Consider the following 56338-nt stretch of genomic DNA (forward strand, 5'->3'; position numbering starts at 1 on the left):
CGAGAGCGACGCCCGGGCCACCACGTCCGACGGCTCCCCGAGCAGCAGCTGCGCGAACGACACCGGGTACACGCCCAGGTCCAGCAGCGCGCCGCCGCCCTGCGCCGGGTCCCGCAGCCGGTGGGCGGGCGGGAAGGGACCGGCCAGCCCGAAATCGGCCTGCACGCTGCGCACTTCGCCGATCGCGCCGTCGTCGACCAGCGCCTTCAGGCGCCGCACCAGCGGGTTGCAGTACATCCACATCGCTTCCATCAGGAAGCTCCCGCGCTCCCGGGCGAGGGCGACCAGCTCCTCGGCCTCCCGCGCGTTCAGCGTGAACGGCTTCTCGCACAGCACGTTCCGCCCTGCCTCCAGGCACAGCCCGGCGGCCGCCCGGTGCGCCGCGTGCGGGGTGGCGACGTACACCACGTCGACGTCCTCGTCCCGCGCCAGCTCCGCCCAGTCGCCGTACGCCCGGGGGACGCCGAAGCGCTCCGCGAACGCCTTCGCCGAGGCCTCGCTCCGCGACGCCACCGCCACGACCTCCGCGTCCGGCAGGTCCACGAGATCCGCCGTGAACGTCGCCGCCATCCCGCCGGTCGCCAGAATTCCCCACCGCACCGTCTGCCCGGTCACCCTCGCCCCACCCTCGCTCGTCGCACAAGCGGTCCGCCGTACAAGAAGCACATCGCACAAGAAACACAACGCACAAGAAGCACGTCGTACAAGAAGCACATCGCACAAGCGGTTCCTATGAACTGAGAGCATAGGTGCCGGATCCGTCGAAGAGGGAGGGGCCGCATGCCCGAGCGCGGGGCAGCCGAACCGGACACCGCACAACCGGACACCGCACAACCGAACACCGCACAACCGCACACCGCCCGAGCGACGACGCCGCCCCGCACGCTGCGTGGCGCCCGCCGCACCGGTCTGCTCGTCACGCTGATCCTCGGCGGACTGACCGCCACGCCTCCGCTGGCGATGGACATGTACCTCCCGGCGCTCCCCGAGGTCACCCGCGCCCTGCACGCGCCCGCCGCGACCGTCCAGCTCACGCTCACCGCCTGCCTGGCCGGCATGGCCCTCGGCCAGCTCGTGGTCGGGCCGATGAGCGACCGGTGGGGACGCCGCCGCCCGCTGCTGAGCGGCCTCGCCGTCTACGTCGTCGCCACCGCCCTGTGCGCGTTCGCACCCACCATCGAACTCCTGGTCGCCTGCCGGCTGGCACAGGGGCTCGCCGGCGCCGCCGCGATCGTCATCGCCCGGGCCGTCGTCCGCGACCTGTACGACGGCGTGGCCATGGCCCGCTTCTTCTCCACCCTGATGCTGATCTCCGGTGTCGCCCCGATCGTCGCGCCGCTGATCGGCGGGCAGATCCTGCGGGTGACGGACTGGCGGGGCGTCTTCGTCGTCCTCACCGTGCTCGGCGTGCTGCTGGGCGGCATCGTGTGGGCGAAGCTGCCGGAGACGCTGCCCGCCGCCGAGCGGCACCGCGGCGGGGTGGGGGAGGCGCTGCGCTCGATGCGGGGACTGCTCGCCGACCGGGCCTTCTCCGGCTACTTGCTCGCGGGCGGCTTCGCCTTCGCCGCACTGTTCGCCTACATCTCGGCGTCCCCGTTCGTCATCCAGGAGATCCACGGCGCCTCCCCGCAGACGTTCAGCCTGCTGTTCGGCCTCAACTCCGTCGGCCTCGTCGTGGTCGGCCAGATCAACGGCAAGGTCCTGGTCGGCCGGGTCCGCCTCGACCGGGTGCTGGGCCTGGGCCTCGCGATCGTCGTCGCCGCCGCGACGGCGCTGCTGCTGATGTCCCTCGGTGTCTTCGGGGAGGTCGGGCTCGCACCCGTCGCCGCCGCGCTGTTCGTGCTGATGTCCGCGATGGGCATCACCCTGCCCAACACCCAGGCCCTCGCCCTGATGCGGGTCAAGTACGCCGCCGGCTCCGCCTCCGCGCTGCTCGGCACGTCCTCCTTCCTCATCGGCGCGATCGCCTCCCCGCTCGTCGGCATCGCCGGAGAGGACACCGCCCTGCCGATGGCCGTCGTCCAGCTGGGCGCAGCGCTGGTGGCCGCGGGCTGCTTCGTGGGACTGTGCCGTCCCGGGAACAACGGCGGCGCACGCGGGGACACGGAAGGAGCAGCGAGCTGAGCGCACCGAGACTGCGGAGCGGCACGGCGGAACGGGCCGGCCTGGATTCCGGGCAGCTCCGCCACCTCGTCCGGGAGGTCCACGCCCTCACCACCGGCGAGCACCCGTGGGCGCCGGGAGCCGTCGTGGCGGCCGGGCGCGGCCCGGTGCTCGCCGCCGAGGAGGCGGCCGGCTGGGCCGTGCGGTACGCGTCCTACGACGCCGGCCGCGAGGCGCCCGTGGAACTGCCGCCCCCGGACCGGGTGCCGGTGACCGTCGGCACGCCCTTCGACCTGGCCTCGCTCACCAAGCTGTTCACGTCCGTCGCCGCCGTGCAGCAGATCGAGCGCGGCACCCTCGGCATCGACGCCGAGGTCGGCGCGTACCTGCCCGACTTCCGCGCCGCCGCCCGGCACCGCGTCACCGTGCGGCAGCTGCTCACCCACACCTCCGGACTGCGGCCCGAACTCCCGCTGTACGACTGCGCCGACGACGCCGAGCGGCTGGACCGGCTGCGCGCCGAGCCGCCCGTGGGCGTGCCCGGCACCTACTGCTACTCCGACCTCAACATGCTGCTCCTCCAGCAGCTCCTGGAGCGCATCACCGGCCGGGGCCTGGACGTTCTGGTCCGCGACGGCATCACCCGCCCGCTGGGCATGACGGCCACCCGGTTCGGCCCCTGCCCCGAGGCGGCGGCGACCGAGGACCAGCGGCGGCCGTGGGCCAAGGCCGACCGGGGGATGCTGCGCGGCGTCGTGCACGACGAGAACGCCTGGGCGCTGGGCGGGGTGGCCGGTCACGCGGGGCTGTTCTCGACCGCCCGGGACCTGGCCGTGTTCTGCCGCGCGCTGCTCGCGGGCGGCGCGTACGGGCCGGCGCGCATTCTCGGCCCCGACTTCGCCGACCTGCTGCTGGCGCCGCCGGGCCTGGGCTTCGCCCTCGACCAGCCGTGGTTCATGGGGGAGCTGGCCGGGCGCGGGGCGGCCGGGCACACCGGCTTCACCGGCACGATGCTGGTCCTCGACCGGGCGACGGACACGTTCCTGGTGCTCCTGGCCAACGCGGTGCACCCGCGCCGCCCGCGGCGACCGGACAGCCGGCCCCGCGCGGCGGCGGCGACGCGTCTGGCCCGGGCTGTGCGTGGCGGGTGAGGTTGCTCGCGTCGCCTCTGGCGGCCGGACAGCCGGCCCCGCGCGGCGCCGGCGACGCGTCCGGCCTCTGGCGCACGCGGCAGGTGAGAGCGGGGTCGCGCACCGTGCGGACCGTTCGCCGGACTCCCGCGGTCCCGTGAGCGGACCCCGCGGCCGGCCCCGTGAGCGGACCCCGCGGCCCCCGTGAGCGGACCCCCCGGCCCCCGTGGGCGGGGCCCCTCACCCCCGTAGAATCGCCGGGTGAACGCCCCCACCGCCCCCGCCGACACCCTGCGGTCCGCCCTCGCCGGTCTGCTCGACGGGCTGCCGCCCCGGCAGGCCGCGCAGGCCGTGGAGCGGCTGATCGCCCACTACCGCGGGGCGACCCCGACCGACGCCCCGATCCTGCGGGACCGCGCCGACGTGGCCGCCTACGCCGCGTACCGGATGCCCGCGACCTTCGAGGCGGTGCGCTCGGCCCTGGCGGCGTTCGCCGCCGCCGTCCCCGGCTGGGCACCCGGCGACCACGTCGACGTCGGCGGCGGCACCGGCGCCGCCACCTGGGCGGTCGCCGACACCTGGGACGGCGCCCGGCCCGTGACCGTGCTCGACTGGGCCGAGCCCGCGCTCGCGCTCGGCCGGGAGATCGCCGCCGCCAACCCGGCCCTCGCGGACGCCCGCTGGCAGCGCGCCCGGATCGGGGCGGCGCTGCACCTCGGCAGCACCGACCTGGTCACGGTCTCCTACGTCCTGAACGAACTAACCCCCGCCGATCGCGCCGCCCTCGTCGACGCCGCCGCGTCCGCCGCCCGGGCCGTCGTGATCGTCGAGGCGGGCACCCCGGCCGGCTACGAGCGCGTCATCGAGGCCCGGGACCGTCTCGTCGCGGCCGGCTTCCGCGTCGCCGCGCCCTGCCCGCACAGCGCCGCCTGCCCCATCGCCCCCGGCACCGACTGGTGCCACTTCTCGGCGCGGGTCAGCCGTTCCTCGCTGCACCGGCAGGTCAAGGGTGGTTCTCTCGCCTACGAGGACGAGAAGTTCAGCTACGTCGCCGCCACCCGCCTCCCCGACGTGCCCGGCCTCACCGTCGCGCCGGCCGCCTCCCGGGTCGTCCGGCGACCGCAGATCCGCAAGGGGCAGGTCCTGCTCGACCTGTGCGAGACCGAGCCCGCCCTGCGCCGGACCACGGTCACCAAACGCCACGGCGACCTGTACCGGGCGGCCCGCGCCACCGACTGGGGCGACGCCTGGCCGCCGCCGGCCACCGGCTGACCGGCTAGTCGGCGGTGCTCTCCGGCTGTTCCCCTGCCGACCCCTCCTCCGCCTGTCGTTTCTGCTGCTTCTCCCGCATCCTGCGGGCCAGTTCCCGCTTCTGGTTCCGAGCGTCCGGGCCGCCGCCGAACCGGCCGTCGGCACCGGCGCCGCGCAGCGCCCCGCGGCCGAGGTTCCGGCGAGGGCCGCCGACGCCCAGCATGTTTCCTGCTCCGCCTCGGGGCACGGGGGTTCCTTCCGTCGCAGGCGGACAGCTTCGCCCGCCTATCGGTACGAGACGGTTCGTCTCGCAAAAGCGACTGTCCGCGAGACGGAGCGTCTTGTCAACTGATAAGTTCAGGCCATGTCCGATCAGAAGCCCGTTCAGAAGCGCCGTAGCGAGAGGTCCCGCCGGGCCATCTACGACGCCGCCCTCGCCCTCGTCGCCGAGGTCGGCTACCCGAGGACCACCATCGAGGGCATCGCCGCCCGCGCGGGCGTCGGCAAGCAGACCATCTACCGCTGGTGGCCCTCGAAGGCCGACGTCCTGCTGGAGGCCTTCCTCCACCTCGCCGAGCAGGCCGGGGAGGGGGCGGGGCAGGAGTCGTACGGCATTCCGGACACCGGTGACCTCGCCGCCGACCTGAAGCTCGTCCTGCGGGCCACCGTGGACGAACTGCGGGACCCGAGGTTCGAGGGCCCGTCCCGCGCCCTGGCCGCCGAGGGCGTGGTCGACGAGGAACTCGGCCGCGTGGTCGTCGCCAAGCTGCTGGAGCCCTCGCTCCAGCTCTACGTCGACCGGCTGCGCGCCGCCCAGGAGGCCGGGGACATCCGGCCGGACGTCGATCCGCGGATCGCGCTGGAGCTGTTCGTCTCCCCGCTCGCCCAGCGCTGGCTCCAGCGCACCGCCCCGTTCTCGTACGAATACACCGACACCCTCGTCGAGTACGCCCTGTACGGACTCGCTCCGCGCTGACCGGCTCCGCGCTGACCTGGGAAGTTTGTCCGTCCCCGACCCCGAAGCACGGATTGGTGCGACCATAGGGCATCCTGGAGCGCACGACGGCGAGGCGAGGGGATAGATGAGCGCGGAGTTCGGCGGCCGCACCGGCCGGCAGGGCAAAATCTCCCAGTGGCTGCGCGGACGCCGGCCGAAGGAGGCCGCCGGAGACGGTGGCCGGGAGGACCTGCTGCTCGCCGCCGCCGGGGCCGGACTGCCCCTCGCGCCCGCCGCGCACCCGGCCGGCTACCGGTGCTCCTGCGACCGGATCGGCTGTCCCACCCCGGCCCGGCACCCGGTCTCGTTCGCCTGGCAGACCCAGTCCACCACCGACCGCGCGCAGGTCGAGCGCTGGGCCCGGCACCAGCCGCAGGCCAACTTCATCACCGCGACCGGCATGGTGCACGACGTGCTCGACGTGCCCCTGGAGGCCGGCCGGGAGGCGCTGGGGCGGCTGCTGGACTCCGGGATCGAGGTCGGCCCCGTCACCGAGAGCGACGACGGCCGCATGCTGTTCTTCACCCTCACCCGGGGCACCCCCGAGGACGAGGACGAGTGGTGGCCGTGCGAGCTGGACTGCCACCCCGAGACGATGGACGAGCACCCGGGCCTGCGCTGGCACTGCCGTGGGTCCTACGTCCTCGTACCGCCCGCCCGGCTCCCCGGTGACCAGGCGGTGCGGTGGGTGCGCGGGCCGGAGCATGCGCTTCCGGACCCGCTCACGCTGCTGGAGGCGTTGACCGATGCGTGTGCGCGGTACGTGAGTGCCGAGGCCGATCACACGGGGGCATGGCCGTTGCGGCACTGAGCGCCGACTGCCGGGGCCTGAGCGGTTGTCGGGCGTCTGCGGGTTCGTCGTGGCCTGCCGCGCAGTTCCCCGCGCCCCTTGGGGCGTTGCCCGGCCGCCGATCGCGGAGCCCGTTGCGGCGGACCGCTCAGGCTCCCTGCGCCGAAGTGAGACCCTGGACCCGGCCCAGGATCTTCACCCCGTCCTCGGCGGAGCCCTTCGCCGGGTCCAGGGCGACCCCGTTGGAGACGAACTCCATCGTCAGCGACTGCTTGATCTCGCCCTCCGTCAGGGCCAGGACGTTCCGGTTCGGGGTGGGCACGGAGGCGCCCTGCGCGGCGGTCTGCTTCTCGTAGTGGCGCGTGGTGAAGAAGACCAGCGCCCCGCCGTCCTTCGTGCGCAGCGCCAGCGGCGCGTAGTCGCCGTTGGTCAGCGGTTCGTCGATGTACTGCCGGGCCAGGCCCGGCCTGCGCTCCTGCTTCTTGCGCAGCTCCCGCCAGCCGCTGGTGTGGGTGCCGTCCGCGAAGGCCGGCCCGCCCTCCTCCAGGTAGGCGGCGTACTCCTCGCCCAGTTCGCCCGGGGGGACGGCCAGCTCGGCGGAGTTCGCGGGGACGGCCTCCGCCCAGCCGTCCTTGTCCGTCGGGAACTCGGGTATGGAGCCCGGGGCGACCAGCGTCAGGTAGGCCACCTGCCAGGTCTCGTCCAGGCCGTGCCGGGTGAACACCAGCAGCCAGCGCGCGTCGCCGCCCTTGTTGCCGCGGGCGTCGGCGAGGAACCAGCGCGGCCAGCCCGCCTTCTTGGGGATGGTGTACTGCACGTCCGTCAACTTCAGCGGCGTGTGCTGCGGGTTGCCGTCCGGGTGGTTGGCCTGGCCGGCCTCCAGCCGCGCCGAGTCGATGTCGGCGAGCGCGCCGGTGGTGTACTCGGCGTCCAGGGCGGGGTCGTAGGCCTTGTCGGCCTTGTTGTACGCGGTCGTGAACTGCGCCAGCGCCTTCGCGGCCTCGGCCCGGGTGGCCGCGGGGAGCACCTCCCGTTCGCCGTGCACCACGACGCATCCGCTCGCCGTCACCGACAGAGCGGTCACCGACGCCGCCAGCAGCGCGCCCCGGGCCGGCCTGCGAAGCCTTCGAGTGCCGCGATCCCTGCTCATCAGGTTTCCTTCACCTTCCCCTTCCCGGAGGCGAACCCTACCGGGACCGGGTGACGCCCGGACGTCCGGACCGGGTTCAGCGGCCACACCGTGACCTCACGGCCGGGCGTCCGTGGACCCGCGCCCGGCATCACCCGGACGGCGCCCGTCGGATCGCTCCCAGGAAGCCGCCCCCCGAGGATGAAACCGCCCGAACCGACAGGAGGGACACTTCATGACCACCGCCGCCGACATCATGCACCCCGGGGCCCAGTGGATACCCGCCACCGAGACCCTGGACCGCGCCGCCCAGCTCATGCGGGAACTGAACGTGGGCGCCCTGCCCGTCAGCGACCCCACCGACTCCAACGAGCGCATGTGCGGCATCATCACCGACCGCGACATCGTGGTCCGTTGTGTCGCCGCCGGCCACGACCCCGCCCGCGTCACCGCCGGTGAGCTGTGCCAGGGCACCCCGCGCTGGATCAGCAGCGACGCCAGCGTGGAGGACGTGCTCCGCGAGATGGAGACCAACCAGATCCGCCGCCTGCCGGTCATCGACGGGGACAAGCGGCTGGTCGGCATGATCAGCGAGCACGACCTGGCGCGTCATCTGTCCGACGATCAGCTCGCGGAGTTCGTGGAGCGCGTCTACGCCTGACCGGCGCCGACCGCGCCGCGTTTGCTTCAATGCCCCCGTGACGGACTACGACGTACTGCGCGTCTTCTGTGCGCCGAACGGCGGCTACGGCAAGGAACTGGGGGTCGTCCGCGACGGTTCGGTGCTGCCCGGGCAGGCCGACCGGCAGGCGTTCGCCGCGAAACTCGGTTTCGACGAGACCGTGTTCGTGGACGACCCCGAGCGCGGCGTCGTCGACATCCGCACACCCACCCTGCGGCTGCCCTTCGCCGTCCGCCCCGGAGTCGGCACGGCCTGGCTGCTCGACGTGCCCGAACTCGTCACGCCGGCCGGGGTGGTGGGCGCCCGGCTGGACGGGGAGTTCAGCTGGATCGAGGCGCGGGCGGAGTGGGTCACGCCGTGGACCCTGCGCCGGTACGCCACCGTCGCCGAGGTGGACGACCTGGCCGTGCCGCCGCCGGGGGAGGGGCGGGTGTACGCCTGGGCGTGGCTGGACGAGGCGGCCGGACGGATCCGTGCCCGTGCCTTCCCCGGCCGTGTCGAGGAGGGCGGCGTCAGCCGCTCCGGCGGAGCCGGTGCCCGTACCGGGGCCGGGGAGGACGAGGCGACGGGCGCGGCGGCGCTGCTGCTCACCGACCGCCTGGGCCGGGCGCTCAACATCACCCAGGGCGCGGGTTCGCAGCTCCTGGCCGCGCCGCAGCCGGGCGGCTGGGTGGAGATCGGCGGCAGGGCGTTCCTCGAGGCTTAGGCGCTCAGCGGGAACTCCTCGCCCAGCGCCCGGAAGACGGCCGTGTTCAGCGCGAACGCCCGCTTGCACTCGGCCACCACCCGCTGCTTCTCCAGGTCGTCCGCATGGATGCCGTCCAGCAGCTCCCGGTACTCCCGCTTGAACGCCGCCGGGTTCGTGATCTGCTCGAAGACGTAGAAGCGGACGCCGTCGCCCTTCTTCTCGAAGCCCCAGGTGCGCTCCGCCTTGTCGCGGATGATCTGCCCGCCGGACAGGTCGCCGAGGTAGCGGGTGTAGTGGTGTGCGACGTACCCGCCGGGCCAGCGCTCGGCGCACTCCCGCACCCGGTCCGCGTAGGCCCGCGTGGCCGGCAGCGCGGACAGGGACGCCCGCCACCGGGGGCCGCGCAGATGCTCCAGGTCCCGCTCCAGCGCGGCCAGGCGCATCAGCTCCGGCCGGACGAAGGGACCGGCCACCGGGTCCGCCGCCAGCCGGCTGGCGCCGGCCTCCAGCGCCTCGTAGACGAACCACAGCTGCTCGGTGTACCGCGCGTACGCCTCGACGCCGAGCCGCCCGCCCAGCAGATCACTCATGAACGTCGAGGTCTCGGCCTCCGTGTGCTGCTCGTGGGAGGCGGTGCGGATGAGCGTCGAGAAGGAGTCCATGTGACCGATCTTCTAAGGTTAGGCTAACCTAAGTCAAGAGGTTTGCCGACGGCCTGTCGGTAAAAGGCTACCCAGGAACGCGCGAAAAGACCCGCCCTCCCGAGGAGAGCGGGTCGGGCGGGCGGAGGCTACGGCAGGGTCAGGATCTCCGCCCCGGTGTCCGTCACCACCAGCGTGTGCTCGAACTGCGCGGTCCGCTTGCGGTCCTTCGTCACGACCGTCCAGCCGTCGTCCCACATGTCGTACTCGTGCGTGCCGAGGGTCAGCATCGGCTCGATCGTGAAGGTCATCCCGGGCTGCATCACGGTCGTCGCATGCGGGCTGTCGTAGTGCGGGATGACCAGGCCGGAGTGGAAGGACGAGTTGATCCCGTGGCCGGTGAAGTCCCGGACCACCCCGTAGCCGAAGCGCTTGGCGTACGACTCGATGACCCGGCCGATGACGTTGACCTGCCGGCCCGGCCGGACCGCCTTGATGGCGCGGTTCAGGGACTCCCGGGTGCGCTCGACCAGCAGCCGGCTCTCCTCGTCCACCTCGCCGACCAGGTAGGTCGCGTTGTTGTCGCCGTGCACCCCGCCGATGTACGCCGTCACGTCCAGGTTGACGATGTCGCCGTCGCGCAGCACCGTCGAGTCCGGGATGCCGTGGCAGATCACCTCGTTGACCGAGGTGCACAGGGACTTGGGGAAGCCGCGGTAGCCCAGCGTGGAGGGGTAGGCGCCGTGGTCGCACATGTACTCGTGCGCCACCCGGTCCAGCTCGTCCGTCGTCACGCCCGGCGCGATCAGCTTGGCGGCCTCGGCCATCGCCCGCGCCGCGATCCGCCCGGCCACCCGCATCGCCTCCACGGTCTCGGGCGTCTGCACCTCCGGGCCGGTGTAGGGCGTGGGCGCGGGCTTGCCGACGTACTCGGGTCGGCGGATGTTTCCGGGTACGGAACGGGTGGGAGACAGCTCCCCTGGAACGAGCAGCGACTGGCCAGACATGCCAGCGAGTCTAACCAGCGGGCATACGAGACCATGTCCCCTGGCGAAAGGAGCCGGTCATGGCCCTGTTCAAGAAGCGCACGGTCGGAAAGCCGGGCGAGTGGTACTACTGCCTGGAACACCAGCAGGTCGAGGAGGGCCCGGACTGCCCGGGCAAGGACCGCTTCGGGCCCTACGCCTCCCGCACGGAGGCCGAGCGCGCGATGGAGACGGCCCGCGAGCGCAACCTCCAGTGGGAGAACGACCCCAACTGGCACGACGCGCCCGCGTCCCGCCCGGAGGACTGACACCGGAGGGGGGGCGGGGCTTCCGGCGGGGCTTCCGGCGGGGCGTGGCCGGCCGCGCCGTTCCCCGCGCCCCCGAGAGGCACGGCACAACCGCCCGGCGAAGGACCACCGAACCCGGCGGACCTTCACCACCGCTCCGGCGGCGGCGCCGTCAGGCAATCGGCCAGCCTCGACAGCCGGTCCCGAAGACGGCGCCGCCCCCGCGGCAGCGGCACCGCGTTCTCCCCGGCCGCCGCGCTCACCAGATGCTGCACGGTGTCCAGGTCCAGCTCCGCGCCGTCCGGCACGGCCAGCGCCTCGTGCGCCATGGAGGTCAGCTCCCGCTCGCCCGTGCCCAGCGTCAGCACCGTCGCCCCGGCCCGCCGGACGTCGTGGACCCGCTCCAGCAGTGCGGCGCCCGGATCGTCCGGCGCCACCACGAGCAGCGTCTCCCCGCGCCGGGCCGCCGCCAGCCGCCCCAGCCCCACCGCCAGATGCGCCGGGTCCGACGGCCGCGCGTCGTGCCGCACCAGCGTCGGGGCCAGCTCCGGCGTCCCCGACCAGGCCGCCTCGTCCACCAGGTGCGCCGCCAGGTGCCACGGCTCGTAGGCCGCCGTGCCCACCAGCAGCAGCCCGCCCCTGTGCGACACCACCGACCCGCGCAGCGCCCCCGCGAATCTCCGGGTGGCCCCCAGCCACTCGGTCCCGGCGAGCACTTCCCGCAGCAGCGCGACCCGTACGGCGTCCATGCGCCGCATGGTGTCGCAAACGCCCTGCCCGGACCCGGCGTTCACCGGGAAATCACCCGACCCGGGGACGCACGTAGAGTCGGGGCCATGACCTCTACCGACACTGCCGCACAGGGCGGTCAGAAAGCCCCCGCCAAGGACCCCTGGGACCTGCCCGACGTCTCCGGACTGGTCGTCGGCGTACTCGGCGGGACCGGCCCGCAGGGCAAGGGCCTCGCCTACCGCCTCGCCAAGGCCGGCCAGAAGGTGATCATCGGTTCCCGGGCCGCCGAGCGCGCGCAGGGCGCCGCCGAGGAGATCGGCCACGGCATCGAGGGCGCCGACAACGCCGAGACCGCCCGCCGCAGCGACGTCGTGATCGTCGCCGTGCCCTGGGAGGGGCACGGCAAGACCCTTCAGTCCCTGCGCGAGGAACTGGCCGGCAAGCTCGTCGTCGACTGCGTCAACCCCCTCGGCTTCGACAAGAAGGGCGCCTACGCCCTCAGGCCGGAGGAGGGCAGCGCCGCCGAGCAGGCCGCGGCCCTGCTGCCGGACAGCCGGGTCACCGCCGCCTTCCACCACCTGTCGGCGGTCCTGCTCCAGGACCCGGAGATCGACGAGATCGACACCGACGTGATGGTGCTCGGCGAGGCCCGCGCCGACGTCGAGATCGTCCAGGCGCTCGCCGGCCGCATCCCCGGGATGCGCGGCGTCTTCGCCGACCGGCTGCGCAACGCGCACCAGGTCGAGTCGCTGGTCGCCAACCTGATCTCCGTCAACCGCCGCTACAAGGCGCACGCGGGACTCCGCGTCACGGACGTATGAGGCGATGGGGGACACTGGGGCACAGCAGTGCCCGCACGTGTCCCCCGACAGGAGCCCGCCCCATGCCCGCCCAGGTCCCGTCCCGCCCGACCCGGCGACTCGCCCTCTACGCCCTGGTCGTCTGCGTCCTCGCCGCCACCGCGGCCGTCGTCTCCTTCGTGCAGGGCAGCGTGCTCATGGGCGTGGTGTGGGTGCTGATGGCGGGCGTGTCGTCCAACATGTGCTGGTACTACGTCAAGCGCGCCAAGGACGACGCCCGCCGCGCCTCCTCCGTCACGGGCTGACCGAGCAGAACTCGTCCGTCTGCCAGAAGCGGTACAGCTCGAAACCGCAGTACGTGTCGGACTCGCTGATCCCGAGGCTGCCCAGGACGGTGTCGACCACGTCGAAGAACACGCCGTTCAGCGCCGGGATCCACAGCATCGCGAACACGATCAGCAGCCCGAACGGCGCGATCGGCTCCACCTGCCGCCGCACGTTGTGCGACAGCCACGGCTCGATCACCCCGTAGCCGTCCAGCCCCGGCACCGGCAGGAAGTTCAGGATCGACGCCGTGACCTGGAGCAGCGCCAGGAAGGCCAGCGCGAGGCGGAAGTCGCGCGGCACGCCGTCCAGCGCGTCCAGCCAGAACGGGGCCGTGCACACCACCGCGAACAGCACGTTCGTCAGCGGGCCCGCCGCCGAGATCAGGCTGTGCTTCCAGCGGCCCCGGATGCGCCCGCGCTCGATGAAGACGGCACCGCCCGGCAGACCGATCCCGCCCATGATCACGAAGAGCACGGGGAGCACGATGCTCAGCAGGGCGTGCGTGTACTTCACCGGGTTCAGCGTGAGATAGCCCTTCGCGCCGACCGAGATGTCGCCGCTGTGCAGGGCGGTGCGCGCGTGCGCGTACTCGTGCAGGCACAGCGAGACGATCCAGGCGGCCGTCACGAACAGGAACACGGCCATGCCCGGCTGCTCGGCGAACCCGGTCCAGCTGGCCCACCCGGTGACCGCGGTGACGGCCAGGATCCCGACGAAGACGGGACTGATCCGCCGGTCACTGGGGCTGGCGGTGGCGGTGGTCATGGGACTCCTGACTGGTCGACGCACGGTGGGCCCCGGGGGGACTGCCCGACCGTACCCGGCGCGCCGGGAAAACGTCTCGCGGTCCGCCCCGGTTCCGGAGAGGGTGGGCCCGGGGCGATCCGCCCCGCCGGCCGGACCCCGTGACCGCCCCCGAGACCCCCAGGGACAATGGACCCGTGCGCTACCGCATCCTCGGCACCACCCAGGCGCTCCGCCCCGACGGCACCCTCGTCCCGGTCGGCGGAGCGCGGCTGCGTGCTCTGCTGACCGTGCTCGCCCTGCGGGCCGGCCGGACCGTGCCCGCCGGTCTGCTGGTGGAGGAGGTGTGGGCCGGTGACCCGCCCGCCGACGCGCCGGGGGCGCTGCAGGCGCTGGTCGGGCGGCTGCGGCGGACCCTCGGCGCGGAGGCCGTCGCCTCCGCCGACGGCGGCTACCGTCTCGCCGCCGCCCCCGACGACATCGACCTGCACCGCTTCGACCGGCTGGCCGGCGAGGGTGCCCGCGCCCTGGCCGACGGCGACCCGGACAAGGCCGCCGTCGTCCTCGACGACGCCCTCGCCCTGTGGCACGGCCCGGCCCTGGCCGACCTCCCCGACCGCAGCGCCGAGGCGGCCCGCTGGGAGACCCGGCGGCTGGACGCCCTGCGCGCCCGCCACGCCGCCGCCCTGGACCTCGGCCACGCCGACCGGTCGCTGCCCGAGCTGACCGCCCTGTGCGACGCCCACCCGCTGGACGAGCCCCTCCAGGCGCTGCGCCTGCGCGCGTTGCGCGACACCGGCCGCACCGCCGAGGCGCTCGCCGCCTACGAGGACGTACGGCGTCTGCTCGCGGACCGGCTCGGCTCCGACCCCGGGGCCGAACTGCGCTCCCTGCACGCCCGGCTGCTGCGGCCGGACCCGCTTCCCGTACCGGATCCGCTTCCCGTACCGGATCCGCCTGCCGTGACGGCCCCGCCTGCCGTGACGGCCCCGCCTGTCGCGACGGCCCCGCTTGCCGCGCCGGACCAGCAGCCCGGATCGCCCGGCCCGCCCTCCGCGCCCGGCCTGCCGGCCACGTCTGGCCCGCCCTCCGCGCCCGGCCTGCCGGCCACGTCTGGCCCGCCCTCCGCGCCCGGCGTGCCCGCCGCACCCGTCCGGCCCGCCACGCCGGCCCCCGGGCCCGCTGCCCGGCCGCAGCGCGGCAACCTCCGTGCCCGGCTCACCTCCTTCGTCGGCCGGGACGCCGACATCCAGGCCATCCGCGCGGACCTGACCACCGCCCGGCTCGTCACCCTGCTCGGGCCCGGCGGTGCCGGCAAGACCCGGCTGTCGCAGGAGGCCGCCGAGGCAGCCGGGGACCCGGCGAGGGACGGGGCGTGGCTGGCCGAACTCGCGCCGGTCGACGACCCCGGCGCCGTGGCCGAGGCCGTGCTGACCGCGGTGGGCGCCCGCGAGACCGTGCTGTACGGCGCCGGCGCCGAGGAGATGCGGGCGGTCGCGGCCGACCGGCAGGGCACCGCGACCGAACGCCTCGTCGAGCACTGCGGCCGGCGCCACATGCTGATCGTGCTCGACAACTGCGAGCACGTCGTCGAGGCCGCCGCCCGCCTCGCCGAGGAACTGCTCGCCCGCTGCCCCCACCTGACCGTCCTCGCCACCAGCCGTGAACCCCTCGGCGTCCCGGGGGAGTTGCTGCGGCCGGTGGAGCCGCTGCCCGAACCGGCCGCGCTGCGGCTGCTCGCCGACCGCGGCGCCGCCGCCCGCCCCGGCTTCTCCGTCGACGACGACCCCGAGGCGTGCGCCGAGATCTGCCGGCGGCTGGACGGCCTGCCGCTCGCCATCGAGCTGGCCGCCGCCCGGCTGCGGATGCTCACCCCCCGCCAGATCGCCGACCGCCTCGACGACCGCTTCCGGCTGCTCACCTCCGGCAGCCGCACCGTCCTGCCCCGCCAGCAGACGCTCCGCGCGGTCGTCGACTGGTCCTGGGAACTGCTGGACGACGACGAGCGCGACGTGCTGCGCCGCCTGTCGGTGTTCGCGGGCGGCTGCGACCTGGCCGCCGCCGAGGCCGTGTGCGGTCCGTCCGCGCTGGACGCGCTCGGCTCCCTCGTCGACAAGTCCCTGGTCGTCGCCGCGCCGTCGAACGACGGGGAGATGCGCTACCGGCTGCTGGAAACCGTCGCCGAGTACGCGCGCGAGCGGCTCGACGAGACCGGCGGGCGGCGGGCGGCGGAGCGGGCCCACCTGACGTACTACCGGGAGGTGGCCCGCACCAATGACCCGCTGCTGCGGGGCCCGGACCAACTCGCCGCCATCGAGCGGCTGGAGCGGGAGTACGAGAACCTCCGCACCGCCCTGCGCCACGCCGTCGCCGAGCGGGACGAGCAGGAGGCGCTCTGCCTGGTGCTGTCGCTGGTCTGGTACTGGCAGATGCGCGACCTGCGGATCGAGGCGCGCACCTGGTGCAGCGAGGTGATGGCGCTGGGCCCCGACCCGTTCGCCGGGCCGGTCCGGCCCGCCGAGCCGGTGTGGGAGCGGTGCACGGCCGCGCCGCCCCCGATGACCGGCGAGATCCTCGCCGAGGCCCGGCGCGGTGCGCACCTGGCCCACCTGGCCTGCATGGACACCGAGCTGGAGGCCTGGCAGACCCCGGCGGCACAGGCGAAGCTGCGGGCCGTCTCCGCCACCTACGAACCCGGCCTGCCGCAGACCTGCCGCAGCCCCGGCCTGCTCTGGTTCTACGCCGTGATGCTCACCGGCGACATGGAGCGGCTGCGCGAGATCCTGGACGCCACCGTGCGCACCTGCCGGGCGACCCCGGGGTACGAATGGGAGCTGGCCGGCAGCCTCCAGACACGGGCCAACTTCCTCGCCAACCGCAGCGACTGGGCGGGCGACGCGGCCCGCGACGCCGACGAGTCGCTGGAGATCTACCGGCGGCTCGGCGACGCCTGGGGCACCGCCGAGGCGCTGTCCGCGCGTGCCGAGGCCCTCGAACGCCGGGGCGACCACCTGCTCGCCGCCGCCGACTACGAGGCCGCGGCGGAGCACGCCGAGCGTCTGGGCGCCCGCGCCCACGTGGCCGTGCTCGGTGCCCGCCTCGGCAGCGCGCTGATCGACTCCGGTGACCCGGAACAGGCCGAACGCGGTGAGCGCGTCCTGCGCGAGGTGATCCGGGACCAGGCCGGTGCGGGGTACAACGGCGCGCTGCCCGCCGCCCGGCTCTTCCTCGCCGGGCGGCTCGCCATGACCGAGCGGTCGGCCGAAGCCCGTGAGCAGCTCCGGCTGCTGCGGGAGGAGTTCCCGATCGCCCACTTCGCCGTCTTCGACGCGTTCATCCTGGCCTCGGAGGCCTGGGTGGCCGCGCTGGAGGACCGTTACGAGGAGTCCCTGGCACTGGTCCGTCAGGCGCTGGAGCGGTCGAAGGACCCGCTGTCCACCGTCATCGCCCCGCAGATGCGGTCGGCCTGCCTCACCATCGCCGCGATGGCGCTGGCCGGCGTCGACGGCGGCCGGCGGGCCCGGGACGCCGCCCGGTGCCTGGGGGCCGCCGTCGCACTGCTGCCGCCCGGCCACTGCGCAATGGCCATGGAGCGGGACTGCCAAGCCCGGGCGGACGCACGGGTCCGGGAAGCACTCGGCACCGAGGCGTACGAGGCCGCCCGGGCCGAGGGCGGCGAACTCTCCGCCGAGGAGGCCACCGCCCTGGTCTGACCCGGGTCAGCTCTTGGTGCGGAACTTGTGGATCGCGATCGGCGCCATCACCGCCGTCAGCGCCACCGACCAGCCGAGCGTCATCCACAGGTCCTCCGCGATCGGACCGCCCGTCATCAGGCCGCGCGCCGCGTCGGCGAGGTTGGACAACGGGTTGTACCGGGTGAAGGCCTCCAGCCAGCCCGGCATGGACTGCGGCGGCGCGAAGATCGACGAGCCGAACTGGAGCGGCATCAGCACCAGGAAGCCCATCGCCTGCACCGACTGGGCGCTCTTCATCACCACGCCGAGGGTGAGGAAGATCCACATCAGCGCGGAGCCGAACAGCACCGACAGGCCCACGGAGGCCAGCAGCCCCGCCCAGTTGGTGATGTCGAAGCCCACCAGGACGCCGACGACCAGCAGCACCGCGGTGGCGAACAGCATCCGCAGCACCTCCACCGCGATCTTCGCGAACAGCACCGAGCCGCGGCCGATCGGCAGCGACCGGAAGCGGTCCATCACACCGGAGTTGAAGTCCTGGTTGAAGCCGGTGCCGACCCCCATGGCCATGTTCATGCCCATCATGGCCATCAGGCCGGGGACCACGTACTGCACGTACGCCTGCTGACCGCCGCCCAGCGACTGCCCGATGGAGCCGCCGAAGACGTACACGAACAGCAGGGTGAAGACGATCGGGAACAGCAGGGCGTCGAACATCGACTCCGGGTCCTGCCGGATCCACAGCAGATTCCGGCGGACCAGGGCGCTGGTGTGCCGGACGTGGGCACGCAGGGAGATCCGGGCGTCGGGGGCGACGGTGGTGGCGCTCATACGGCGACCTCCTCGCGTGCGTCGGCGGGCGCGGGGTCCTGCGGGGCACTGGCGCGGTGGCCGGTGAGGGACAGGAACACCTCGTCCAGGCTGGGCAGTTCGGTGGTGATGGAGGCGATCGTGATGCCGTGCCCGGTGACCGCGCCGACCACGGCGGTCAGCTGCTCGTCGCTGAGGATCGGCACCAGCACGGAGCCGCGCTCGGCGTCCACCGTGGAGGATGCCAGGCCGGTGATGCCCAGCGCGTCCAGGTGGGCGGCGAGCGGGCGCAGCCGCAGCGGGTCGGCCGGGCGGACGCGCAGGGTGCGGCCGCCGACCTTCGCCTTCAGTTCCTCGATGCCGCCGCCCGCGATGACCTTGCCCCGGTCCACGACGGTCAGCTCGGAGGCGAGCTGCTCGGCCTCCTCCATGTACTGGGTGGTCAGCAGCACGGTGACGCCGTCCCCGACCATCCGCTTGACCTCGTCCCACACCTCGTTGCGGGTGCGCGGGTCCAGACCGGTGGTGGGCTCGTCGAGGAAGAGGACGACCGGGCGGCCGATCATCGAGGCGGCCAGGTCCAGCCGGCGCCGCATGCCGCCGGAGTAGGTGGCCACCGGCCGCTTGGCGGCCTCGGTGAGCGAGAAGCGCTCCAGCATCGCGTCGGCACGCGCGCGTGCCTCCTTGCGGGACAGGTCGAGCAGCCGCCCGATCAGGTAGAGGTTCTCCCAGCCGGGGAGCTTCTCGTCCACCGAGGCGTACTGCCCGGTCAGCCCGATCACCCGGCGCAGCTGCCGCGGCTGCCGCACGACGTCGAGGCCGGCGACGGTCGCCCGCCCGGCGTCCGGGGCCAGCAGGGTGGAGAGGATGCGTACGAGGGTGGTCTTGCCGGCGCCGTTCGGGCCGAGCACACCCATCACGGTGCCCTCGCGCACGTCCAGGTCGACGCCGTCCAGCGCCTTGGTCTCGCCGTAGTGCTTGACCAGCCCCCGTACGGTGACCGCGCTGCTCGCGGCCCTGGGGTGGTTGTCGATTCGCGTCATGCCGACGACGGTGTCAGCCGCCGCCGACAATCCACCGACATCCTGCCGACAGCCGCCGACAGCCGCCGACCGCCGACATCCTGCCGACAGCCGCCGACGCCCCGCCGGCGCGGGCCGGACGGAGAAACCACCGGCCCCGCCGACGGGGGAGGATCGGCGGGGCCGGTGTCGTACCGAGATGGCTCAGTGGACGGAGTGCTGCTCCTGCGGGAACGTTCCGCCGACGACGTCCTCGGCGAACGCCTTCGCCGCGTCGCCCATGACCTGGCGCAGGTCGGCGTACTGCTTCACGAACTTCGGCATCCGGCCGCCGGTCAGCCCGAGCGCGTCGGTCCACACCAGCACCTGGGCGTCCGTCTCCGGGCCCGCACCGATACCGACCGTCGGGATGTGCAGCGTGCGGGTCACCTCGGCGGCCAGCTCGGCCGGCACCAGCTCCAGGACGACCGCGAAGGCGCCCGCGTCCTGCACGGCCTTGGCGTCGCGCAGCAGCTGCTGGGCGGCCTCCTCACCGCGGCCCTGTACGCGGTAGCCCATGGCGTTGACGGACTGCGGGGTCAGGCCGATGTGCGCCATCACCGGGATGCCGGACTCCACCAGCAGCTCGATCTGCCGGTGCGAGCGCTCGCCGCCCTCCAGCTTCACTGCTCCCACGCCCGCCTCCTTGACCAGCCGGGTCGCCGAGCGCAGCGCCTGCACCGGGCCCTCCTGGTACGAGCCGAAGGGCAGGTCGCCGACGATGAGGGCGCGGCTGGTGCCGCGGACCACCGCCGCCGACAGCACGGTCATCTCGTCGAGGGTGACGGGGACGGTGGTGTCGTACCCGAGGTGGCAGTTGCCGGCCGAGTCGCCGACCAGCATCACCGGGATGCCGGCCTCGTCGAACACGGAGGCGGTCATCGCGTCGTACGCGGTGAGCATGGGCCACTTCTCGCCGCGCTCCTTGGCCGCGGTGATGTCACGGACGGTGATGCGACGAGTGCTCTTGCCCCCGTACAGCGCCTTGCTGCCGTCGGAGGGTCCGCGCTGCGCGGCATGCGCGGTCTGGGCAGCCGAGAGCTGCGTCATAACAACGCTCCTTCATGTCATCTCGAGGCGCCCTGACGGCGTCCCCGGACTCCCCACCATGGTGGCACCTCGTGCCACCGAGGGCCAGAGCACCCCGGGCACGATCCGCCCCGCCGGAATGTGCGCGTTTGGTCACAGACCCCACGCGAGTCACCCGAGACCGGAACTCCCCACGGGTGCCTGCTCGTCCTCGTGCCCGTACGGCCGTCCTGGACGGCGGGAGAGGAACCGATCATCCCCTAGGGTTCTTCCGGGGCCGGGGGGCGACGGTGTGCACGGCAGGTAGTGAGGCGACGGTATGGCGCAGCAGGCGTACGTGACGGAGACGGACAACGGCGGCTCGGGGCGCGAGCGCCGGGGACCCCTCGTCCGCCGCCTTCTCGGCCGGTACGCCGCCGGCTGGCGCGGCGACCGGCGGATCTGGCGCCGGGGCCTGATCACGGCCGCGGTGGCCGTGCTGCTGTCCGGGGTGCTGGCGGCGCACGCGCACATCCCGAACGCCGTCGGCAACCTCGGCAGCCTCACCGAGACGTTCCTGCCGTGGCTGGGCGTGCTGATCCCGGTCCTGCTGGTCGTCGCGCTGGCCCGGAAGTCCGCGACCGCGCTGATCGCCGTCCTGCTGCCGGCGATCGTGTGGCTGAACCTCTTCGGCGGCCTGCTCACCGACAAGACCGCCACCGGCGGCGACCTGACGGTGGCCACGCACAACGTCAACGCCGACAACGCCGACCCGTCCGGCACCGCCCGCGCGGTGGCCGCCTCCGGCGCGGACGTGCTGGCCCTGGAGGAGCTGAAGGCGTCCGCGGTGCCGACGTACGAGAGGGCGCTCGCCGCGACGTACCCCCATCACGCGGTGGTCGGCACGGTGGGGCTGTGGAGCAAGTACCCGATGAGCGACGTGCGGTCCGTCGACATCCGGCTCGGCTGGAAGCGGGCGATGCGCGCCACGGTCGCCACCCCGGCCGGACCGGTCGCCGTGTACGTCGCCCACCTGCCCTCGGTGCGCGTGAAGCTGGAGGCCGGGTTCACCGCCCGGCAGCGCGACACGAGCGCCGACGCGCTGGGTGAGGCCGTCGCCGCCGAGCGGCTGGAGCGGGTGGTGCTGCTGGGCGACCTGAACGGCACCATGAACGACCGCGCGCTCAACGCCATCACCTCCCAGATGCGCTCCACGCAGGGCGCGGCGGGCGACGGCTTCGGGTTCAGCTGGCCGGCGTCGTTCCCGATGGCGCGGATCGACCAGATCCTGGTGAAGGGCGTCGAACCGGTGACCAGCTGGACCCTCCCGGAGACGGGCAGCGACCATCTGCCGCTGGCCGCACGTGTGAGGGTCGACACAACGGCGTCCTGAGATTTCGGGGCCACGGGCTCGCCCTGAGAGGCTTTGTTCCGTACTGGAACATACGAGGAGGGCCTCGGGGACCGGAAGTCCCGAAGCCTCGACGTCCCGAAAGGCGACCCTTCATGCCCCTGGCCCTGCTCGCCCTCGCCGTGGGCGCCTTCGGCATAGGCACGACCGAGTTCGTGATGATGGGCCTGCTGCCCGACGTCGCGGACGACCTGAACATCTCCATCCCCACCGCCGGCCACCTGGTCTCGGCGTACGCGCTGGGCGTGGTCGTCGGCGCCCCGCTGCTCGCGGCGGCGACCGCGCGGATGTCCCGCCGCACGGTGCTGATCGCCCTCATGCTCCTGTTCGTGGCCGGCAACGCCCTGTCGGCGCTGGCCCCCGACAACACCTGGCTGCTCGCCGCCCGGTTCCTCAGCGGCCTGCCGCACGGCGCCTTCTTCGGTGTCGGCGCGGTGGTCGCGACGAACATGGTGGCGCCGGAACGCAAGGCCCGTTCCGTATCCCTGATGTTCCTGGGCCTGACGGTCGCGAACATCGCGGGCGTGCCGGTGGCGACGCTCCTGGGGCAGCACCTGGGCTGGCGGGCGACGTTCCTCGGCGTCGCGGCGATCGGCGTGGCCGCGATCGCGGCCCTTGCCCTGCTCATCCCGCGCGAGAACGCCCCGGCGCCCGAGGCGGGACTGCGAGGCGAACTGGCCGCCCTGCGCTCCGTCCCCGTCTGGCTGGCCCTCGGCACGACGGTCGCCGGCTTCGGCGCGCTCTTCGCCGCCTACAGCTACATCACCCCGATGCTCACCGTCGCCGCCGGGTACGCCGACGCCAGCGTGACGCTGCTGCTGGCCCTGTTCGGCGTCGGCGCGACGGCGGGCAACCTGCTCGGCGGGCGGCTGGCCGACCACTGGCTGCGGGGCACCCTGTTCGGCGGCCTGGCGGCGCTGACGGTGGTCCTGGCCCTCTTCCCGCTGCTGATGCGCACGGAGGCGACGGCCGCGGTGGCGGTGACCCTGCTCGGCACGGCGGCCTTCATCACCGGCTCCCCGCTCCAGCTGATGGTGATGGAGAAGGCGTCGGCGGCCCCGTCCCTGGCCTCCTCCGCCAACCAGGCGGCCTTCAACCTCGCCAACGCCGGCGGCGCCTGGATCGGCGGCCTGGCCCTGGCGGCGGGCTTCGGGGTGACCTCCCCGGCGCTCGCGGGCTCGGCGCTGGCGGTGCTGGGGCTGGCGGTGGCGGGCACGGCCTGCGCCGTCGACCGCCGGGTCGCTCCGGGCGCCGTCCGGGACCGGGTGGTCGCGGGGCACCTGCCGGGGGCGCCGGAGACGGTGCGGCGCTGATCGCAGACGCGCGTACGAAAGAGCCGTGGCGTCGACGGTCGGCCACCGTCGACGCCACGGCCGCTGGACCGGTTGGCCGGCCCCAGATCCTGACCTGCGCTTACAGCACCGGCAGGTTCTTGCGCAGCTCGAAGGCGGTGACCTCGGAGCGGTACTCCTCCCACTCCTGGCGCTTGTTGCGGAGGAAGAAGTCGAAGACGTGTTCGCCGAGGGTCTCGGCGACCAGGTCGCTGCGGTCCATCAGGGTGAGGGCCTCGCCGAGGTTCTGCGGGAGGGGCTCGATGCCCATCGCGCGGCGTTCGGCGTCGGAGAGGGCCCAGACGTCGTCCTCGGCGCCCGGCGGGAGTTCGTAGCCCTCCTCGATGCCCTTCAGGCCGGCGGCGAGCAGGAGGGCGTAGGACAGGTAGGGGTTGGCGCCCGAGTCCAGGGAGCGGACCTCCACCCGCGCCGAGCCGGTCTTGCCCGGCTTGTACATGGGGACGCGGACCAGGGCCGAGCGGTTGTTGTGGCCCCAGCAGATGTAGGACGGGGCCTCGCCGCCCGCGCCGGCCGTGCGTTCCGAGCCGCCCCAGATGCGCTTGTAGGAGTTGACCCACTGGTTGGTGACCGCGGAGATCTCGGCGGCGTGCTTCAGCAGGCCCGCGATGAAGGAGCGGCCGACCTTGGAGAGCTGGTACTCGGCGCCGGACTCGTAGAAGGCGTTGCGGTCGCCCTCGAAGAGGGACAGGTGGGTGTGCATGCCGCTGCCGGGGTGCTCCGAGAACGGCTTCGGCATGAAGGTCGCCTGCACGCCCTGCTCCAGCGCCACCTGCTTCATCACCAGGCGGAACGTCATGATGTTGTCCGCCGTGGACAGCGCGTCGGCGTAGCGCAGGTCGATCTCCTGCTGGCCCGGCGCGCCCTCGTGGTGGGAGAACTCCACCGAGATGCCCATCGACTCCAGCATGGTGATCGCCTGGCGGCGGAAGTCCATGCCGATGTTCTGCGGGGTGTGGTCGAAGTAGCCCGAGTTGTCGGCCGGGGTGGGCACCGAGCCGTCGACCGGCTTGTCCTTCAGGAGGAAGAACTCGATCTCCGGGTGGGTGTAGAAGGTGAAGCCCGAGTCGGAGGCGCGGTTCAGGGCGCGCTTGAGGACGTAACGCGGGTCGGCGAAGGACGGGGAGCCGTCCGGCATCAGGATGTCGCAGAACATCCGGGCCGTGCCGGGGGCCTCCGCGCGCCAGGGGAGGATCTGGAACGTCGAGGGGTCCGGCTTGGCGATCATGTCGGACTCGTAGACCCGGGCGAAGCCCTCGATGGCGGAGCCGTCGAAGCCGATGCCCTCGTCGAAGGCCTGCTCCAGCTCGGCCGGGGCCACCGCAACGGACTTCAGAAAGCCCAGCACATCCGTGAACCACAGGCGTACGAAACGGATGTCGCGCTCCTCCAAGGTCCGGAGCACGAACTCCTGCTGCTTGTCCATCTTCCGCTTCCCCATCCTTGCTGGCCAGGTCGCTTGTCTCCGGTACCGCGGGAGGCGGTCGGGTACCCGAGCATGACACCACAGCGCCGTTTCGTGCGCGTTGCGGACCTCCGTCCCGTACCGCTTCCTCCGCAGCGTAGAGGCCATGTGTTCGATCGGGCCATTCGGTGCCTCCGGCTCGGGGAGGCGGACGTGCGGTGCGGTGCGGGTGCGGTGCGGGTGGGACCCGGGGTGGCCCCGGTGTTCCGCCTCACCCCATCGTGTCGGTGTGACGATTACACTGGCCGCGTGCCTCAACTACGACTCGCCCTGAACCAGATCGACGCCGCCGTCGGCGACCTGTCCGGCAACTCCGAGACCATCGTGCGCTGGACCCGGCACTCCGCCGAGCAGGGAGCGCACCTCGTGGCGTTCCCCGAGATGGCGCTGACCGGGTACCCCGTCGAGGACCTGGCCCTTCGCTCGTCCTTCGTGGAGGCTTCCCGCGCCGCGCTGCGCGCGCTCGCCGCGCGCCTCGCCGAGGAGGGGCTGGGGGAGCTGCCGGTGATCGTCGGCTACCTCGACCGCAGCGAGACCGCACAGCCGAAGTACGGCCAGCCCGCGGGGGCGCCGCAGAACGCGGCGGCGGTGCTGCACGGGGGCGAGGTGGTGCTCACCTTCGCCAAGCACCACCTGCCGAACTACGGCGTCTTCGACGAGTTCCGCTACTTCGTGCCGGGCGACACCATGCCGGTGGTGCGGGTGCGCGGGATCGATGTCGCGCTCGCGATCTGCGAGGACCTGTGGCAGGACGGCGGGCGGGTGCCGGCCGCGCGGTCCGCGCAGGCCGGGCTGCTGGTCTCCGTCAACGCCTCGCCGTACGAGCGGAACAAGGACGACACCCGGCTGGAGCTGGTGCGCAAGCGGGCGCAGGAGGCCGGCTGCACGACTGCGTACCTCGCGATGATCGGCGGGCAGGACGAGCTGGTCTTCGACGGCGACTCGATCGTGGTCGACGCGGACGGGGAGGTCGTGGCGCGGGCGCCGCAGTTCGCCGAGGGGTGCGTGGTGCTGGACCTCGACCTGCCGGCGGCGGCGCCGGACGCGCCGAGCGGGGTCGTGGACGACGGGCTGCGGATCGAGCGGGTGGTGCTGTCGGAGGAGCCGGTGGCGCCGTACGCGGCGGAGCTGAGCGGGGGGCACGCGCAGCGGCTGGAGGACGACGAGGAGGTCTACTCGGCGCTGGTCGTGGGGCTGCGGGCGTACGTCGCGAAGAACGGGTTCCGGTCCGTGCTGGTCGGGCTGTCCGGGGGGATCGACTCGGCGCTGGTCGCGGCGATCGCGTGCGACGCGGTGGGGGCGGAGAACGTGTACGGCGTGTCGATGCCGTCCAAGTACTCGTCCGAGCACTCGAAGGACGACGCGGCGGAGCTGGCGCGGCGTACGGGGCTGAACTACCGGACGGTTCCGATCGAGACCATGTTCGATGCGTATATGGGGGCGCTGGGGCTGACGGGGCTGGCGGAGGAGAACCTCCAGTCGCGGCTGCGCGGGACGCTGCTGATGGCGATCTCCAATCAGGAGGGGCACATCGTGCTGGCGCCCGGCAACAAGTCGGAGCTGGCGGTCGGGTACTCGACGCTGTACGGCGACTCGGTGGGCGCGTACGGGCCGATCAAGGACGTGTACAAGACGTCGGTGTTCCGCCTGGCGGAGTGGCGCAACCGGGCGGCGGCGGAGCGGGGGCAGACGCCGCCGATCCCGGAGAACTCGATCGTGAAGCCGCCGAGCGCGGAGCTGCGGCCGGGGCAGGTGGACACGGACTCGCTGCCGGACTATCCGGTGCTGGACGCGATTCTGGAGCTGTACGTCGACCGGGACCGGGGCGCCGACGAGATCGTCGCCGCCGGGTTCGACCGGGAGCTGGTGACGCGGACGCTGCGGATGGTCGACACGGCGGAGTACAAGCGGCGGCAGTACCCGCCGGGGACGAAGATCTCGGCGAAGGGCTTCGGCAAGGACCGGCGCCTGCCGATCACGAACCGCTGGCGGGAGACGGGCTGACCCGGGGCGCCGGCCGGGGGCATGTCGTCCGGTCCGCCTGCGGCGGTGGGGCCGGGCGGTTGTGGGTTGTCCGCGGCGCCGTGGGTGGATGCCTGCGGCGCCGCTGCGGGTGGTCGGGGGTGCGCGTAGCGCCTTGGGTTCGGTGGGTGGTTCGGGGCCGCGCCGGGGGGTGTCCGTCCTCGGAACGTCGCGGAATCGGTCTGTTGTAGAGGGTGCCCGTGTTGACGCGACAACCGCTGCGGGCGGACACCCCCCGACACGTCCCCTTCCCGCCGCGGGCGGCTGCGGGCAGCGCCCCGGCCGGTCGCCCCTTTCGCGCCGTGGGCGGCTGCGGGTGGCGCCCGGGTCAGGGGTCGCTTGCGCGCCGTGGGCGGCTGCGGGTGGCGCCCAGGCCGAGCGTCACTTCGCGCCGTGGGCGGCTGCGGGTGGCGCCCGGGTCAGGGGTCGCTTGCGCGCCGTGGGCGGCTGCGGGTGGCGCCCAGGCCGAGCGTCACTTCGCGCCGTGGGCGGCTGCGGGTGGCGCCCGGGTCAGGGGTCGCTTGCGCGCCGTGGGCGGCTGCGGGTGGCGCCCAGGCCGAGCGTCACTTCGCGCCGTGGGCGGCTGCGGGTGGCGCCCGGGTCAGGGGTCGCTTGCGCGCCGTGGGCGGCTGCGGGTGGCGCCCAGGCCGAGCGTCGCTTCCCGCCGTGGGCGGCTGCGGGTGGCGCCCGGGTCAGGGGTCGCTTGCGCGCCGTGGGCGGCTGCGGGTGGCGCCCAGGCCGAGCGTCGCTTCCCGCCGTGGGCGGCTGCGGGTGGCGCCCGGGTCAGGGGTCGCTTGCGCGCCGTGGGCGGCTGCGGGTGGCGCCCAGGCCGAGCGTCGCTTCCCGCCGTGGGCGGCTGCGGGTGGCGCCCGGGTCAGGGGTCGCTTGCGCGCCGTGGGCGGCTGCGGGTGGCCGGGTGGCTCAGTTCTGCTGGGACTTCAGCTGGGCCAGGAGCTGGTGCAGCGGCTCTGTTGCCCGCCGGCGGTACTCCTGGACCGACCAGCCGTTGCCGTCCGGGTCCGTGAAGTACATGAAGGTCGCGCCGTCGTCCGGCGCGTACTGGACCGGCTCGGAGATCTCCAGGCCGCGGGCGACCAGTTCGGCGCGGGCCGCCTTGATGTCGGCCACGCAGAGCTGCAGGCCCTGGTAGGAGCCGGGCGTCGGCTTCGTCTGGCCCTGGGTCATGTCCCAGATGGCGTCCCCCAGGGCGATCGAGCAGCCGGAGCCCGGTGGTGTCAGCTGGACGATGCGCAGGCCCGGCATGACCTCCTGGTCGATGTCCACGTGGAAGCCGACCTTGTCCCGGTAGAAGTCCCGGGACCGGTCGATGTCGGTCACGGGGAGCGGGATCACTTCGAGGGTCATGTCCATGGCTTCCTCCGTTGGTGTCGTCAGGTGAACCGCAACCGTGTCCGGCTGAACGGCTCTTCCTTACCGAAGCCGAAAACCGTGTGCGGCGCCACTGTGTAAACGACGGCGTGGCCGGGGCCGTGGTGGAAAGGCCGCCCAGGGAAGTTCCAGAAGCCGCCGTCGGGTGGGTGCCGGTCATCGGGTCGTCAACGGGGCGGATTCCCCACGCCCGGGGAACTCGTCGGCGCCTCGCGCGGCCCGGCCGGTTAGGCTCTGGCCCAGGACGACCTTGATCCGACGGGAGGCCGGGGATGACGGCGCCGGGGCGCAGGAGCAGTACCTTCACGCGACTGCTGCGGCACGGCTTCACCGACCCCGCGGCCGCCGAGCGGCTGCTGGACGGCGTGGAGCTGGCGGAGGTCCGCAACGACCCGGTGCTGCTGGAGGCGCTCGGCGCCACCGCCGACCCCGACCTCGCCCTGCGCGGGATCGTGCGGCTGCTGGAGGCGCAGCAGGGGCCCACGGACCGGCGTGAACTGCTCGACACGCTGATAGCGGCCAAGCCCCTGCGGGACCGTCTGCTGGGTGTGCTCGGCGCCTCCGAGGCGCTCGGTGACCACCTCGCCCGGCACGCGGGGGACTGGCGGGCCCTCGTCACCTACGAGCCGGAGGACCTGCACCGCGGGGTGGCGGAGTTCGAGCGCGGGCTCGCCGAGGCGGCCGACCCCGTCTCGCTGCGCGTCGCCTACCGGCGGTGTCTGCTGTCCATCGCCGCCCGCGACGTGTGCGGCACCATCGACGTCGTCGAGACCGCCGCCGAGCTGGCCGATCTGGCCACGGCGACGCTGCGGGCCGCTCTCGGGCTGGCCGAGCAGGCGGCACCGGAGGACGTTTCCGTCTGCCGGCTGGCCGTGATCGCCATGGGCAAGTGCGGTGGCAACGAGCTGAACTACGTCTCCGACGTGGACGTCATCTTCGTCGGGGAGGCCGTCGACGGGGCGGACGAGGCCAAGGCCCTGCGGGCCGCCACCCGGCTCGCCTCGCACATGATGCGGATCTGCTCCGAGACGACCGTCGAGGGGTCCATCTGGCCGGTCGACGCCAACCTGCGGCCCGAGGGACGCAACGGTCCGCTGGTGCGCACGCTCAGCAGCCACCTGGCGTACTACCAGCGCTGGGCGAAGACCTGGGAGTTCCAGGCGCTGCTCAAGGCGCGTCCGGTGGCCGGTGACGCCGGTCTCGGGGACGCCTATGCGGCGGCGCTCCAGCCCCTGGTGTGGCAGGCCGCCGAGCGGGAGAACTTCGTCGCCGACGTGCAGAAGATGCGCCGCAGGGTGGTGGAGACCATCCCCGCCGCCGAGGTCGACCGGCAGCTGAAGCTGGGGCCGGGCGGCCTGCGTGACGTCGAGTTCGCCGTGCAGCTGCTCCAGCTCGTGCACGGCCGGGCGGATGCCTCGCTGCGCAGCGGGACCACGCTGGACGCACTGAAGGCGCTGGCCGCGGGCGGGTACGTGGGGCGGGTGGACGCCGCCCAGCTCGACGAGGCCTACCGGTTCCTGCGGTCCATGGAGCACCGGATCCAGCTGCACCGGCTGCGGCGCACTCATCTGGTGCCCGAGGAGGACACCGACCTGCGGCGGCTCGGGCGGTCGCTGGGGCTGCGCACCGATCCGGCCGCCACGCTGCTGCGGGAGTGGCGGCGGCACGCCTCCGTGGTGCGCCGGCTGCACGAGAAGCTGTTCTACCGGCCGCTGCTCGACGCCGTCGCCCAGCTCGCCCCCGGTGAGGCCCGGCTGAGCGCCGAGGCCGCCCGGGAACGGCTGGTCGCGCTCGGGTACGCCGACCCGGCCGCCGCGCTGCGGCATCTGGAGGCGCTGGCCTCCGGGGTCAGCCGGAAGGCCGCGATCCAGCGGACGCTGCTGCCGGTGCTGCTGGGGTGGTTCGCGGACTCGGCCGACCCGGACGCCGGGCTGCTCAACTTCCGGAAGGTGTCGGACGCGCTGGGCACGACGCCCTGGTACCTGCGGCTGCTGCGGGACGAGGGCGCGGCGGCCGAGAACCTCGCCCGGGTGCTGTCCGCCGGCCGGCTCGCGCCGGATCTGCTGATGCGGGCGCCGGAGGCGGTGGCGCTGCTCGGCGACGGCGACGGCGGGGGACTTGCGCCGCGCGGACGGACCCAGCTGGAGCAGGAGATCCTCGCGGCGGTACGGCGCGCGGACGGGGCCGTGCAGGCGGTCACGGCCGCGCGCGGGGTGCGGCGGCGGGAACTGTTCCGTACCGCCGCCGCCGACATCGTCGGCTCCTACGGCACCGAGACCCAGCCCGCCGAGGCCGACCAGGGCGCACTGGTGGACCGGGTGGGCGGTGCCGTGTCGGACCTGACGGCGGCGACGCTCGCGGGGACGTTGCGGGCCGTGGTCCGGGAGGGCTGGGGGGACGTGCTGCCGACCCGGTTCGCCGTCATCGGCATGGGGCGCTTCGGCGGGCACGAGCTGGGCTACGGCTCGGACGCGGACGTGCTGTTCGTGCACGAGCCCAGGGACGGGGTCGACGAGCGGGAGGCCGGGGACGCCGCCAACAGGGTCGTCTCCGAGATGCGACGGCTGCTGCAACTGCCGAGCGCCGATCCGCCGCTGATCGTCGACGCCGATCTGCGCCCCGAGGGCAAGTCCGGGCCGCTGGTGCGGACCCTGAAGTCGTACGCGGCGTACTACCGGCGCTGGTCGCTGACGTGGGAGTCGCACGCGCTGCTGCGCGCCGAGTTCGTGGCCGGCGACGAGGATCTGGGCCGCCGGTTCATCGAGCTGGTCGATCCGCTGCGGTACCCGGCCGGCGGGCTCGCGGACGACGCGGTGCGGGAGATCCGGCGGCTGAAGGCCCGGATGGAGTCCGAGCGGATGCCGCGCGGCGCCGACCCCAAGCTGCACGCCAAGCTGGGGCCGGGCGGGCTGTCCGACGTCGAGTGGACGGTGCAGTTGCTGCAGCTGCGGCACGGGCGCGAAGTGGCGGGGCTGCGCACCACGCGCACGCGGGAGGCGCTGGCGGCGGCCCGTGAGGCCGGGTTGCTGACCGAGGAGCACGCCGGGATCCTGGACGAGGCCTGGGTGCTGGCGACACGGGTGCGCAACGCGGTGATGCTGGTGAGGGGCCGGGCCGGGGACACGTTCCCGTCCGAGAGCCGGGAGCTGGCGGCGGTCGGCAGGTACCTGGGGTACGGGCCCGGGCGGGCGGGCGACATGCTGGACGCCTACCGGCGTACGGCCCGGCGGGCCCGGGGCGTGGTGGAGGAGCTGTTCTACGACGGGTGACCGGCCCCGCGGGGCCGGCGGGACTTCGCGGACGGGCCCTGGGCCCGGGACGGCAGCAGTGGTCCGCTCCGGGCCGGGACCAGCCGCGGCAGCCGGTACGGCAGGGCGCCGTACCAGACCCGGGCCAGCGTGTAGCCGAAGGCCAGGCACAGCACGCCGCCGACCGCGTCCAGCCAGAAGTGGTTGGCCGTCGCGACGATCACCACCAGCGTGAGCGCCGGGTAGACCAGGCCCAGGACACGGACCCAGGGGACGGTGGCCAGGGCGAAGATCGTCAGCCCGCACCACACCGACCAGCCGATGTGCATGGACGGCATCGCCGCGTACTGGTTGGACATGTTCTTCAGGTCGCCGGACGCCATCGAGCCCCAGGTCTGGTGGACCATCACCGTGTCCACGAAGTGGCCGCCGTTCATCAGCCGGGGCGGGGCGAGCGGATACAGGTAGTAACCGACCAGGGCGATGCCGGTGGTGGAGAACAGCACCAGCCGGGTCGCCGCGTAGCGGCCGGGGTGGCTGCGGTACAGCCACACCAGAACACCCAGGGTGACGACGAAGTGCAGGGTCGCGTAGTAGTAGTTCATGCCGACGATGAGCCAAGTCACCGAGTTCACGGCGTGATTGATCGACTGCTCGACGGCGATGCCGAGCTGCTGCTCGGCCTTCCAGATCCAGTCGGCGTTGCGCAGCGCCTGCGTGCGCTGCTCGGGTACGGCGTTACGGATGAGCGAGTACGTCCAGTAACTCACCGCGATCAGCAGGATCTCGAACCACAGCCGGGGCCGGCGGGCGGTGCGCAGCCGGCGCAGCGGGTGCGGGGACTCCTGCTCCTGCTCCGTCCGGGCCGCGACGGAGTGTGGACCGGCCGCTTCCCGGCCTTCCGTCGTCGTCACGGTCGTGTCACCCATGGGCACAGAGTCTGCCAGAAAAGCTCTCCCCCACCGATCATCCCCCCGTCGGGTTCTGGACGCATGTTCTACACCGTCCGGAGGCCCGGGTCGTCCTACCGCCGCACGGCGATCCGTGCCGGCTCTCCGACTTGAGGACGATTCAGGGTGATTCAGGCGCGGCCGCGGTCACCCGGCGCCGACGCCGTCGAGCCGCGCACCACCAGCTCCGGCATGAACACGAACTCGCTGTGCGGGGCCGGGGTGCCGCCGATCTCCTCCAGCAGTGTGCGCACCGCCGCCTGCCCCATCGCCGGGACCGGCTTGCGGACGGTCGTCAGCGGCGGGTCGGTGAAGGCGATCAGCGGGGAGTCGTCGAAGCCGACCACCGAGATGTCCCGGGGCACCTCCAGGCCGTGCTGCCGCGCCGCCCTTATCGCGCCCAGCGCCATCATGTCGCTGGCGCACACCACCGCCGTGCAGTCCCGCTCGATGAGCGCGGTGGCCGCCGCCTGGCCGCCCTCCAGGGTGTACAGGGAGTGCTGCACCAGCTCGGACTCGACCGTCTGCGCGTTCAGGCCCAGCTGATCCTGCACGGTGCGCACGAAGCCCTCGATCTTGCGCTGCACCGGGACGAACCGCTTCGGGCCGAGGGCCAGCCCGATGCGGGTGTGGCCGAGGGAGACCAGGTGCGTGACCGCGAGGCTCATCGCGGCCCGGTCGTCGGGGGAGATGAACGGCGCCTGGACCTTCGGCGAGAACCCGTCCACCAGGACGAACGGCACGCCCTGCGCGCGCAGCCGCTCGTAGCGCTGCATGTCGGCGGTGGTGTCGGCGTGCAGCCCGGAGACGTAGATGATCCCGGCGACCCCGCGGTCCACCAGCATCTCGGTCAGCTCGTCCTCGGTGGAGCCGCCCGGCGTCTGGGTGGCCAGCACCGGGGTGTAGCCCTGCCGGGTCAGCGCCTGGCCGATGACCTGCGCCAGGGCCGGGAATATCGGGTTCTCCAGCTCCGGGGTGATCAGGCCCACCAGGCCCTCACTGCGCTGCCGCAGCCGCACCGGGCGCTCGTAGCCGAGCACGTCGAGTGCGGCCAGCACGGACTGGCGGGTGGTGGCGGCGACGCCCGGCTTCCCGTTGAGGACGCGGCTGACGGTCGCTTCGCTCACCCCCGCCTGGACGGCGATGTCGGCAAGCCGTGTGGTCACAGGGGTGGACTGTACCGGCCGCTTGACGCCTTGCACACCGACGGGACGCCGGGTGCGGGCCGTGGCACGGGCCGCTGCGGGCTGTTGCGTCATCGCGATCCCCTGTCGAAACGTTTGGCAAGTCCTTGCAGAGTCTTGCACAAGTGACCGAGTCCCTGCCGTACGGGCGGAAACACCGGCTCAATATCGATCTACGGCGGTCCCGTCACGAGAGGAAGTGGGTCACGGCGAGGTAACTGTCGGAAGTCCTTGCACAATTTTGCTGCAAGGTCTTTCGCCGGGCGGCCGAGCAGGGCTAATCTCACCGACGCCCGGCGGCCGCAACGGCGCAGTCGGCAAGACGGCGGGAGCGGACGGGACCCTTCCCGCACCACACGGGCTTTCACCCTCAAGGAGAACTCATGCGGCGTGGCATAGCGGCCACCGCGCTCGTTGCGTCCCTCGCCCTCGCGGCGACGGCGTGCGGCGGGGACGGCGGAAGCGACAGCGAGTCCGGCGGGCCGGTCACCATCACCTGGTGGGACACCTCCAACGCGACCAACGAGGCGCCGACCTACAAGGCGCTGGTCAAGGAGTTCGAGGCGGCCAACAAGGACATCAAGGTCAACTACGTCAACGTCCCCTTCGACCAGGCGCAGAACAAGTTCGACACCGCCGCCGGCTCCAAGGGTGCCCCCGACATCCTCCGCTCCGAGGTCGGCTGGACGCCCGCCTTCGCCAAGAAGGGCTTCTTCCTGCCGCTGGACGGCACCGAGGCCCTCGCCGACCAGGACGAGTTCGAGCCCAACCTGATCGAGCAGGCCGAGTACGAGGGCAAGACCTACGGTGTCCCCCTGGTCACCGACACCCTCGCCTTCGTCTACAACAAGGAACTGTTCCAGAAGGCCGGCGTCGAGGCCCCCAAGACCTGGGACGACCTGAAGAAGGCCGCCGCCACCATCAAGGACAAGACCGGCGTCGACGGCTACTGGGGCTCCACCGCCGGCTACTACGCGCAGCCGTTCCTCCACGGCGAGGGCACCGACACGGTCGACGTCGAGGCCAAGAAGATCACCGTCAACTCGCCGGCGGCCAAGAAGGCGTACGGCACCTGGCTGGGCCTCTTCGAGGGCAAGGGCCTGCACAAGGCCGACGTCACCGCCGACGCCTACGCCCACATCCAGGACGCCTTCGTCAACGGCAAGGTCGCCTCGATCATCCAGGGCCCGTGGGAGATCACGAACTTCTACAAGGGCTCGGCCTTCAAGGACAAGAACAACCTGGGCATCGCCACCGTCCCGGCCGGCTCCACCGGCAAGGCGGGCGCCCCGACCGGCGGCCACAACCTCTCGGTCTACGCCGGCTCGGACAAGGCGCACCAGGAGGCGTCGCTGAAGTTCGTGAAGTTCATGACCTCGGCGAAGTCCCAGGAGACCATCGCCCTGCAGAACTCCACCCTGCCGACCCGCGACGACGCCTACACCGCCGAGGTCAAGGCCGACCCGGGCATCGCCGGCTACCAGGGCGTCCTGTCCGCCGCCCAGCCGCGCCCGGCCCTGCCCGAGTACAGCTCCCTGTGGGTCCCGCTGGACGACCACCTGCCGCAGATCGCCAGTGGCAAGAAGTCCCTGGACAAGGGTCTGGGCGACATCGAGACCGCGATGGCCGAGCTGGTGCCGGACTTCAGCAAGTGAGCCGGTGTGGCCGCCGGGTCCCTCCGAACCGGGGAGGGGGCCCGGCGGCCACCGGCCTGCGCGCCGTTCCCTCTGATCTGCAGGCTCCCCGAGAAGGTTGTCGAACCATGACAGTCGCCATCGACCGCGCGACCGGCAGGCGCCGCGGTGACCAGACCCCGCGGCCCGGACTGGGCCGGCGCCTGAAGCACGGATACCAGCGCCACTGGTACGCCTACGCCATGATCGCGCCGGTGGCCGTCGTGCTCGGCGTCCTCGTGCTGTACCCGCTGGCGTACGGCTTCTACCTCACCCTCACCGATGCCGACAGCCTCAACAGCGCCCGCACCATCGGCGCCAACGAGATCGAGGCGACCTACAAGTTCATCGGCCTGGACAACTACGCCGGCATCCTGTGGGGCGAGACCGCCTACGAGCGCTTCTGGTCGCACTTCCTCTGGACGATCGTGTGGACGGCCGCCTGTGTGGCCCTGCACTACTCGATCGGCCTGGGCCTGGCCCTGCTGCTCAACCAGAAGCTGCGCGGCCGCACCTTCTACCGGCTGATCCTGATCCTGCCGTGGGCCGTGCCCACCTTCGTCACCGTCTTCGGCTGGCGTTTCATGCTCGCCGACTCCGGCATCATCAACTCGGCGCTGGAAACGCTGCACCTGCCGACGCCGCAGTGGCTGGAGGACACCTTCTGGCAGCGGTTCGCCGCGATCATGGTGAACACCTGGTGCGGTGTGCCGTTCATGATGGTCTCCCTCCTGGGCGGCCTGCAGTCCATCGACTCCTCGCTCTACGAGGCCGCCGAGATGGACGGCGCCAACGCCTGGCAGCGGTTCCGGTACGTCACCCTGCCCGGCCTGAGGTCCGTCAGCTCCACCGTCGTCCTGCTCGGCATCATCTGGACCTTCAACCAGTTCGCCATCATCTTCCTGCTGTTCGGCGACACCGCCCCGGACGCGCAGATCCTGGTCACCTGGGCCTACCAGCTCGGCTTCGGTCAGCAGCCGCGCGAGTTCGCGCAGTCCGCGGCCTACGGCATGCTGCTGCTGGCCATCCTGATCGTCTTCACCTCCTTCTACCGCCGCTGGCTGAACCGCAATGAGCAGCAGCTCGCGATCTGAGGCAGGAGCCCCCATGAGCACCCCCACCGTCACCAAGGCGTCCGTGCCGGCGGACCGGGGCCCCGCGCCCGCCACCGCGCCCGGCAAGGAACGCCGCCGCGGCCGGCCCAGCCCGGTCGCCACCCTCGCCTCGCACGGCGTCCTGGCGGGCGCGAGCCTGATCGCGCTCTTCCCCATCGCCTGGCTGGTCTACCTGTCCCTCGGCCCGGACAAGGACGACTACCTGCGCCCCGGAGGCATCTGGGGGAAAATGACGTTCGACAACTACGTCTTCGTCCTGGAGAACACCAACTTCTTCCACTGGCTGCAGAGTTCGCTGATCGTCTCGCTGGGCACCACGGTCATCGGCGTCATGGTGGCGGCCACCACCGGCTACGCCGTCTCCCGGATGCGCTTCCCCGGCTACAAGAAGCTGATGTGGGTCCTGCTGCTCACGCAGATGTTCCCCATCGCCGTGCTGATCGTGCCGATGTACCAGATCATGTCCCGGCTCCAGCTCATCGACAGCTACCTCGGGCTGGTCCTGGTCTACTGCTCGACCGCGGTGCCGTACTGCGCCTGGCTGCTCAAGGGCTACTTCGACACCATCCCGTTCGAGATCGACGAGGCCGGCCGGGTGGACGGTTTGACGCCGTTCGGCACCTTCTTCCGGCTGATCCTGCCGCTGGCCCGGCCGGGCCTGGCGGTGGCCGGCTTCTACAGCTTCATCACGGCCTTCGGCGAGGTCGCCTTCGCCTCCACCTTCATGCTGTCCGACACCAAGTACACCTTCGCCGTCGGTCTGCAGAGCTTCATCAGCGAGCACGACGCCCAGCGCCATCTGATGGCCGCCACCGCCGTGCTGATCGCGATACCCGTGTCCGCGTTCTTCTACCTTGTGCAGAAGAACCTGGTGACCGGCCTCACCGCGGGCGGCACGAAGGGCTGACGCCCGACCCGGGAAACGTCCGGCCGCGGCGCCCATCCGACCCCGCTGCGCCGCGGCTGGCCGCCTCACCCCCTCGCCACGCCCACGCCTCCCTGACCGATATCCGCCACGCATCAAGGACGACATGAGCCAGCAGCACTCCGCAGCCCCGGCCCCGACCCCGACCTCCCGGACCGCATCCGCCGTCGCGACCGTCGCCAGGCGCCGCGACTGGTGGCGCGACGCGGTGATCTACCAGGTCTACCCGCGCAGCTTCGCCGACGGCAACGGCGACGGCATGGGCGACCTGGACGGCGTCCGCACCCGCCTGCCCTACCTGCGCGACCTCGGCGTGGACGCCGTGTGGCTCAGCCCCTTCTACGCCTCCCCGCAGGCCGACGCCGGCTACGACGTCGCCGACTACCGGGCCGTCGACCCCATGTTCGGCACCCTGCTCGACGCCGACGCGCTGATCCGCGACGCCCACGAACTGGGCCTGCGCATCATCGTCGACCTGGTTCCCAACCACTCCTCCGACCAGCACGAGTGGTTCAAGCGGGCGCTCGCCGAGGGCCCCGGCTCGCCGCTGCGCGACCGCTACCACTTCCGCCCCGGCAAGGGGGAGAACGGCGAACTGCCGCCCAACGACTGGGAGTCCATCTTCGGCGGGCCGGCCTGGACCCGGGTCACCGAGCCGGACGGCACGCCGGGGGAGTGGTATCTGCACCTGTTCGCGCCCGAGCAGCCCGACTTCAACTGGGAGCACCCGGCCGTCGGCGACGAGTTCCGCTCGATCCTGCGCTTCTGGCTGGACATGGGCGTGGACGGCTTCCGCATCGACGTCGCCCACGGTCTGGTGAAGGCGGAGGGCCTGCCGGACCTCGGATCCCACGAGCAGCTCAAGTTGCTGGGCAACGATGTCATGCCGTTCTTCGACCAGGACGGTGTGCACGAGATCTACCGGCAGTGGCGCCGCATCCTGGACGAGTACTCGGGCGAGCGGATTTTCGTGGCGGAGGCCTGGACTCCGACCGTCGAGCGCACCGCCAACTACGTCCGCCCGGACGAGCTGCACCAGGCGTTCAACTTCCAGTACCTGAGCACGTACTGGGACGCCGAGGAGATGCGCGAGGTCATCGACCGCACCCTGGAGGCGATGCGCCCGGTCGGCGCCCCCGCCACCTGGGTGCTGTCCAACCACGACGTCACCCGGCACGCCACCCGCTTCGCCAACCCGCCCGGCCTCGGCACCCAGATCCGCCTGGCCGGCGACCGCGGACTGGGCCTGCGCCGGGCCCGTGCGGCCACCCTGCTCATGCTGGCGCTGCCCGGCTCCGCCTACATCTACCAGGGCGAGGAGCTGGGCCTGCCGGACGTCGTCGACCTGCCCGACGAGGTGCGCCAGGACCCGGCGTACTTCCGCGGCGCCGGCCAGGACGGCTTCCGCGACGGCTGCCGGGTGCCGATCCCGTGGACCCGCACGGGGACGTCGTACGGCTTCGGCGACGGCGGCAGCTGGCTGCCGCAGCCCACGGGCTGGGGCGAGCTGAGCGTCGAGGCGCAGACCGGCGCCCCCGGCTCCACGCTGGAGCTGTACCGCGCCGCGCTGGCCGCCCGCCGCACCCACCCCGACCTGGGCGCGGGCGACGCGGTGGAGTGGCTGCGCGCCCCCGAGGGCGTCCTCGCCTTCCGGCGCGGGGAGTTCGTGTGCGTCGCCAACACCACCGGCGAGTCGGTGGCGCTGCCCGCGTACGGGCGGCTGCTGCTGGCCAGCGGCGAGGTGACCGAGGCGGACGGCGAGGCGAAGGTGCCGGCCGACACGACGGTGTGGTGGACGACGGCGGCCGGCTGACCGCCGGCCACCGGGCCCGCCGCTCCTCCACCCGGAGGAGCGGCGGGCCCTTTCGCCCTGCCCGCCCGGACGGCTTGCAGCGAGGGCCCGTGGCCCGCGGCGGGCGCACGCAACTTCTCGCAGCAACTTCACACCGACCGCTGCCCTTTCGGTTGATGAGCCCTTAACATCTGCGTCACCGCAAGGTTTTCTAAAGCTTTCCGCAAGAGCATTCAGCGGGTTTCGGCGACCCTGCGGCTTCCCCACAGAGCCTTCGATGACGAAGGAAGCCCCACATGGCACGCAGATTCCTCTCCGGGGCCGCCGCCCTCGCCGCGGCCCTTGTCATGACCCCGACGTCCGCCCAGGCCTCCCCGCCCGGCGCCAAGGACGTCACCGCCGTCCTCTTCGAGTGGAACTACGCCTCGGTCGCCCGGGAGTGCGCGAACTCCCTCGGCCCGGCCGGGTACGGATACGTCCAGGTCTCCCCGCCCGCGGAGCACATACAGGGCGGGCAGTGGTGGACCTCGTACCAGCCGGTCAGCTACAAGATCGCCGGACGGCTGGGGGACCGGGCCGCCTTCAGGAACATGGTGGACACCTGCCACGGCGCCGGTGTGAAGGTCGTCGTCGACGCCGTGGTCAACCACATGTCGGCGGGCAACGGCACCGGCACCGGCGGATCGTCGTACACGAAGTACGACTACCCGGGCCTGTACTCGTCCCACGACTTCGACGACTGCCGCTCGGAGATCACCGACTACCGGGACCGCTACAACGTCCAGCACTGCGAACTGGTCGGCCTCGCCGACCTCGACACCGGCGAGGAGTACGTCCGCCGCACCGTCGCCGGGTACCTGAACGACCTGCTCTCCCTGGGCGTCGACGGCTTCCGCATCGACGCGGCCAAGCACATCCCGGCCGGGGACCTCGCGGACATCAAGTCGCGGCTGAGCGACCCGGGCGTCTACTGGAAGCAGGAGGTCATCTACGGCGCCGGCGAGGCCGTGCAGCCGGGCGAGTACACGGGCACCGGCGACGTCCAGGAGTTCCGCTACGCCTACGACCTCAAGCGGGTCTTCCGCAACGAGAACCTCGCCTACCTGAAGAACTACGGCGAGGGCTGGGGCTACCTGGGCAGCTCCTCCGCCGGGGTCTTCGTCGACAACCACGACACCGAGCGCAACGGCTCCACCCTCAGCTACAAGGACAACGCCACCTACACCCTGGCCAACGTCTTCATGCTGGCCTGGCCCTACGGCGCCCCCGACGTCAACTCCGGCTACGAGTGGTCGGACCACGACGCCGGTCCGCCGAACGGCGGGCAGGTGAACGCCTGCTGGCAGGACGGCTGGAAGTGCCAGCACGCCTGGCCGGAGATCAGGTCCATGGTCGCCTTCCGCAACACCACCCGCGGTGAGGCGGTCACCCACTGGTGGGACAACGGGGGCGACGCCATCGCCTTCGGGCGCGGCGCCAAGGGCTACGTGGCCATCAACCACGAGTCCGGCTCGCTGACCCGCACCTACCAGACCTCCCTGCCCGCCGGGACGTACTGCGACGTGCAGAGCAACAGGGCGGTGAGCGTGAACGGTTCGGGCCAGTTCACGGCGACCCTGGGCGCCCACACGGCGCTCGCCCTGCACGTGGGCAAGCGGAGCTGCTGATCCCCGGCTCCGGGCGAGAGGCGTGAAATTCCTTGCCGATGCTTTCACGCCTCTTGCCGCAAGTCTTGCGCCAACGCTACCGTCTCGCCGGGGTCGGACCCGAACGAGCCGCAATCGCAAGGAGTTCACACCGGTGATACCGAGATGGCCGGCGCCCGGGACGCGCCGAACCGCCGCCGCACCACGGGTCGCGGCCCTCACGGTCGCCGCGCTCGCGGCGACCCTCCTGCCACCCCTCGCGGCGCGGGCCGCCACCCCGCCGCCGCCTCCGTCCGACGCGCAGCTGGCGAAGGCCGCCGCGCGCCACGACCTCACCCGCGAGCAGTTCTACTTCGTCCTGCCGGACCGCTTCGCCAACGGCGACCGGCGCAACGACAAGGGCGGCCTCACCGGCTCCCGCCTCACCACCGGGTACGACCCCACCGACAAGGGCTTCTACCAGGGCGGCGACCTCAAGGGCCTGATCGACCGGCTGGACTACATCAAGGACATGGGCACCACCGCCATCTGGATGGCGCCCATCTTCAAGAACCAGCCGGTGCAGGGCACGGGCGAGAACGCCTCGGCCGGCTACCACGGCTACTGGATCACCGACTTCACCCAGGTCGACCCGCACTTCGGCACCAACGCGGACCTGGAGAAGCTCGTCGACAAGGCCCACGACAAGGGCATGAAGGTCTTCTTCGACGTCATCACCAACCACACCGCCGACGTCGTCGACTACGAGGAGAAGTCCTACGGCTACCTGTCCAAGGGCGCCTTCCCCTACCTGACGAAGGACGGCGAGCCCTTCGACGACGCCGACTACGCGGACGGCTCGCGCCGCTTCCCGCGCGTCGGCGCCGGCTCCTTCCCGCGCACCCCGGTCGTCCCCGCGGACAAGAAGGACCTCAAGGTGCCGAGGTGGCTCAACGACCCGGCGATGTACCACAACCGGGGCGACTCCACCTGGGCCGGTGAATCCACCACCTACGGCGACTTCTCCGGCCTGGACGACCTGTGGACCGAGCGGCCCGAGGTCGTGCGGGGAATGGAGCGCATCTACCAGCGCTGGGTGAAGGACTTCGACATCGACGGCTTCCGGATCGACACCGTGAAGCACGTCAACATGGAGTTCTGGACCCAGTGGGCCACCGCGCTGGACGCGTACGCCGCGCAGCGGGGCCGGGACGACTTCTTCATGTTCGGCGAGGTCTACTCCGCCGACACCTCCGTCACCTCGCCGTACGTCACCCAGGGCCGCCTGGACTCCACGCTGGACTTCCCCTTCCAGGACGCCGCGCGCGGCTACGCCTCCCAGGGCGGCAGCGCCAAGAAGCTGGCGGCGGTCTTCGGCGACGACTGGAAGTACACGACCGACCGGGCCAACGCCTATGAGCAGGTCACCTTCCTCGGCAACCACGACATGGGCCGCATCGGGCACTTCCTGCGGCAGGACGCCCCGGAGGCGAGTGACGCCGAGCTGCTGAAGAAGGCACGGCTCGCCAACGAGCTGATGTTCCTCAACCGGGGCAACCCCGTCGTCTACTACGGCGACGAGCAGGGCTTCACCGGCGCCGGCGGCGACAAGGACGCCCGCCAGCCGATGTTCGCCTCCCGTACTGCCGACTACCTGGACGACGACCAGCTCGGCACCGACCGCACCCACGCCGAGGACGCCTACGACAAGCGGGCCCCGATCTACCGGTCGATCGCCGCCCTGGCCAAGCTCCGCAAGGCCCACCCCGCCCTCGCCGACGGCGTGCAGACCGAGCGCTACGCGGCCGACGGCGCCGGCGTCTACGCCGTCACCCGCACCGGGACCGACGGCACCCAGTACGTCGTCGCCTTCAACAACGCCGGTGAGTCCAGGACGGCGACCTTCGCGACCGACGCCGCGCACATGACCTTCCGCGGCATCTACGGCACCGACGCCGGCGCGAGGACCGACGGCGACAAGAAGATCACCGTCACCGTCCCGGCCGGCTCGGCCATCGTGCTCAAGGCCACCGGCCGCCTCCCCGAGCCCGCCACCGAGCCGACGATCACCCTCGACGCCCCCGGACCCGGCGCCACCGGCACCGTCGAGCTGACCGCCGACGTCGACGGCGGACAGCTCAACCGGGTCGTCTTCGCCGCCCAGACCGGCACCGGCAAGTGGCGCACCCTCGGCTCCGCCGACCACGCCCCCTACAAGGTCACCCACACCATCGCCGAGGACACCCGGCCCGGCACCGCCCTGCGCTACAAGGCGGTCGTCGTCGACTCCGCCGGACGCACGGCGAGCGCGACGGCGGCGAGCAGCAGCGGAACCCCGCCCGCCGAACAGCCCCCCACCGCCTCCTCCCGCGACCACGCGATCGTCCACTACAAGCGCGCCGACGGGGACTACGACGACTGGGGCCTGTACGCCTGGGGCGACCTGGCCGACGGCGAGTCCACCACCTGGCCGGACAGCCACCCGTTCATCGGCCGGGACGCCTACGGCGCCTTCGCCCACGTCAAGCTCAAGCCCGGCGCCACCAGTGTCGGCTTCCTGGTGATCGACAAGGACGGCAACAAGGACGTCGCCGCCGACCGCACCATCGACGTGACGAAGACCGGGGAGGTGTGGGTCGAGCAGGGCAAGGAGGAACTGCTGACCGAACGGCCCGAGTACCCGGCGCAGGACACCAGCAAGGCCGTACTGCACTACCACCGCCCCGACGGGAACTACGACGGCTGGGGCCTGCACGTCTGGTCGGGCGCCGCGAATCCCACCGACTGGGCGAAGCCGCTGATGCCGGTGAAGACTGACTCCTATGGCGCGGTCTTCGAGGTTCCGCTCACCGAGGGTGCCACCAGCCTCGGCTACATCGTCCACAAGGGCGACGAGAAGGACCTGCCCACCGACCAGGCCCTGGACCTCAGGGCCGACGGGCACGAGGTGTGGCTGTTGAGCGGGCAGGAGAAGTACCTGCTGCCGCAGCCCGCCGGTTCGGCCGCCGCCCTGGACCTCACCACGTCCAAGGCGGTCTGGATCGACCGCGACACCGTCGCCTGGGACGGCGCCGACGACGCCGCCTCCACCCAGCTGGTCTACTCGCCCCGGGGCACCCTCGCGGTCGAGAACGGCACGCTGACCGGTACCGACGAGCACTGGCTGCGCCTGACGAGGACCACGCTCACCGACGCCCAGAAGAAGACGTTCCCGCATCTGAAGGACTACGCCGCCTGGTCCGTCGACCCGCGCGACCGCGACCGGGTGCCCGAGGCGCTGCGCGGCCAGGTCGTCGCCTCCCAGCGGGCCGCCAACGGCGCCGTCCTCGCGGCCACCGGTGTGCAGATCGCGGGCGCGCTCGACGACCTGTACGCCGCCGCCGGCGAGGCCGGCCTCGGCCCGACCTTCCGCCACGGCCGGCCGACCCTCGCCGTCTGGGCGCCGACCGCGCAGAGCGTCGCCCTGGAGATCGGCGACCGCACGGTCCGGATGAAGCGGAACGACACCACCGGCGTCTGGTCCGTCACCGGCCCGCGCTCCTGGAAGGGCAAGCCCTACCGGTACGCCGTGCGGGTCTGGGCGCCCGACGCCGGCGAGGTCGTCACCAACAGGGTCACCGACCCGTACTCCGTCGCCCTGACCACCGACTCCGAGCGCAGCCTCGTCGTCGACCTGGACGACTCCTCCCTCGCACCGCGCGGCTGGTCGACGTACGACAAGCCCGAGGCGGTGCCGCTCAGGGACGCCCAGATCCAGGAGCTGCACATCCGCGACTTCTCCGTCGCCGACCGGACGGCGGAGCACCGGGGCACGTACCTGGCCTTCACCGACAAGGACAGCGACGGCTCGAAGCACCTGCGGAAGCTGGCCCGGGCGGGCACCTCGCACGTCCACCTCCTGCCCGCCTTCGACATCGCCACCATCCCGGAGCGGAAGTCGGACCAGGCCACCGTCGACTGCGACCTCGCCGCGCTCCCCGCCGACTCCGACAAGCAGCAGGAGTGCGTCGGGAAGATCGCCGCGAAGGACGCCTACAACTGGGGCTACGACCCGTACCACTACACGGTCCCCGAGGGCTCCTACGCCACCGACCCGGACGGCACGGCCCGTACGGTGGAGTTCCGCAGGATGGTCAAGGCGCTCAACGAGGACGGCCTGCGGGTCGTCATGGACGTGGTCTACAACCACACGGCGGCCGGCGGCCAGGCGCGGACGAGCGTCCTGGACCGGATCGTGCCGGGCTACTACCAGCGGCTGCTGGCCGACGGCTCGGTGGCGAACAGCACCTGCTGCGCCAACACCGCCACCGAGAACCTCATGATGGGCAAGCTGGTCGTCGACTCGGTGGTCACCTGGGCCAAGCAGTACAAGGTCGACGGATTCCGCTTCGACCTCATGGGCCACCACCCCAAGGCCAACATGCTCGCCGTCCGCAAGGCCCTCGACGCGCTGACGGTGGAAAAGGACGGCGTCGACGGCAAGAAGATCATCCTGTACGGGGAGGGCTGGAACTTCGGCGAGGTCGCCGACGACGCCCGCTTCGAGCAGGCCACCCAGCGGAACATGGCCGGCACCGGCATCGCCACCTTCTCCGACCGCGCCCGCGACGCCGTGCGCGGCGGCGGCCCCTTCGACGCCGACCCGGGCGTGCAGGGCTTCGCCTCCGGCCTCTACACCGAGCCCAACTCCTCCGCGGCCAACGGCACCCCGGCCGAGCAGAAGGCCCGGCTGCTGCACTACCAGGACCTGATCAAGGTCGGGCTGTCCGGCAACCTCGCCGGCTACCGTTTCACCGACACCAGCGGCAAGGAGGTCAAGGGCTCCGAGGTCGACTACAACGGCTCGCCCGCCGGATACGCCGAGGCGCCCGGCGACGCCCTCGCCTACGCCGACGCGCACGACAACGAGACCCTGTTCGACGCGCTCGCCTTCAAGCTGCCGAAGGAGACGTCGGCGGACGACCGGGCGCGGATGCAGGTCCTGGCCATGGCGACGGCGGCCCTCTCGCAGGGCCCGGCGCTCTCCCAGGCGGGCACCGACCTGCTGCGCTCCAAGTCGCTGGACCGCAACTCCTACGACAGCGGCGACTGGTTCAACGCCATCCACTGGAGCTGCGCCGCCGGCAACGGCTTCGGCCGTGGCCTGCCGATGGCCGCCGACAACGAGGACAAGTGGCCGTACGCGAAACCCCTGCTGGGTGCGGTGCAGGTCGGCTGCCCGCAGATCGAGGGCGCCGCGGCGGCCTACCGGGACCTGCTGAGGATCCGTACGAGCGAGCAGGCGTTCTCCCTCGCCACGGCCGCGCAGGTGCAGTCCCGGCTCTCCTTCCCGCTGTCCGGGAAGGACGAGACGCCCGGCGTGATCACCATGCGCCTCGGTGACCTGGTCGTGGTCTTCAACGCCACGCCGGAACGCCGGGAACAGCGGGTCGAGGCACTGGCCGGGACGGCGTACGCGCTGCACCCGGTGCAGGCGGCGGGTGCGGACGAGGTGGTGAAGGAGTCCTCGTACGCGGCGAAGACCGGCACGTTCACCGTCCCGGCCCGGACGGTGGCCGTGTTCACGGCGGCCGGCTGACCGGCGGACCACTGCGGTTAGGGTGAGCCCTGCTGTTCACGAACAGTCACGAGCAGTCACGAACAGGAGGGCTCATGCCGCAGATCACCGTCGACTACTCCGCCGAGCTCGCGGACGACTTCGACCGGCCCGCGTTCGCCCGGGCCCTGCACACCGCCGTCGTCGACATCGCCGGCGCGAAGCCGCCGGCGTGCAAGACGCAGTTCCGCCGGGGCGAGGACACCACGGTCGGCCCGGACACCGAGGGGCACGCGGTCGTGCACGTCACCCTGGGGCTGCTCGCGGGCCGCACCGAGGAGACCAAGGCCCGCCTCACCGAGGCGGTCCTGGAACTGCTGCGACAGCACGTCAAGCCGGGTGGCCCCGGGCTGTCCCTGCACGCCTCCGCCGAGGTCCGGGACCTGGACCCGTCGTACCGGAAGTTCGAGAGCCGGTAACGCCGTCCCGGAGCCCGTGGGGCACCGGTCCCGGGCCGCGCTCACGGCAGGTCGTCGCGGCCCAGCCAAGCCGGCTTCACGGGCACCCCGTCCGGGTACCGCTCGACCGGCCGGTCCGCCGGCTCCCGCGGTGGTGCCCCCGGCCTCCTCGGCGGAGCGGCCGGCTCGGCCGGCGCCTCCGGCGCGGGCTCCGGGGCCGGGGGCGCGTCGGAGTCGTACAGCAGCTCCGCGACCGTGAACCGGGTGACGAACGACTGCCACGAGCCGTCCACGACCAACAGGAAGCCGTCGTCCGTCCGCAGCAGCCGACGGCGCCGGGGGCTCCAGGGGTGCTCGGGCGTGTAGTTCCGCGCCCGCTGCTCCAGTTCCGCGAGCGCGTCGGCACGGGACCCGGTGACGTGCGCCACCACGTGGGCCTCCTGGTGCTTGCGCTCCCGGGTGCCCACGGTCGTCTCGACGACCAGACCCCACGTCGTCATGACCTTCCGCCCTCCGTTCCCTCAGGCACGGCTAGGACGCCAGGGTGATGAGCCGGCCCACCAGGTCGGCGAACGGGCCGTCGGCCGGCTCTTCCGTCAGGATGCGGCGCAGCAGGGCGCCCATCTCCTCGTCGTAGGCGGCGCTGACGGCGAGGAGCGCGGCGAGGTCGTGCACCAGCTGGGCCTCCAGCTCGGCGCGCGGGATACGCCGGCCGTCCAGCCAGATCAGTGCCGTCGACTCGGCGAGCGAGATCCACGAGCGGATCACCAGCTCCAGGCGCGCGGGCGGCTCCGTCACGCCCAGGTGCGACAGGATCTGGTCGTACGCCGCCTGCCGTACGGAGTCGATGAGCGCGTTCGTCGTCGAGGACCCGACCGCCGGGCCGCCGCGCATCAGGGCCGCGAAGCCGGGGCCGTGCTCGTCCACGAAGTCGAAGAAGCGGCCCATCACCCGCAGCAGCCGCGCGGCCAGCGGCCCCTGCGGCGGTTCCACGAAGCGGGCCGCCAGATCGTCCGCGGCTCGCTTCAACGCCGCCTCGTAGAGGCTGAGTTTGCCGGGGAAGTAGTGGTAGACCAGCGGGCGCGAGATGCCCGCGGCCGAGGCTATCTCGTCGATGGAGACCTGGTCGGGCGAGCGGCGGCTGAACAGTTCGAGGGCGACGCCGATCAACTGCTGCCGCCGCTCCTCGACTCCCATTCTGCGGCGTACCCCGGTAGTCATGCGAACACCTTACCGATTGATTCCGGCCGCAGAACGGGCCGGACGCGGCTCGGTGTTCACAGGTCCAGCACGAGCCGCTCACCTCGCGACCGGGAGACGCAGATGAGCATCGAGTCACCGCGCTCCATGTCCGTCAGCAGCTCGTCCCGGTGGTCGATCTCGCCCTCCAGCACCCGCTGTTGGCAGGTTCCGCACCAGCCCTGTTCGCAGGAGTAGGGGGTGTTCGGCAGCTCGGCCCGGACGGCGGCCAGCACCGAGGAGTCGGGGCCCACGGTCAGTGTCCGTCCGCTGCGGCGCAGTTCGACCTCGAACGCGCGATCGCCGCCGGCGCTCGTCCGTGGCGCGAACCGTTCCAGGTGCAGCGGGGTCCCCTCCGGGAGCCGCTCCTCGACGGCCGCCATCAGCGGTTCCGGGCCGCAGCAGTAGACGGCCACGTCCTCGGGAAGACCGGTGAGGAACGCGTCGAGGTCGGGCAGCCCGGCCTCGTCCTCGGCGACGACCGTGACCCGGGTGCGCTCCGGGTCCAGCTTCTCGATCTCCTCCAGGAACGGCATCGACGCCCGGGTCCGCCCGCCGTAGAGCAGCCGCCAGTCGGCGCCCTCCGGCAGTGCGCGCAGCATCGGCAGGAGCGGGGTGATGCCGATGCCGCCGGCGACGAAGACGTAGGCGGGGGCGGCCAGCAGCGGGAAGCGGTTGCGCGGGCCGCGCACCTCGACCTCCATGCCCTCCTGGAGCTGTTCGTGCACCTCGCGCGAGCCGCCCCGGCCGTCCTCGACCAGCCGGGTGGCGACCGTGTACGACGAGGTGTCCTCCGGGTCCCCGCACAGCGAGTACTGGCGTACCAGCCCCGACGGCAGGACGAGGTCCAGGTGCGCCCCCGGCTCCCAGCGCGGCAGGTCGTGCCCCTCCAGACGCAGCCGGACCACCCCGTCCGCGATCCGCTCGTGCGCGGTGACCAGCAGCGTCAGCGCCCGGGAACGGGGCTGCCCGGATATCGGCGGCTCCAGCGCGGGCATCGGCCACAGCGGCGAGCCCTGGACACGGCGGCGCAGCGCCCGCCGGGCGAGCAGTGCGGCGCCCGCGACGACGACCAGGGTCCTCAGCTTCGGCATCACGCGGTTCCCTTCTCGGCGTGCTCGGCGTGCTCGGCGTGCTCGGTGCGCTCGGTGTGTTCGGTGTGCTTGACGTGCTCTGTTTGCTCGGCGGCCAGCGCGGCGGGGGAGGCGGCGAGATAGGCCACGGCCTGCTCGGTCGACCCCTCCTGCGACGGGTGGTAGGCGCGGCTCAGGTAGCGCGGGATGGAGTGGAACATGGCGCCCGTCGAGGGCAGCACACCGCGCCGCCCGCGCAGGTAGAAGTCACGGAAGCGGGCGCGGCCGTCGACGAGCGTCGGGTCGTGCGCCATGAAGAACCGCGCACCGCGCTGCCACAGGAACACCAGGGCCGTGAACGCGACCGCCCAGGTGCGCACCCGGCGCCGGTAGCCGCCGTCCAGGTGCAGGAACAGGTCGAAGGCGACCGACCGGTGCTCGACCTCCTCGGCGCCGTGCCAGCGCAGCAGGTCCAGCATGGTCGGATCGGCCCCGCGCCGGTCCAGTTCCTCGGCGTTGAGGACCCAGTCGCCGAGGAACGCCGTGTAGTGCTCGATGGCCGCGATCAGTGCCACCCGCTCCAGCAGCCACCACCGGCGCGGCCGGCCCGGCGGCAGGGTGCGGTCGCCGAGGAGCTTCTCGAAGAGCCAGTCGACCTGCGCGGTGTACGGCGTGGGATCGAGCCCCTGCTCCCGCAGGTGCGGCAGCACCTGGTCATGGGCCTGGGAGTGCATCGCCTCCTGCCCGATGAACCCGATGACGTCCTCGCGCAGCCGCTCGTCCCGGATGTACGGGAGCACCTGCTTGTAGACGTGCACGAACCACCGTTCGCCCGCGGGCAGCAGCAGGTGCAGCACGTTGATGGTGTGCGTCGTGAACGGGTCTCCCGGCACCCAGTGCAGCGGCGTGTCCGCCCAGGAGAACGACACCTTCCGTGCCTTGAGCGGTATGCGCTCGGACTCCACCGGCCGGGGCAGCCGGGCCTGCGTATTAGACATGGCGTCAATGTACTGATGGGTACGACCCGGGGGAACCCTTCCGGCGGGACTTGTTGACGCTGGTGTCAGTAGGCGGTGGAGGGGTGTGGCCCGGCTACCGGAGACCGGTGATCTCGCGTCCGCCGTCCAGGGTGCCCGTCAGCTCGGCCTGGGCTCCCTGCTCGGTGCGGACGGTCAGCAGGTTGCCGTCCGCGGAGGCGTCGATGCCGCCGGTCGCCGTCACCGACTCGGTGTCGCGGCTGCCCGCGGCCAGCAGATACCAGGCGCCCGCCGTCGACTTCCACAGCACGCCGGCCAGCACGTGCGGATCGCGCGCCCCGCACGCCGGCACGTTCTCCGCCTTGGCCGCCACCGCGCCGTACCGGCCGCCCGGCGTCCGGAACTGGGCCAGCACCCGGGCCCCGTCGCCCCGCCAGGTCTCCGCCCGCGTGCACACCCACGTGCCCTTCCCGCTCGCGTCGGGCAGCGGCTGCTCCGCGAACGCCCAGGCGTTCACCGACCGCACGCCCTGCCCGTGCACGGCACCCAGCGAGCAGGCGAACGGCGCCCAGGTGCGCAGCGCCTGCGCGCCGGTCGCCTCCCCGGCCGAGCCGGGGTGCCCGGTGGTGAGGCGGGCCGGGAGCAGTTCGCCGAGGTCGGTCAGCAGCCGCTTGCCGTCACCGTCGGTCAGCTCCAGCACGTTCCACGACGTGCACTCGCCGGACTGCTGGACCGGGCTGGCCAGCGGCGAGGTCACGCCGTCGGTCAGCGCCAGCTCCATCGCCCCGGCGCCCGGTTCGGTCAGGTCCCGCTCCGCCGCCCCGGTCACCCAGGGCGCCGTCAGATAGCGCACGTTGCCGTCGGCCCGGCCCAGCACCACCGCGTTCGCCTCGTCCCGCGTGGCCCCGTCGGCCCGGGCGAAGTCCAGCGCCGCCCCGGCCGTGCCGTCCTTCGGCTCGGCGTACCGGGCGATGCGCAGACCGTCGTGGAGGATGACGATGCGTGCGGCGTCGACGGTCCCCGCGTACAGCAGCTGCGGCGGTCCGGCCGGGCCGCCGGTGGCGGTGCCCGGCGTCGCCGAGACCCGCACCGTCTCCCCGGGGCGGGCCCACACGGCCAGCGCGCGGCGCAGCAGTTCCTTGTCGTCGGTGAGGTCGCCGCGCGCCGGCCACACCGAGAAGTCGGTGCGCGCCGACGTCTTCCAGGCGGCCGGGGCGGCCTTCGTCAGCCGGCCGGGGTCCAGGGCCGCCTCGGCCGCCGGATTACGCGCGTACGGCGGGGCGGCGGCGCCGTCCGGGCCCCAGCCGTCGCCGGGCAGGCCGAGCAGCGTCCCGCAGACCACCAGGGCCGCGCCGGCGACCAGCGCGGCCTTGGTGTGCTGCCGCCGGCGCATCAGGTCGGTCGGCCGGGCCTGGAGCGAGCAGGGGTCGAACTCGGGGGAGTCGAGCAGCGCGTACTGCCCGGGGACGGAGTCGGCCTCGCGCAGCGCGGCGTCCACATCGGCGACCTCCGCGGACCGCAGCAACTGGCGCACATCGCCGTCGGGGAGCTTCTCCAGGCCGCGCAGCGCGTAGGCGGCCCGGCCCGCGCCGGACAGGGCGGACAGCTTCTGGTCCAGGGCGAGTTCGTCGGCGCCGCCGGAGCGCGGAAACAGCTTGAGCCCCCAGACCTGGGGCAGGAGCGGCGGCAGCTGGGACCGCTTGGGCCAGGCCGGGCGCCGCAGCGGCCGCCCGGCCTCCAGCGCCGTCCGGACGACCCGGGCGCGGATCAGCGCGTAGCCGGGGTCGCCCTCGCGGCCGGTGGACTGGGCCGGGATGGCGGGCGGAGCCGTGCGGTTCCGGGGCAGTGCGCGCTGGGTCAGGGAGTGCGCGGTCAGCACCCGGCGGCTGCGGCCGAGGCCCGGCGGCAGCACCAGGTAGGCGAGCCGGACCAGGCGCGGATAGTGCTCGACGAGCGCGGCCTCGGCCTGTTCGACGTCGACGACCGGGTCGGTGGCGGACGGTGCGGGGCGCGGGGCGACATCCTGTGACTGCACGTTCAGCAGAACGAGCGAATCGACGGATGGTCACCGGACGGCGCAGGGTGACGCGCCGGTGCGCCGTCCGGCTCCGCGGTGGCCGAACGCCCCGGCGGCATTTGAGCAGCGCGCGCCGCGCAGCCGTATCGAAGACCACAGAGCCCCTCGCCGGGGCTCGGTGCGGCATGTCGCCGGAAGGGACCGGAGGAACAGATGAGGTTGACCCGACCGAGGCTCGCGCCGGCCGGTGCGGCGGCGCTCCTCGCGCTGACGGGCTGCGGAACCGACGGGGACGGCGCGAAGGCCGTACCGAAGACGGCCACGGGGAGCCTGGAGAGCCTGGCCGCCGAGGTGCGGTGCAAGCCGAACATGCAGACCGACGCCGACCAGATCCGCCAGGCCATCTGCGAGAAGGGCGACGAGAAGTACGTCCTCGCCACCTTCGCCACCGACCGCGGGCAACGGGAGTGGATCAACACCGCCAAGGACTACGGCGGCTACTACCTCGTCGGCCGCAAGTGGGTGGCCGTCGGCCACCAGCACGTCGTGGCGGAGCTGCGCGGGCGGCTAGGCGGGACGCTGGAGGAGGGCGTGCGGCACGGCGGTGGCGAGCACTCCTCCGGGCACGCGGGGCACGGCGGCTGACCGCCGCCCGGGCGCGGGCACGGAGGGGGCCGGTGGCGGAATCCGCCACCGGCCCCCTCCGCCGGGGATGTCCGGCGGGACTACTCACAGTCCTCACCGTTGTTGATGCACTCGACCACCTGGTCCATCAGGTCGTCGTCCATGACGTTGATGAAGTCGTTGTGATCGGTGATCGGCTTGTGCAGCTGCTCCGGGAAGCCGTCCACGGCGAACGGGTTCCGCACCTGGCCGTTCTCGATGACCGGGGCCGGCACGTCGTACACCAGGCGGACCTGGAGCTGCGGGATGGCCCGGAAGCCGTTCGGGCAGCTGCCGTCCTCCTGGACGAAGGCGACGTGGTCGCGGTGGTTGGCGCTGTCGATGTTCTGGCCGTCCCAGCAGCTCTGGAAGTTCGACGTGCGCACCACCTGGCTGCCCTCCGGGCACAGCGGGTACTTGTCCGTCAGCTGACGGTCCTCGAAGCCGGTGCAGCTCCAGGCGGTGTTGGCGTTCGCGGTGCCGTTGGTGAAGGCCTTCGCGTCACCGGTGATGATGCGCAGGAACTTCGGCATCGCGACGACGTCGCCCTGCCTGCTGCCGACGAACTTGATCTCGGCCTGGGCGGCCTTCAGGATCCGGCCGACGTTGCCCTCGGCACCACCGCCCAGCTCGTCGTTGTCGAACTCCTCGGTGCCGTCCTGGAGCCGTAGCACCGGCCAGTAGTAGGTGGACTTGTCGCCCTGGTTCCGGCACGAGGTCTCCGCGTTGGCGAGGTCCTCGTCGCTGGCGAAGGCGTCGTTGTCCTGGTTGCCGACGTAGTCGTGCGTGTGGTGCGCGCCGTTGTCGACACCCGGGGCCACGATCAGGTTGTCGCTGTTGAACAGGTTGTTCTCGTTGACGCCGCACTTGGTGGTGAAGGAGCCCGTGGAACCCCCGTCGCCGTCGGCGGCCAGTCCGTTCTCCAGGTTCCGGGAGTCGGGCTCGACCGTGGTGATGTCGACGAAGTCATCCGCGACCGGGCCGTTGCCGGCCTGACCGCCGTTGTCCTGCCGGCCGTCTCCGCCGCCCTGGTCCCCGCCGTTGCCGTTCTGGTCGTTGTCGTTGTCCTGGCCGTCTCCGTTCTGGTCGCCGTCGGGCTGCGGCTGCTCCGCGGGCCGCCCCTGGCAGCCGGCCAGCTGGTCCAGGTTCTCGTCGGCGTTGCCGCCGGACCGGTCGATCTCCAGCTGGATGCGGTCGATGATCGCCTTCCGCCGGTCCTTGAGCGGACCGAGGATGGTGTTCTGGACGAACCGCGGGTCCTCCGCCTGCGCCCGGCGCGTGGTGGCGAGGCGCGTGTAGGCATGGGTGATCTGCTGGTCGAGCGTGGCCAGTTCGCCGTCGACCTCACCACGGGCCCGGTACGGCACGTCGGAGAGCTGCTGGCTCACGTCGGGACAGTCGATCGTCGCGACCTGTGCCGCCGCGGACCTCGTCCGGCTGTGCCCCGAGTCCTCCTCGTGCGCCGAGGCGTTGAAGTTCGCCCAGAGCAGCCCGCCCCCACCGAGCGCTAGGGCCGCCGATGCGGCTATGGCCTTGGCGGCCAGCGGCGTACGGCGCTTTCTTGTGTTGCGTCCCATGGAACTCCTCTGACTTCCTTTTTCGGGGCATTGAGGGCGCCCGACAGGAGTGAAGCGGCTCCGATCCATACGGAGGGCGCCTCAGAGGTGTTCAGTCGTCACGGGAATCGGCGGAGTCCGCGGGGAAAATCCCCGTCACAACACCCCCTCGAACACCGGGAGTTGCCGACTCCTCACCGCGGGCCCGCCCCCGCCGGAAGCCGGTCGAAGCCGGTCGAAGCCGGTCAGAGCCGGCCGGGGCCCGTGGGGAGCCGGTCGGGGGCCCGTGGGGGGGGGTGGTGGACACGCGTAGGCGCCCGGTCAGGGGGTGGTGCCGGCCACACCCCCGCCCGCCGCGAGCACCTTCGCCTCCACCTCCGGGTCGAGTCCCTTGCTCGTCCGGTCCGGGCGCCGGGGCGCCGTGCCGCCGATGTCCCGCAGCCAGCGCCAGGTGTCGGCGGCCGTCTCCCGGACCGGGCGGCAGCGCAGGCCCGCGGCGACCGCGCGGGACACGTCCGCGGAGTGCAGCGCGTCGTGCAGGTCGCTGCCCGGCGGCACCCACACCGGCAGCTGCGTCCACGGCTCGATGCCCGCGTCGAGGACCACCTGCGGCTCGGTCCAGCGCAGCTCGGCCGTGGATCCGGTCACCTCCGCGCACGCCCGCAGCAGCTCGCCCATGGTGGTGTGGCCCTGCGGGGAGATCAGGTTGTACGGCCCGCTCAGCTCCCGCTCGGCCGCCCCGACAACCCACTCGGCGAGGTCGCGGACGTCGACGTACTGGAGTGGCAGGTCCTGCGGCCCCGGCGCCAGCACCGGGCCGCCGCGCGCCATGCGGGTCAGCCACCAGGGCAGCCGGCCCACGTTCTCGTACGGACCGAGGATCAGCCCGGCCCGCACCAGCACCGACCGGTCCGGGCCGAAGGAGTCCAGGACGGCGAGTTCCCCGCCCAGCTTGTCGCGCGCGTAGTCGGTCGCACCGGCGTCGGCGGAGGCGCCCTCCACGACGGGGGCCTCCTCGGTGTACCCGGCGGGCGGGGCCCACCGGTAGACCGAGCAGCTCGACACGTACACGTACCGTCCGGCCCGCTCCCGCAGCAGCCGCGCCGTGTCCCGCACCGCCCGGGGTTCCGCCGACCAGGTGTCCACGACCACGTCCCAGTCGCCGCCGTCCAGCGCCGCGAGCCCGTCGGGCGCGGTGCGGTCACCGTGCAGCGCTCGCACGCCGGGCGGCGGCGCGTGCCGTCCCCGGTGGAAGACGGTCACGTCCCAGCCCCGCCCGAGCGCCGCCTCCACGACGGCCCGTCCCACGAACTCCGTCCCGCCCAGCATCAGTAGCCTCATGGCGGCCACTGTGCCCGGTGCGGTGGCCCGGCGGAACGGGTCTCTGCCGACAGCAGAGGGGCGAGGCGGGCGCGCCGTCCCGACCGCGCCCGCACAGCGCACGCGAAAGGGCGCCCACCGTCGCGGTGGGCGCCCCTTGAGCAGGCGGTGGGCGGGATCAGACCTGGCCGGCCTTCTCCAGTGCCGTGCAGCACGTGTCGACGAGCAGGCGGGTCACCACGTACGGGTCGACGTTGGCGTTGGGGCGGCGGTCCTCGATGTAGCCCTTGCCGTCCTTCTCGACCTGCCACGGGATGCGGACCGAGGCGCCGCGGTCGGAGACGCCGTACGAGTACTTGTCCCACGGAGCGGTCTCGTGCAGGCCGGTCAGCCGGTCGTCGATGCCGGAGCCGTAGTTCTTGACGTGGTCCAGCGGCTTGGAGCCCTCGCCGAGCGACTCGCACGCGGTGATGATCGCGTCGTAGCCCTCGCGCATCGCCTTGGTGGAGAAGTTGGTGTGCGCGCCCGCGCCGTTCCAGTCGCCCTTGACCGGCTTCGGGTCGAGGGTGGCGGCGACGTCGAAGTCCTCGGCGGTGCGGTAGAGCAGCCAGCGGGCCACCCACAGCTGGTCGGCGACCTCCAGCGGCGACAGCGGGCCGACCTGGAACTCCCACTGGCCCGGCATGACCTCGGCGTTGATGCCGGAGATGCCCAGGCCCGCCTTGAGGCAGTTGTCCAGGTGCGCCTCGACGACGTCCCGGCCGAAGATCTCGTCGGAGCCGACACCGCAGTAGTAGCCGCCCTGCGGGGCCGGGAAGCCGCCCTTGGGGAAGCCGAGCGGGTGGCCGTCCTGGAAGAAGGTGTACTCCTGCTCGATGCCGAAGATCGGCTCCTGGGCCGCGAACTTCTCGGCGACCTCGGCCAGCGCGGCGCGGGTGTTGGAGGGGTGCGGGGTCAGGTCCGTGTCGAGCACCTCGCACAGCACCAGCACGTCGTCGCCGCCGCGGATCGGGTCGGGGCAGGTGAAGACCGGCTTGAGCACGCAGTCCGAGGAGCTGCCCTCTGCCTGGTTGGTCGAGGACCCGTCGAAGCCCCAGATCGGCAGGGCGTCCAGACCGGCGGGGGCACCCTCGATGATCTTCGTCTTGGAACGGAGCTTGGCCGTCGGCGAGGTGCCGTCGATCCAGATGTACTCAGCCTTGAAGGTCACGGGGCCACATCCTTCGGGGTGGGTCTGGGCGCACTTGCGGGTGCTGCGGCGCTGCGGCACTGGGGCGCCGCCTCTACTGACCGGGAGCTTGTCAACAGGCGATTTCCCGGCCATTGCCCGTGTGTGAACCCCGTGTTACCTGGTGCCGCCGTGACGCGCCTCACGGCCGCCGCCTCCCTTTACCCCGGCGGCCGCGGAGGAGGCGGCCCGGGCCGAGGCACTGCCGCGCCCGCGGGACCGGCCCGCCGCCTCAGGGTCTTCCCGGACCGGTGAGTCTCAC

At 72.6% G+C, this 56338-nt stretch carries 46 protein-coding genes and 1 pseudogene (2 of these 47 running past the window's edge); 23 read left to right on the forward strand and 24 right to left on the reverse strand.

The window, feature by feature from the left end; genetic code table 11:
- Positions 1-615, reverse strand: partial view of a Gfo/Idh/MocA family protein gene (locus tag ACLGIH_RS24385; protein WP_416527409.1) — the 5' portion only. 423 nt of this gene lie to the left of the window's left edge; the window shows 615 of its 1038 coding nt (coding positions 1-615); it begins with the start codon at positions 613-615; its stop codon lies beyond the left edge, outside the window.
- Positions 616-780: 165 nt separating this feature from the next.
- Here ACLGIH_RS24385 and ACLGIH_RS24390 point away from each other — a divergent pair, with 165 nt between their 5' ends.
- The 3 genes from ACLGIH_RS24390 to ACLGIH_RS24400 all read left to right on the forward strand — a co-directional run bounded on the left by ACLGIH_RS24390 (position 781) and on the right by ACLGIH_RS24400 (position 4505).
- The gene (locus ACLGIH_RS24390) at positions 781-2124 is read left to right on the forward strand and encodes a multidrug effflux MFS transporter (protein WP_416527410.1); all 1344 of its coding nucleotides are present in this window, start codon (positions 781-783) and stop codon (positions 2122-2124) included.
- On the forward strand, positions 2067-3254 hold the full coding sequence (locus tag ACLGIH_RS24395) for a serine hydrolase domain-containing protein (protein WP_416527411.1): 1188 nt from the start codon (positions 2067-2069) through the stop codon (positions 3252-3254). Before ACLGIH_RS24390 ends, ACLGIH_RS24395 begins: the two co-directional genes overlap by 58 nt.
- 240 nt (positions 3255-3494) lie before the next feature.
- Positions 3495-4505: a small ribosomal subunit Rsm22 family protein gene (locus ACLGIH_RS24400; protein WP_416527412.1), complete on the forward strand. Its 1011-nt coding sequence runs from the start codon at positions 3495-3497 to the stop codon at positions 4503-4505.
- Between the two features lie 4 nt (positions 4506-4509).
- Here ACLGIH_RS24400 and ACLGIH_RS24405 read toward each other — a convergent pair whose 3' ends face one another.
- Positions 4510-4707 carry a DUF6243 family protein gene (locus tag ACLGIH_RS24405; protein ID WP_416527413.1) on the reverse strand — a complete coding sequence of 66 codons (198 nt, stop codon included), beginning with the start codon at positions 4705-4707 and terminating at the stop codon, positions 4510-4512.
- Positions 4708-4848: 141 nt separating this feature from the next.
- Between ACLGIH_RS24405 and ACLGIH_RS24410 the strand changes: the two genes are divergently transcribed.
- Together ACLGIH_RS24410 and ACLGIH_RS24415 are read left to right on the forward strand one after the other, a co-directional pair.
- Positions 4849-5460 carry a TetR/AcrR family transcriptional regulator gene (locus ACLGIH_RS24410; RefSeq protein ID WP_416527414.1) on the forward strand — a complete coding sequence of 204 codons (612 nt, stop codon included), beginning with the start codon at positions 4849-4851 and terminating at the stop codon, positions 5458-5460.
- 106 nt (positions 5461-5566) lie between these two features.
- On the forward strand, positions 5567-6292 hold the full coding sequence (locus ACLGIH_RS24415) for a bifunctional DNA primase/polymerase (protein WP_416527415.1): 726 nt from the start codon (positions 5567-5569) through the stop codon (positions 6290-6292).
- 127 nt (positions 6293-6419) lie between these two features.
- On the opposite strand, the gene ACLGIH_RS24420 is transcribed toward ACLGIH_RS24415, so the two are convergent.
- Positions 6420-7421, reverse strand: a complete 1002-nt coding sequence (locus tag ACLGIH_RS24420; RefSeq protein ID WP_416527416.1) for an SCO2278 family lipoprotein — start codon at positions 7419-7421, stop codon at positions 6420-6422.
- A gap of 214 nt (positions 7422-7635) precedes the next feature.
- On the opposite strand from ACLGIH_RS24420, the gene ACLGIH_RS24425 reads away from it, so the two are divergent.
- On the forward strand, positions 7636-8061 hold the full coding sequence (locus ACLGIH_RS24425; protein ID WP_416527417.1) for a CBS domain-containing protein: 426 nt from the start codon (positions 7636-7638) through the stop codon (positions 8059-8061).
- Between the two features lie 37 nt (positions 8062-8098).
- The gene (locus ACLGIH_RS24430) at positions 8099-8788 is read left to right on the forward strand and encodes a PhzF family phenazine biosynthesis protein (RefSeq protein ID WP_416527418.1); all 690 of its coding nucleotides are present in this window, start codon (positions 8099-8101) and stop codon (positions 8786-8788) included.
- Here the strand turns inward: ACLGIH_RS24430 and ACLGIH_RS24435 are convergent.
- Positions 8785-9432, reverse strand: a complete 648-nt coding sequence (locus tag ACLGIH_RS24435; protein WP_416527419.1) for a biliverdin-producing heme oxygenase — start codon at positions 9430-9432, stop codon at positions 8785-8787. The genes ACLGIH_RS24430 and ACLGIH_RS24435 overlap by 4 nt on opposite strands.
- Positions 9433-9560: 128 nt before the next feature.
- Positions 9561-10418, reverse strand: coding sequence for a type I methionyl aminopeptidase (gene map, locus ACLGIH_RS24440; protein ID WP_416527420.1), 858 nt, complete (start codon positions 10416-10418; stop codon positions 9561-9563).
- A 59-nt stretch (positions 10419-10477) separates the two neighbouring features.
- On the opposite strand from map, the gene ACLGIH_RS24445 reads away from it, so the two are divergent.
- Positions 10478-10705 carry a hypothetical protein gene (locus ACLGIH_RS24445; protein ID WP_416527421.1) on the forward strand — a complete coding sequence of 76 codons (228 nt, stop codon included), beginning with the start codon at positions 10478-10480 and terminating at the stop codon, positions 10703-10705.
- 125 nt (positions 10706-10830) lie between these two features.
- Here ACLGIH_RS24445 and ACLGIH_RS24450 read toward each other — a convergent pair whose 3' ends face one another.
- Entirely contained in the window at positions 10831-11433 is a 603-nt protein-coding gene (locus tag ACLGIH_RS24450) for a hypothetical protein (protein ID WP_416527422.1), read from the reverse strand.
- 87 nt (positions 11434-11520) lie between these two features.
- Here ACLGIH_RS24450 and npdG point away from each other — a divergent pair, with 87 nt between their 5' ends.
- Entirely contained in the window at positions 11521-12237 is a 717-nt protein-coding gene (gene npdG / locus ACLGIH_RS24455; RefSeq protein ID WP_416527423.1) for an NADPH-dependent F420 reductase, read from the forward strand.
- A gap of 62 nt (positions 12238-12299) precedes the next feature.
- A complete protein-coding gene (locus tag ACLGIH_RS24460; protein ID WP_416527424.1) occupies positions 12300-12521 on the forward strand; it encodes a hypothetical protein in 222 nt (73 codons plus the stop codon).
- Here the strand turns inward: ACLGIH_RS24460 and ACLGIH_RS24465 are convergent.
- Complete coding sequence (locus ACLGIH_RS24465) at positions 12511-13308, reverse strand: site-2 protease family protein (protein WP_416527425.1); 798 nt, start codon at positions 13306-13308, stop codon at positions 12511-12513. The genes ACLGIH_RS24460 and ACLGIH_RS24465 overlap by 11 nt on opposite strands.
- A 176-nt stretch (positions 13309-13484) precedes the next feature.
- Between ACLGIH_RS24465 and ACLGIH_RS24470 the strand changes: the two genes are divergently transcribed.
- Positions 13485-17000 (forward strand): AfsR/SARP family transcriptional regulator, encoded by a 3516-nt coding sequence (locus tag ACLGIH_RS24470; protein ID WP_416527426.1) that lies wholly within the window; start codon positions 13485-13487, stop codon positions 16998-17000.
- A 6-nt stretch (positions 17001-17006) separates the two neighbouring features.
- On the opposite strand, the gene ACLGIH_RS24475 is transcribed toward ACLGIH_RS24470, so the two are convergent.
- The 3 genes from ACLGIH_RS24475 to panB all read right to left on the reverse strand — a co-directional run bounded on the left by ACLGIH_RS24475 (position 17007) and on the right by panB (position 19903).
- The gene (locus tag ACLGIH_RS24475) at positions 17007-17813 is read right to left on the reverse strand and encodes an ABC transporter permease (RefSeq protein WP_416527427.1); all 807 of its coding nucleotides are present in this window, start codon (positions 17811-17813) and stop codon (positions 17007-17009) included.
- Positions 17810-18835, reverse strand: a complete 1026-nt coding sequence (locus ACLGIH_RS24480) for an ATP-binding cassette domain-containing protein (RefSeq protein WP_416527428.1) — start codon at positions 18833-18835, stop codon at positions 17810-17812. Before ACLGIH_RS24480 ends, ACLGIH_RS24475 begins: the two co-directional genes overlap by 4 nt.
- Before the next feature lie 183 nt (positions 18836-19018).
- Complete coding sequence (gene panB / locus ACLGIH_RS24485) at positions 19019-19903, reverse strand: 3-methyl-2-oxobutanoate hydroxymethyltransferase (RefSeq protein ID WP_416527429.1); 885 nt, start codon at positions 19901-19903, stop codon at positions 19019-19021.
- A 298-nt stretch (positions 19904-20201) separates the two neighbouring features.
- Between panB and ACLGIH_RS24490 the strand changes: the two genes are divergently transcribed.
- Positions 20202-21254 (forward strand): endonuclease/exonuclease/phosphatase family protein, encoded by a 1053-nt coding sequence (locus ACLGIH_RS24490; RefSeq protein WP_416527430.1) that lies wholly within the window; start codon positions 20202-20204, stop codon positions 21252-21254.
- Between the two features lie 113 nt (positions 21255-21367).
- Complete coding sequence (locus ACLGIH_RS24495) at positions 21368-22585, forward strand: MFS transporter (protein ID WP_416527431.1); 1218 nt, start codon at positions 21368-21370, stop codon at positions 22583-22585.
- Positions 22586-22685: 100 nt separating this feature from the next.
- Here the strand turns inward: ACLGIH_RS24495 and glnA are convergent, their stop codons facing one another.
- Positions 22686-24047: a type I glutamate--ammonia ligase gene (gene glnA, locus ACLGIH_RS24500; protein ID WP_416527432.1), complete on the reverse strand. Its 1362-nt coding sequence runs from the start codon at positions 24045-24047 to the stop codon at positions 22686-22688.
- Positions 24048-24335: 288 nt separating this feature from the next.
- Here glnA and ACLGIH_RS24505 point away from each other — a divergent pair, with 288 nt between their 5' ends.
- On the forward strand, positions 24336-26090 hold the full coding sequence (locus ACLGIH_RS24505; RefSeq protein ID WP_416527433.1) for an NAD+ synthase: 1755 nt from the start codon (positions 24336-24338) through the stop codon (positions 26088-26090).
- 939 nt (positions 26091-27029) lie between these two features.
- On the opposite strand, the gene ACLGIH_RS24510 is transcribed toward ACLGIH_RS24505, so the two are convergent.
- Positions 27030-27479: a VOC family protein gene (locus ACLGIH_RS24510; RefSeq protein ID WP_416527434.1), complete on the reverse strand. Its 450-nt coding sequence runs from the start codon at positions 27477-27479 to the stop codon at positions 27030-27032.
- Positions 27480-27499: 20 nt separating this feature from the next.
- Positions 27500-27637 (reverse strand): annotated as a pseudogene (locus ACLGIH_RS24515) (pyridoxamine 5'-phosphate oxidase family protein); the annotation flags it as partial.
- Positions 27638-27769: 132 nt separating this feature from the next.
- Between ACLGIH_RS24515 and ACLGIH_RS24520 the strand changes: the two are divergent.
- Positions 27770-30766, forward strand: coding sequence for a bifunctional [glutamine synthetase] adenylyltransferase/[glutamine synthetase]-adenylyl-L-tyrosine phosphorylase (locus tag ACLGIH_RS24520; protein ID WP_416527435.1), 2997 nt, complete (start codon positions 27770-27772; stop codon positions 30764-30766).
- Here the strand turns inward: ACLGIH_RS24520 and ACLGIH_RS24525 are convergent.
- Positions 30754-31674, reverse strand: a complete 921-nt coding sequence (locus ACLGIH_RS24525) for a phosphatase PAP2 family protein (protein ID WP_416527436.1) — start codon at positions 31672-31674, stop codon at positions 30754-30756. The genes ACLGIH_RS24520 and ACLGIH_RS24525 overlap by 13 nt on opposite strands.
- Positions 31675-31826: 152 nt before the next feature.
- Complete coding sequence (locus ACLGIH_RS24530) at positions 31827-32861, reverse strand: LacI family DNA-binding transcriptional regulator (RefSeq protein ID WP_416527437.1); 1035 nt, start codon at positions 32859-32861, stop codon at positions 31827-31829.
- A gap of 401 nt (positions 32862-33262) precedes the next feature.
- Between ACLGIH_RS24530 and ACLGIH_RS24535 the strand changes: the two genes are divergently transcribed.
- From ACLGIH_RS24535 to ACLGIH_RS24565, 7 genes are all read left to right on the forward strand, one after another.
- Positions 33263-34534, forward strand: coding sequence for an extracellular solute-binding protein (locus ACLGIH_RS24535; protein WP_416527438.1), 1272 nt, complete (start codon positions 33263-33265; stop codon positions 34532-34534).
- Between the two features lie 107 nt (positions 34535-34641).
- Positions 34642-35646 carry a carbohydrate ABC transporter permease gene (locus ACLGIH_RS24540; RefSeq protein WP_416527439.1) on the forward strand — a complete coding sequence of 335 codons (1005 nt, stop codon included), beginning with the start codon at positions 34642-34644 and terminating at the stop codon, positions 35644-35646.
- A 13-nt stretch (positions 35647-35659) separates the two neighbouring features.
- Positions 35660-36574 carry a sugar ABC transporter permease gene (locus tag ACLGIH_RS24545; RefSeq protein WP_416527440.1) on the forward strand — a complete coding sequence of 305 codons (915 nt, stop codon included), beginning with the start codon at positions 35660-35662 and terminating at the stop codon, positions 36572-36574.
- Between the two features lie 124 nt (positions 36575-36698).
- Complete coding sequence (locus ACLGIH_RS24550) at positions 36699-38405, forward strand: glycoside hydrolase family 13 protein (protein WP_416527441.1); 1707 nt, start codon at positions 36699-36701, stop codon at positions 38403-38405.
- A 275-nt stretch (positions 38406-38680) separates the two neighbouring features.
- The gene (locus ACLGIH_RS24555; RefSeq protein ID WP_416527442.1) at positions 38681-40051 is read left to right on the forward strand and encodes an alpha-amylase; all 1371 of its coding nucleotides are present in this window, start codon (positions 38681-38683) and stop codon (positions 40049-40051) included.
- Positions 40052-40184: 133 nt separating this feature from the next.
- Positions 40185-45587 carry a pullulanase-type alpha-1,6-glucosidase gene (gene pulA / locus ACLGIH_RS24560; protein ID WP_416527443.1) on the forward strand — a complete coding sequence of 1801 codons (5403 nt, stop codon included), beginning with the start codon at positions 40185-40187 and terminating at the stop codon, positions 45585-45587.
- A gap of 74 nt (positions 45588-45661) precedes the next feature.
- Positions 45662-46024, forward strand: coding sequence for a 5-carboxymethyl-2-hydroxymuconate Delta-isomerase (locus ACLGIH_RS24565; protein WP_416527444.1), 363 nt, complete (start codon positions 45662-45664; stop codon positions 46022-46024).
- A gap of 41 nt (positions 46025-46065) precedes the next feature.
- On the opposite strand, the gene ACLGIH_RS24570 is transcribed toward ACLGIH_RS24565, so the two are convergent.
- The 5 genes from ACLGIH_RS24570 to ACLGIH_RS24590 all read right to left on the reverse strand — a co-directional run bounded on the left by ACLGIH_RS24570 (position 46066) and on the right by ACLGIH_RS24590 (position 51327).
- A complete protein-coding gene (locus ACLGIH_RS24570) occupies positions 46066-46503 on the reverse strand; it encodes a hypothetical protein (protein WP_416527445.1) in 438 nt (145 codons plus the stop codon).
- A 31-nt stretch (positions 46504-46534) separates the two neighbouring features.
- Complete coding sequence (locus ACLGIH_RS24575; RefSeq protein WP_416527446.1) at positions 46535-47224, reverse strand: TetR/AcrR family transcriptional regulator; 690 nt, start codon at positions 47222-47224, stop codon at positions 46535-46537.
- A gap of 56 nt (positions 47225-47280) precedes the next feature.
- Positions 47281-48336 (reverse strand): PDR/VanB family oxidoreductase, encoded by a 1056-nt coding sequence (locus tag ACLGIH_RS24580; protein WP_416527447.1) that lies wholly within the window; start codon positions 48334-48336, stop codon positions 47281-47283.
- Positions 48336-49313 (reverse strand): metal-dependent hydrolase, encoded by a 978-nt coding sequence (locus ACLGIH_RS24585; RefSeq protein ID WP_416527448.1) that lies wholly within the window; start codon positions 49311-49313, stop codon positions 48336-48338. Before ACLGIH_RS24585 ends, ACLGIH_RS24580 begins: the two co-directional genes overlap by 1 nt.
- 94 nt (positions 49314-49407) lie before the next feature.
- Positions 49408-51327, reverse strand: coding sequence for a hypothetical protein (locus ACLGIH_RS24590; RefSeq protein WP_416527449.1), 1920 nt, complete (start codon positions 51325-51327; stop codon positions 49408-49410).
- 195 nt (positions 51328-51522) lie between these two features.
- Between ACLGIH_RS24590 and ACLGIH_RS24595 the strand changes: the two genes are divergently transcribed.
- Positions 51523-51954 (forward strand): hypothetical protein, encoded by a 432-nt coding sequence (locus ACLGIH_RS24595; RefSeq protein WP_416527450.1) that lies wholly within the window; start codon positions 51523-51525, stop codon positions 51952-51954.
- A gap of 80 nt (positions 51955-52034) precedes the next feature.
- Here ACLGIH_RS24595 and ACLGIH_RS24600 read toward each other — a convergent pair whose 3' ends face one another.
- From ACLGIH_RS24600 to ACLGIH_RS24615, 4 genes are all read right to left on the reverse strand, one after another.
- A complete protein-coding gene (locus ACLGIH_RS24600; protein ID WP_416527451.1) occupies positions 52035-53549 on the reverse strand; it encodes a DUF1996 domain-containing protein in 1515 nt (504 codons plus the stop codon).
- Positions 53550-53849: 300 nt separating this feature from the next.
- Positions 53850-54869: an SDR family oxidoreductase gene (locus ACLGIH_RS24605; RefSeq protein WP_416527452.1), complete on the reverse strand. Its 1020-nt coding sequence runs from the start codon at positions 54867-54869 to the stop codon at positions 53850-53852.
- Between the two features lie 157 nt (positions 54870-55026).
- On the reverse strand, positions 55027-56058 hold the full coding sequence (gene glnII / locus ACLGIH_RS24610) for a glutamine synthetase (RefSeq protein ID WP_416527453.1): 1032 nt from the start codon (positions 56056-56058) through the stop codon (positions 55027-55029).
- A gap of 276 nt (positions 56059-56334) precedes the next feature.
- A protein-coding gene (locus tag ACLGIH_RS24615; protein WP_416527454.1) for an RlpA-like double-psi beta-barrel domain-containing protein crosses the window boundary here: on the reverse strand, positions 56335-56338 show its 3' portion. Its footprint extends 674 nt past the window's final position; 4 of the gene's 678 nt are visible here — the last part of the coding sequence; its start codon lies beyond the right edge, outside the window; the stop codon is at positions 56335-56337.

The organism is Streptomyces hamibioticus, assembly GCF_047946815.1.
In the GTDB taxonomy this organism is placed as follows: Bacteria; Actinomycetota; Actinomycetes; order Streptomycetales; family Streptomycetaceae; genus Streptomyces.

Bases quoted from the DNA above. Each gene is read 5' to 3' on its own strand.
- ACLGIH_RS24460 (WP_416527424.1), top strand. From the start codon at position 12,300: ATGCCCGCCCAGGTCCCGTCCCGCCCGACCCGGCGACTCGCCCTCTAC.
- ACLGIH_RS24595 (WP_416527450.1), top strand. From the start codon at position 51,523: ATGAGGTTGACCCGACCGAGGCTCGCGCCGGCCGGTGCGGCGGCGCTC.
- ACLGIH_RS24540 (WP_416527439.1), top strand. From the start codon at position 34,642: ATGACAGTCGCCATCGACCGCGCGACCGGCAGGCGCCGCGGTGACCAG.
- ACLGIH_RS24570 (WP_416527445.1), bottom strand. From the start codon at position 46,503: ATGACGACGTGGGGTCTGGTCGTCGAGACGACCGTGGGCACCCGGGAG.
- ACLGIH_RS24580 (WP_416527447.1), bottom strand. From the start codon at position 48,336: ATGCCGAAGCTGAGGACCCTGGTCGTCGTCGCGGGCGCCGCACTGCTC.
- ACLGIH_RS24585 (WP_416527448.1), bottom strand. From the start codon at position 49,313: ATGTCTAATACGCAGGCCCGGCTGCCCCGGCCGGTGGAGTCCGAGCGC.
- ACLGIH_RS24550 (WP_416527441.1), top strand. From the start codon at position 36,699: ATGAGCCAGCAGCACTCCGCAGCCCCGGCCCCGACCCCGACCTCCCGG.
- ACLGIH_RS24565 (WP_416527444.1), top strand. From the start codon at position 45,662: ATGCCGCAGATCACCGTCGACTACTCCGCCGAGCTCGCGGACGACTTC.
- ACLGIH_RS24575 (WP_416527446.1), bottom strand. From the start codon at position 47,224: ATGACTACCGGGGTACGCCGCAGAATGGGAGTCGAGGAGCGGCGGCAG.
- panB (WP_416527429.1), bottom strand. From the start codon at position 19,903: ATGACGCAGCTCTCGGCTGCCCAGACCGCGCATGCCGCGCAGCGCGGA.
- npdG (WP_416527423.1), top strand. From the start codon at position 11,521: ATGACCTCTACCGACACTGCCGCACAGGGCGGTCAGAAAGCCCCCGCC.
- ACLGIH_RS24495 (WP_416527431.1), top strand. From the start codon at position 21,368: ATGCCCCTGGCCCTGCTCGCCCTCGCCGTGGGCGCCTTCGGCATAGGC.
- ACLGIH_RS24405 (WP_416527413.1), bottom strand. From the start codon at position 4,707: ATGCTGGGCGTCGGCGGCCCTCGCCGGAACCTCGGCCGCGGGGCGCTG.
- ACLGIH_RS24450 (WP_416527422.1), bottom strand. From the start codon at position 11,433: ATGGACGCCGTACGGGTCGCGCTGCTGCGGGAAGTGCTCGCCGGGACC.
- ACLGIH_RS24490 (WP_416527430.1), top strand. From the start codon at position 20,202: ATGGCGCAGCAGGCGTACGTGACGGAGACGGACAACGGCGGCTCGGGG.
- ACLGIH_RS24520 (WP_416527435.1), top strand. From the start codon at position 27,770: ATGACGGCGCCGGGGCGCAGGAGCAGTACCTTCACGCGACTGCTGCGG.
- ACLGIH_RS24390 (WP_416527410.1), top strand. From the start codon at position 781: ATGCCCGAGCGCGGGGCAGCCGAACCGGACACCGCACAACCGGACACC.
- ACLGIH_RS24600 (WP_416527451.1), bottom strand. From the start codon at position 53,549: ATGGGACGCAACACAAGAAAGCGCCGTACGCCGCTGGCCGCCAAGGCC.
- ACLGIH_RS24535 (WP_416527438.1), top strand. From the start codon at position 33,263: ATGCGGCGTGGCATAGCGGCCACCGCGCTCGTTGCGTCCCTCGCCCTC.
- map (WP_416527420.1), bottom strand. From the start codon at position 10,418: ATGTCTGGCCAGTCGCTGCTCGTTCCAGGGGAGCTGTCTCCCACCCGT.
- ACLGIH_RS24410 (WP_416527414.1), top strand. From the start codon at position 4,849: ATGTCCGATCAGAAGCCCGTTCAGAAGCGCCGTAGCGAGAGGTCCCGC.
- ACLGIH_RS24480 (WP_416527428.1), bottom strand. From the start codon at position 18,835: ATGACGCGAATCGACAACCACCCCAGGGCCGCGAGCAGCGCGGTCACC.
- ACLGIH_RS24545 (WP_416527440.1), top strand. From the start codon at position 35,660: ATGAGCACCCCCACCGTCACCAAGGCGTCCGTGCCGGCGGACCGGGGC.
- ACLGIH_RS24555 (WP_416527442.1), top strand. From the start codon at position 38,681: ATGGCACGCAGATTCCTCTCCGGGGCCGCCGCCCTCGCCGCGGCCCTT.
- ACLGIH_RS24420 (WP_416527416.1), bottom strand. From the start codon at position 7,421: ATGAGCAGGGATCGCGGCACTCGAAGGCTTCGCAGGCCGGCCCGGGGC.
- ACLGIH_RS24510 (WP_416527434.1), bottom strand. From the start codon at position 27,479: ATGGACATGACCCTCGAAGTGATCCCGCTCCCCGTGACCGACATCGAC.
- ACLGIH_RS24525 (WP_416527436.1), bottom strand. From the start codon at position 31,674: ATGGGTGACACGACCGTGACGACGACGGAAGGCCGGGAAGCGGCCGGT.
- ACLGIH_RS24445 (WP_416527421.1), top strand. From the start codon at position 10,478: ATGGCCCTGTTCAAGAAGCGCACGGTCGGAAAGCCGGGCGAGTGGTAC.
- ACLGIH_RS24465 (WP_416527425.1), bottom strand. From the start codon at position 13,308: ATGACCACCGCCACCGCCAGCCCCAGTGACCGGCGGATCAGTCCCGTC.
- ACLGIH_RS24605 (WP_416527452.1), bottom strand. From the start codon at position 54,869: ATGAGGCTACTGATGCTGGGCGGGACGGAGTTCGTGGGACGGGCCGTC.
- ACLGIH_RS24475 (WP_416527427.1), bottom strand. From the start codon at position 17,813: ATGAGCGCCACCACCGTCGCCCCCGACGCCCGGATCTCCCTGCGTGCC.
- ACLGIH_RS24425 (WP_416527417.1), top strand. From the start codon at position 7,636: ATGACCACCGCCGCCGACATCATGCACCCCGGGGCCCAGTGGATACCC.
- ACLGIH_RS24415 (WP_416527415.1), top strand. From the start codon at position 5,567: ATGAGCGCGGAGTTCGGCGGCCGCACCGGCCGGCAGGGCAAAATCTCC.
- ACLGIH_RS24435 (WP_416527419.1), bottom strand. From the start codon at position 9,432: ATGGACTCCTTCTCGACGCTCATCCGCACCGCCTCCCACGAGCAGCAC.
- glnA (WP_416527432.1), bottom strand. From the start codon at position 24,047: ATGGACAAGCAGCAGGAGTTCGTGCTCCGGACCTTGGAGGAGCGCGAC.